At 48.0% G+C, this 57,671-nt stretch carries 50 protein-coding genes and 1 riboswitch (2 of these 51 running past the window's edge); of the genes, 17 read left to right on the top strand and 33 right to left on the bottom strand.

Going from position 1 to position 57,671, the window contains the following annotated elements; translation table 11 throughout:
• Positions 1-65 carry the end of a C1 domain-containing protein gene (locus tag Q0V21_RS19835; protein ID WP_301880279.1) on the top strand. The gene continues 868 nt to the left of window position 1, outside the view, so only the last 65 of its 933 coding nucleotides appear in the window; its start codon lies beyond the left edge, outside the window; its stop codon occupies positions 63-65.
• A 235-nt stretch (positions 66-300) separates the two neighbouring features.
• Here the strand turns inward: Q0V21_RS19835 and Q0V21_RS19840 are convergent, their stop codons facing one another.
• The 23 genes from Q0V21_RS19840 to Q0V21_RS19950 form a co-directional block, all read right to left on the bottom strand.
• Positions 301-1,881, bottom strand: a complete 1,581-nt coding sequence (locus tag Q0V21_RS19840) for a DEAD/DEAH box helicase (RefSeq protein ID WP_301880280.1) — start codon at positions 1,879-1,881, stop codon at positions 301-303.
• A gap of 475 nt (positions 1,882-2,356) precedes the next feature.
• Positions 2,357-3,808 (bottom strand): SulP family inorganic anion transporter, encoded by a 1,452-nt coding sequence (locus tag Q0V21_RS19845; RefSeq protein WP_301880281.1) that lies wholly within the window; start codon positions 3,806-3,808, stop codon positions 2,357-2,359.
• Positions 3,809-4,549: 741 nt separating this feature from the next.
• Positions 4,550-6,220, bottom strand: coding sequence for an ABC1 kinase family protein (locus Q0V21_RS19850; protein WP_079347775.1), 1,671 nt, complete (start codon positions 6,218-6,220; stop codon positions 4,550-4,552).
• Positions 6,221-6,598, bottom strand: a complete 378-nt coding sequence (locus Q0V21_RS19855; RefSeq protein WP_024632799.1) for a phasin family protein — start codon at positions 6,596-6,598, stop codon at positions 6,221-6,223.
• 74 nt (positions 6,599-6,672) lie between these two features.
• Positions 6,673-7,311, bottom strand: coding sequence for a ThuA domain-containing protein (locus Q0V21_RS19860; protein WP_024632800.1), 639 nt, complete (start codon positions 7,309-7,311; stop codon positions 6,673-6,675).
• Between the two features lie 35 nt (positions 7,312-7,346).
• A complete protein-coding gene (locus Q0V21_RS19865) occupies positions 7,347-8,069 on the bottom strand; it encodes an SDR family oxidoreductase (RefSeq protein WP_024632801.1) in 723 nt (240 codons plus the stop codon).
• Positions 8,070-8,341: 272 nt separating this feature from the next.
• Complete coding sequence (locus tag Q0V21_RS19870) at positions 8,342-9,178, bottom strand: uroporphyrinogen-III synthase (RefSeq protein ID WP_301880282.1); 837 nt, start codon at positions 9,176-9,178, stop codon at positions 8,342-8,344.
• A gap of 129 nt (positions 9,179-9,307) precedes the next feature.
• Entirely contained in the window at positions 9,308-10,513 is a 1,206-nt protein-coding gene (locus tag Q0V21_RS19875) for a GerAB/ArcD/ProY family transporter (RefSeq protein ID WP_301880283.1), read from the bottom strand.
• A gap of 54 nt (positions 10,514-10,567) precedes the next feature.
• Positions 10,568-10,789 carry a hypothetical protein gene (locus Q0V21_RS19880; protein ID WP_301880284.1) on the bottom strand — a complete coding sequence of 74 codons (222 nt, stop codon included), beginning with the start codon at positions 10,787-10,789 and terminating at the stop codon, positions 10,568-10,570.
• A complete protein-coding gene (locus Q0V21_RS19885) occupies positions 10,782-11,981 on the bottom strand; it encodes a Ger(x)C family spore germination protein (RefSeq protein ID WP_301880285.1) in 1,200 nt (399 codons plus the stop codon). Before Q0V21_RS19885 ends, Q0V21_RS19880 begins: the two co-directional genes overlap by 8 nt.
• A 4-nt stretch (positions 11,982-11,985) precedes the next feature.
• The gene (locus tag Q0V21_RS19890; protein WP_301880636.1) at positions 11,986-13,446 is read right to left on the bottom strand and encodes a spore germination protein; all 1,461 of its coding nucleotides are present in this window, start codon (positions 13,444-13,446) and stop codon (positions 11,986-11,988) included.
• 302 nt (positions 13,447-13,748) lie between these two features.
• Positions 13,749-14,735 carry a siderophore ABC transporter substrate-binding protein gene (locus Q0V21_RS19895; protein ID WP_301880286.1) on the bottom strand — a complete coding sequence of 329 codons (987 nt, stop codon included), beginning with the start codon at positions 14,733-14,735 and terminating at the stop codon, positions 13,749-13,751.
• Between the two features lie 40 nt (positions 14,736-14,775).
• Positions 14,776-15,534, bottom strand: a complete 759-nt coding sequence (locus Q0V21_RS19900) for an iron ABC transporter ATP-binding protein (RefSeq protein ID WP_301248209.1) — start codon at positions 15,532-15,534, stop codon at positions 14,776-14,778.
• Complete coding sequence (locus tag Q0V21_RS19905; RefSeq protein WP_301248208.1) at positions 15,528-16,496, bottom strand: iron chelate uptake ABC transporter family permease subunit; 969 nt, start codon at positions 16,494-16,496, stop codon at positions 15,528-15,530. Before Q0V21_RS19905 ends, Q0V21_RS19900 begins: the two co-directional genes overlap by 7 nt.
• Complete coding sequence (locus Q0V21_RS19910; RefSeq protein ID WP_301880287.1) at positions 16,493-17,446, bottom strand: ABC transporter permease; 954 nt, start codon at positions 17,444-17,446, stop codon at positions 16,493-16,495. Before Q0V21_RS19910 ends, Q0V21_RS19905 begins: the two co-directional genes overlap by 4 nt.
• 241 nt (positions 17,447-17,687) lie before the next feature.
• A complete protein-coding gene (locus Q0V21_RS19915) occupies positions 17,688-18,023 on the bottom strand; it encodes a hypothetical protein (protein WP_024632811.1) in 336 nt (111 codons plus the stop codon).
• A gap of 48 nt (positions 18,024-18,071) precedes the next feature.
• A complete protein-coding gene (locus Q0V21_RS19920; protein WP_301880288.1) occupies positions 18,072-18,773 on the bottom strand; it encodes a pirin family protein in 702 nt (233 codons plus the stop codon).
• A 231-nt stretch (positions 18,774-19,004) separates the two neighbouring features.
• Positions 19,005-19,415, bottom strand: a complete 411-nt coding sequence (locus tag Q0V21_RS19925; protein ID WP_301880289.1) for a DoxX family protein — start codon at positions 19,413-19,415, stop codon at positions 19,005-19,007.
• 39 nt (positions 19,416-19,454) lie between these two features.
• A complete protein-coding gene (locus Q0V21_RS19930) occupies positions 19,455-20,315 on the bottom strand; it encodes a M56 family metallopeptidase (protein WP_301880290.1) in 861 nt (286 codons plus the stop codon).
• Position 20,316: 1 nt separating this feature from the next.
• On the bottom strand, positions 20,317-20,733 hold the full coding sequence (locus tag Q0V21_RS19935; RefSeq protein WP_024632815.1) for a BlaI/MecI/CopY family transcriptional regulator: 417 nt from the start codon (positions 20,731-20,733) through the stop codon (positions 20,317-20,319).
• 243 nt (positions 20,734-20,976) lie between these two features.
• Positions 20,977-22,440 carry a catalase gene (locus Q0V21_RS19940; RefSeq protein ID WP_301880291.1) on the bottom strand — a complete coding sequence of 488 codons (1,464 nt, stop codon included), beginning with the start codon at positions 22,438-22,440 and terminating at the stop codon, positions 20,977-20,979.
• Positions 22,441-22,756: 316 nt separating this feature from the next.
• Positions 22,757-23,563: a winged helix-turn-helix transcriptional regulator gene (locus Q0V21_RS19945; protein WP_024632817.1), complete on the bottom strand. Its 807-nt coding sequence runs from the start codon at positions 23,561-23,563 to the stop codon at positions 22,757-22,759.
• The gene (locus Q0V21_RS19950; RefSeq protein ID WP_024632818.1) at positions 23,539-23,934 is read right to left on the bottom strand and encodes a Fur family transcriptional regulator; all 396 of its coding nucleotides are present in this window, start codon (positions 23,932-23,934) and stop codon (positions 23,539-23,541) included. The genes Q0V21_RS19945 and Q0V21_RS19950 overlap by 25 nt, the downstream gene beginning before the upstream one ends.
• 274 nt (positions 23,935-24,208) lie before the next feature.
• Between Q0V21_RS19950 and Q0V21_RS19955 the strand changes: the two genes are divergently transcribed.
• On the top strand, positions 24,209-25,333 hold the full coding sequence (locus Q0V21_RS19955) for a GGDEF domain-containing protein (RefSeq protein ID WP_301880292.1): 1,125 nt from the start codon (positions 24,209-24,211) through the stop codon (positions 25,331-25,333).
• Positions 25,334-25,431: 98 nt separating this feature from the next.
• On the opposite strand, the gene Q0V21_RS19960 is transcribed toward Q0V21_RS19955, so the two are convergent.
• Positions 25,432-26,370 carry an aldo/keto reductase family protein gene (locus Q0V21_RS19960; protein WP_024632820.1) on the bottom strand — a complete coding sequence of 313 codons (939 nt, stop codon included), beginning with the start codon at positions 26,368-26,370 and terminating at the stop codon, positions 25,432-25,434.
• Between the two features lie 203 nt (positions 26,371-26,573).
• Positions 26,574-28,220, bottom strand: a complete 1,647-nt coding sequence (locus tag Q0V21_RS19965; RefSeq protein ID WP_143805435.1) for a cellulase family glycosylhydrolase — start codon at positions 28,218-28,220, stop codon at positions 26,574-26,576.
• Between the two features lie 303 nt (positions 28,221-28,523).
• Here Q0V21_RS19965 and Q0V21_RS19970 point away from each other — a divergent pair, with 303 nt between their 5' ends.
• Positions 28,524-29,549, top strand: a complete 1,026-nt coding sequence (locus tag Q0V21_RS19970; protein ID WP_079347802.1) for a LacI family DNA-binding transcriptional regulator — start codon at positions 28,524-28,526, stop codon at positions 29,547-29,549.
• A gap of 36 nt (positions 29,550-29,585) precedes the next feature.
• On the opposite strand, the gene Q0V21_RS19975 is transcribed toward Q0V21_RS19970, so the two are convergent.
• On the bottom strand, positions 29,586-31,223 hold the full coding sequence (locus tag Q0V21_RS19975; protein WP_079347804.1) for a histidine kinase dimerization/phospho-acceptor domain-containing protein: 1,638 nt from the start codon (positions 31,221-31,223) through the stop codon (positions 29,586-29,588).
• A gap of 487 nt (positions 31,224-31,710) precedes the next feature.
• On the opposite strand from Q0V21_RS19975, the gene Q0V21_RS19980 reads away from it, so the two are divergent.
• The 3 genes from Q0V21_RS19980 (at position 31,711) to metE (ending at position 37,217) form a co-directional block, all read left to right on the top strand.
• Entirely contained in the window at positions 31,711-33,672 is a 1,962-nt protein-coding gene (locus tag Q0V21_RS19980; RefSeq protein WP_301880293.1) for an anaerobic ribonucleoside triphosphate reductase, read from the top strand.
• Positions 33,669-34,178, top strand: a complete 510-nt coding sequence (nrdG, locus tag Q0V21_RS19985) for an anaerobic ribonucleoside-triphosphate reductase activating protein (RefSeq protein WP_301880294.1) — start codon at positions 33,669-33,671, stop codon at positions 34,176-34,178. The genes Q0V21_RS19980 and nrdG overlap by 4 nt, the downstream gene beginning before the upstream one ends.
• 266 nt (positions 34,179-34,444) lie before the next feature.
• Positions 34,445-34,645, top strand: a riboswitch (cobalamin riboswitch).
• Positions 34,646-34,868: 223 nt separating this feature from the next.
• Complete coding sequence (gene metE / locus Q0V21_RS19990; RefSeq protein WP_301880295.1) at positions 34,869-37,217, top strand: 5-methyltetrahydropteroyltriglutamate--homocysteine S-methyltransferase; 2,349 nt, start codon at positions 34,869-34,871, stop codon at positions 37,215-37,217.
• A gap of 161 nt (positions 37,218-37,378) precedes the next feature.
• Here metE and Q0V21_RS19995 read toward each other — a convergent pair whose 3' ends face one another.
• Complete coding sequence (locus tag Q0V21_RS19995) at positions 37,379-40,195, bottom strand: glycoside hydrolase family 3 C-terminal domain-containing protein (RefSeq protein ID WP_301880296.1); 2,817 nt, start codon at positions 40,193-40,195, stop codon at positions 37,379-37,381.
• A 376-nt stretch (positions 40,196-40,571) separates the two neighbouring features.
• Here Q0V21_RS19995 and Q0V21_RS20000 point away from each other — a divergent pair, with 376 nt between their 5' ends.
• The 5 genes from Q0V21_RS20000 (at position 40,572) to Q0V21_RS20020 (ending at position 45,009) form a co-directional block, all read left to right on the top strand.
• Positions 40,572-42,116 (top strand): FAD-dependent oxidoreductase, encoded by a 1,545-nt coding sequence (locus Q0V21_RS20000; RefSeq protein ID WP_301880297.1) that lies wholly within the window; start codon positions 40,572-40,574, stop codon positions 42,114-42,116.
• A gap of 274 nt (positions 42,117-42,390) precedes the next feature.
• Positions 42,391-42,720, top strand: a complete 330-nt coding sequence (locus Q0V21_RS20005; RefSeq protein ID WP_024632829.1) for a PadR family transcriptional regulator — start codon at positions 42,391-42,393, stop codon at positions 42,718-42,720.
• Positions 42,713-43,300, top strand: a complete 588-nt coding sequence (locus Q0V21_RS20010; protein ID WP_301880298.1) for an HAAS signaling domain-containing protein — start codon at positions 42,713-42,715, stop codon at positions 43,298-43,300. Before Q0V21_RS20005 ends, Q0V21_RS20010 begins: the two co-directional genes overlap by 8 nt.
• 2 nt (positions 43,301-43,302) lie before the next feature.
• Positions 43,303-44,202, top strand: coding sequence for a DUF4097 family beta strand repeat-containing protein (locus Q0V21_RS20015; RefSeq protein WP_301880299.1), 900 nt, complete (start codon positions 43,303-43,305; stop codon positions 44,200-44,202).
• 87 nt (positions 44,203-44,289) lie between these two features.
• A complete protein-coding gene (locus Q0V21_RS20020; RefSeq protein ID WP_079347818.1) occupies positions 44,290-45,009 on the top strand; it encodes a 3-ketoacyl-ACP reductase in 720 nt (239 codons plus the stop codon).
• Positions 45,010-45,230: 221 nt separating this feature from the next.
• Here the strand turns inward: Q0V21_RS20020 and Q0V21_RS20025 are convergent, their stop codons facing one another.
• Positions 45,231-45,779, bottom strand: a complete 549-nt coding sequence (locus Q0V21_RS20025; protein ID WP_301880300.1) for a helix-turn-helix domain-containing protein — start codon at positions 45,777-45,779, stop codon at positions 45,231-45,233.
• Positions 45,780-46,061: 282 nt separating this feature from the next.
• Here Q0V21_RS20025 and Q0V21_RS20030 point away from each other — a divergent pair, with 282 nt between their 5' ends.
• The 4 genes from Q0V21_RS20030 to Q0V21_RS20045 all read left to right on the top strand — a co-directional run bounded on the left by Q0V21_RS20030 (position 46,062) and on the right by Q0V21_RS20045 (position 49,630).
• The gene (locus Q0V21_RS20030) at positions 46,062-46,745 is read left to right on the top strand and encodes an alpha/beta hydrolase (RefSeq protein ID WP_443145159.1); all 684 of its coding nucleotides are present in this window, start codon (positions 46,062-46,064) and stop codon (positions 46,743-46,745) included.
• Positions 46,745-47,515 (top strand): dioxygenase family protein, encoded by a 771-nt coding sequence (locus Q0V21_RS20035; protein ID WP_301880302.1) that lies wholly within the window; start codon positions 46,745-46,747, stop codon positions 47,513-47,515. Before Q0V21_RS20030 ends, Q0V21_RS20035 begins: the two co-directional genes overlap by 1 nt.
• Before the next feature lie 210 nt (positions 47,516-47,725).
• The gene (locus Q0V21_RS20040; RefSeq protein WP_301880303.1) at positions 47,726-48,727 is read left to right on the top strand and encodes a cation diffusion facilitator family transporter; all 1,002 of its coding nucleotides are present in this window, start codon (positions 47,726-47,728) and stop codon (positions 48,725-48,727) included.
• Between the two features lie 402 nt (positions 48,728-49,129).
• Positions 49,130-49,630 (top strand): hypothetical protein, encoded by a 501-nt coding sequence (locus tag Q0V21_RS20045; protein ID WP_079347824.1) that lies wholly within the window; start codon positions 49,130-49,132, stop codon positions 49,628-49,630.
• A gap of 532 nt (positions 49,631-50,162) precedes the next feature.
• Here the strand turns inward: Q0V21_RS20045 and Q0V21_RS20050 are convergent.
• The 4 genes from Q0V21_RS20050 to Q0V21_RS20065 are packed head-to-tail and all read right to left on the bottom strand — an operon-like array spanning position 50,163 to position 53,949.
• Positions 50,163-51,236, bottom strand: a complete 1,074-nt coding sequence (locus tag Q0V21_RS20050; RefSeq protein WP_301880304.1) for an ABC transporter substrate-binding protein — start codon at positions 51,234-51,236, stop codon at positions 50,163-50,165.
• Entirely contained in the window at positions 51,233-52,042 is an 810-nt protein-coding gene (locus Q0V21_RS20055) for an ABC transporter permease (RefSeq protein WP_024632840.1), read from the bottom strand. The genes Q0V21_RS20050 and Q0V21_RS20055 overlap by 4 nt, the downstream gene beginning before the upstream one ends.
• Positions 52,017-52,850, bottom strand: a complete 834-nt coding sequence (locus Q0V21_RS20060; RefSeq protein ID WP_024632841.1) for an ABC transporter permease — start codon at positions 52,848-52,850, stop codon at positions 52,017-52,019. Before Q0V21_RS20060 ends, Q0V21_RS20055 begins: the two co-directional genes overlap by 26 nt.
• Entirely contained in the window at positions 52,840-53,949 is a 1,110-nt protein-coding gene (locus Q0V21_RS20065; protein ID WP_094937570.1) for an ABC transporter ATP-binding protein, read from the bottom strand. The genes Q0V21_RS20060 and Q0V21_RS20065 overlap by 11 nt, the downstream gene beginning before the upstream one ends.
• A gap of 280 nt (positions 53,950-54,229) precedes the next feature.
• Here Q0V21_RS20065 and Q0V21_RS20070 point away from each other — a divergent pair, with 280 nt between their 5' ends.
• Both Q0V21_RS20070 and Q0V21_RS20075 read left to right on the top strand, forming a co-directional pair.
• Positions 54,230-55,621 carry a transcriptional regulator gene (locus tag Q0V21_RS20070; RefSeq protein ID WP_301880306.1) on the top strand — a complete coding sequence of 464 codons (1,392 nt, stop codon included), beginning with the start codon at positions 54,230-54,232 and terminating at the stop codon, positions 55,619-55,621.
• Between the two features lie 458 nt (positions 55,622-56,079).
• A complete protein-coding gene (locus tag Q0V21_RS20075) occupies positions 56,080-57,357 on the top strand; it encodes an MFS transporter (protein WP_301880307.1) in 1,278 nt (425 codons plus the stop codon).
• A 36-nt stretch (positions 57,358-57,393) separates the two neighbouring features.
• Here Q0V21_RS20075 and Q0V21_RS20080 read toward each other — a convergent pair whose 3' ends face one another.
• Positions 57,394-57,671 carry the 3' portion of an NUDIX hydrolase gene (locus tag Q0V21_RS20080; RefSeq protein ID WP_024632844.1) on the bottom strand. 193 nt of this gene lie beyond the right edge of the window, so the window shows 278 of its 471 coding nt (coding positions 194-471); its start codon lies beyond the right edge, outside the window — the gene reads right to left on this strand; its stop codon occupies positions 57,394-57,396.

Consider the following 57,671-nt stretch of genomic DNA (forward strand, 5'->3'; position numbering starts at 1 on the left):
CGGAATCAGTGGGTCGGGTGTATAACGAGAAATATCGGGATTCTTACGCAGATGCTCGTGTGTAAAGCTGTTAAATATGGACTCGAAACGTAAATTAGTGCAAACTCAATCCCTGTATATAGACGACCTGAAATTCGTTCACCCCTGCATGCGTAATGGAATTACGCGTGACATCGTATCATTTTTATCATATAAGCTTCGACGAAAAAACACCCCATCCTTAGGTCTAGGATGAGGTGTTTTGATGTTTGGAAAATGTATGGCATTCTTCCAGGACTACCTGCCATAGGTTTTTATCTTTTATCGTCCGCGACGAGAATCGCGGCGGTCACTCTTGGCTGGACCGCGTCCTGCAGAGTCCGACCGACCTGCGCGCCCCTGCTTGCTTGGGCCGCCTTCACTACCGCGCCCGGAGCTGCGCTTGTCGGCGCTACGGCCGCCCCAGCCGCTGCTGCGCTCATCGCTGCTGCGACCTGCACCGCGCCCGCCTTGACTCGCTGTGCTGCGACTGCTGTCGCTGCTGCGCGCGGAACCACGGCCTGCGCTGCGCTCGTCGCCACTGCGGCCGCCACTACGACCACCGCTGCGTCCGCCTTCACCGCCGCGGGAACCACCACGTCCGCCACGTCCGCCTTCACTGCGGCCAGTACGACCTGCGCCGCGACGGGCACTGCCTGTCCCGGCGGAGCGTCCGCCAGAACGTTCTTCATCACCCTGACTGTTGATGGAACGTCTATTTGCTCCAGTTGATGCTACCGGACCTTCACTTGTCCACTGGATACGGGAGAGCTTCTGATTAGTGCCTTCCTCAATACGAGCAAGCTCAGGTCTGTCGTGCTGTGTTGCAAATGTCACGGCAAGGCCCGTGCCGCCAGCACGACCCGTACGGCCAATCCGGTGGATATAGCTTTCCGCATCATGTGGCATATCGTAGTTGAATACATGCGTTACGCCTTCAACATCCAGTCCGCGTGCCGCAACATCCGTAGCAACGAGGATTTGCAATTTCGCGTCGCGGAATGCTTTCATTACGTTCTCACGCTTGGATTGAGACAAATCACCATGAAGTTCATCGCTCGCATAACCTGCTTCACGCAGATCTTCATTCAGCTTGGATGCACGGCGCTTGGTGCGGCAGAAAACAATCGCCAGGTACGGGCGATACGTATCAATCATGCCGCGAAGTGCCTCAAGTTTGCCACGATCCGTGCACTCCAGCACCTGCTGACGAATCTGATTGATCGGAATCACGGACTTGGAGGATACCTTCACATCCTCCGGGTCTTTCATGTAGTTCTTCGCCAGGTTGCGAATGCCTTTCGGCATCGTTGCCGAGAACAGCATCGTCTGCCGTTTGTGTGGCAGTTCACTAAGGATAGTCTCTACATCATCCAAGAAGCCCATGTGCAGCATTTGGTCGGCTTCATCCAACACCAGTTTTTTCACATTGTCCAGCTTCAACGTGCCACGACGCAGATGGTCCAGGAGACGTCCCGGCGTACCAATCACGATCTGTGTACCGTTTTGCAGTTTGCGCAGCTGTTTGTCCACATCTTGTCCGCCGTATACCGCGAGAACGTGCAGCTTATCGTCGTTTGCAGTCAGCTTCTTCGCTTCTTCCGTAATTTGCAGCGCCAGCTCACGCGTAGGGGCAATAATCAGCGCTTGCGGCGAGCGGTCGGATACGTTAATTTTCTGAATAATCGGCAGCAAAAAAGCGAGCGTTTTCCCTGTACCCGTCTGCGCCTCTGCAATAATATCGCGCCCACCCAGCAATACCGGAATCGAACGCTCCTGTACCGGAGTCGGCACGGCGATGCCCTGATGTTTCAGGATCTCGCACCATTCCGGGCGAATGCCCAGTTGTTCAAAGTTTGCCAATCGTTACACCTCTGTATATTCATTTAGATAAGTCCATTTCATAATTGCTTTCACTTGGCTTCAATCAAGACTAGTTTTCCGTATATCAATCATGATTATGAAATGAATTTTTTAAAAAGCAATCGGTCCGTTGCTCTTCTTCTCCATACCCTGTAGTTTACACGTTAGTCAAGCAAAACAAAAGGGGATTGAACGTTACTTTCCTGCATTTGTCCACAATTGTCCCTGATCATTGTGTTTAAAGCGTTAACGAATCGTACACACCTTATACTGTGGTGATGGTACCCTTTAAAATTGTAACGAATTCCAGCCACGTTATTCCAAGCTGATTTAACGAGAAAATGCAGATAACGAAAGAGGCCGTCCCGTCATGATCCTTCATGACTTGCAGGACAGCCCCTTATCATTCATCCATGTGACTCATCTAAATTCATTTATCTACATATTAAGCTCACTTGTTCATCTGTATAAGTTATTAGGAACCGTGCCCTTGTGCCGTAGCAAATCCGCTCTTCTCAAGCAAACGGGAGCTTTCCTCGTTCAGTCCACGCAGATGCACCGTTTTGCCCAGCTTCGCGTATTTGAATTTCACTTTACCAATGGCAACAACCGCCGTGTTATCCCAAATATGTGAGCCTCCAAAATCAATCGTGATCACCTCCGGGTCTGCCTCCGCATTGAACTCATCAACGAAACGAGCGGATGAACCGAAGAAGAACGGTCCGTGAACCCGATACACCTTCTGCCCTTGTTCCTGATTGGCCTGCACGCGAATCTTGGTCTGTTTCCAGCCAAAATGCAGCACACTGAGCACAACGCCGACCATAACACCAATCGACAGATCATGGGTGTAGACCACAATCGCTACCGTAACGACCATAACGATAGCTTCCGCCCGTGGCACACGCGCAATATTTTTGATGGAGCTCCAGTCAAACGTACCGATGCACACCATAAACATGACGCCTACGAGCGCACCCATCGGCACCTCTTTCACCACACCACTGAGCAATAATAATAATATGGCCAGGAAAGCCCCAGCCGTAAATGTCGATAATCGACCTCGGCCACCTGACTTCACATTAATAACCGACTGTCCGATCATCGCACAGCCACCCATGCCACCGAAAAGGCCATTAACAAAGTTGGCAATCCCCTGACCACGCACTTCCCGGTTTTTGCTGCTCTTGGTCTCGGTCATTTCATCCACAATCGTTGCAGTCAGCAAGGATTCCAGCAAACCTACCAGAGCCAGCGTGAACGAATAAGGAAGCAGAATCATTAGGGTATTAAGGGACCAGTCGATATTGGGCAGATGGAACATCGGCAGGGTACTCGTGAGATTCCCCATATCACCTACGGTTTTGACATCCAGATGTAACAGCGCCGTAATGATCGTCATGATCACAATAGCAATCAAGGGCGCCGGAACGCTTTTGAAAAAACGCGGCAAAATATAAATGATCGCCAGCGTAACCGCTACCATCGCATACATGATCCAATTCGCACCTGTGAAGTGGGTCAGCTGTGCCATAAAGATCAGAATCGCCAGGGCATTCACAAACCCGGTCAGTACCGAGTGGGGCACAAACGTAATAAACCGTCCAACCTTGAAAATCCCCAGAATAAACTGAATGATACCCGTCAAAATCGTAGCGGCAAACAAGTATTCCACGCCATAATCCTTGACGAGTCCGACCATCAGCACCGCCATGGCACCCGTTGCCGCCGAGATCATACCTGGCCTTCCACCCGCAATCGAGATCACAATGGCAATTGTAATGGAAGCGTACAAGCCGACCATCGGATCAACGCCTGCAATGATGGAGAAGGCAATGGCTTCCGGAATAAGCGCCAGCGCTACCGTAATGCCTGCCAGCACGTCACCGCGAATGTTACCAAACCATTGTTGTTTTAACGTATTCATATGTCTCTTGCCGTTCCTCCTACGTGTATAACTTCAAATTTGTCTTCTCCTGATTTGCAATGGAACGGTTCGTCACTGATCAACCACGACAGACAGCACAAAACAGCGGAATACCCTCCCGCAAAATGAATCTATACGTGCCTGAATTACATGATTTCCCATGATTTAGCTAAATTATCCGACATCAGGTCGGAACATGTCATTATCCGTTCCAGTGAGCACCACGTAATTCCATTGCTACTTCCAGGTTTCTTGCCTTCGAGACATCGTGAGCCGATCATAATGCCTCTTGGTTTTTCCCTCTCAGAAAAACCGGGTCCGTTAATGTACTGACCTATTATTATAGACATAGAAAGCGATATGTACTAACACAGTTTAACTGAAAAATCAGGAGCAAATCTCGTATTTTCTTAAGCTTGCGTTATTTTACTCCAAGATACTCTTTCTCAAACAAACTTTTCTCAAAAAATCTGTTGCGACTCGACTCTATCCTTTAGCCTGACGGTTTTTCTTTATTAAAAAAATGACCAGATAAATTATAGCTAAGATTCCTGTAGCTGCTAGACAAACCATTATGGCATTCATGGTTATGGTCCTAGCAATGATATAATACGCAAAAATGCCGGTTAAAAACGATAAAATCAAGTTACTACGCATCTTTTTCAAACAAACCTCACCCTTTCAAAAAAAATAACCCGCAAAGATCCTTTAAAAAAAGTCTCTTTACGGGTCTTGTTGTTATTAAAATCTTCCCGATTTGAATATCGAATACAGCAGGAAGGCCACCATCAGAATCGCCACCAGGAATCCAATCTCAATGACCGGAATATCCCACAGCATGGTTGACTGGTGACTGATCGAAGAACCGATGATCAACCCGACCATAATGATACAAAATGCGAGCAGAACAATACTGAAAGACAGCCGATTACTGATCTGATCCATTCTTCGCATGAGCGCATCCAGTTCAGGTACACTGATCTCCAGCCTTAGCTTGCCTTTACTGATGATGGAGGAGAGCTGTCTTAGCTGTCCAGGCAGACCCATGACACTCTCAGCCATATCCGCAGCACTGCGGAACAGACGATTCTTGATCCTTCCGGGATTGAAGCGTTCCTTGATCAGCTTTCGACCAAAGGGTTCTGCCATATCCACAATACTCAACGTAGGATCAAGGTGTTCGACGACGCCCTCCATCGTGAGCAGCGATTTACCCAGCAGCAAAATGTCGGCAGGCATCACAACCCGGTGTCGCTGGGCCACGCCGAACAGGTCATTCAGCGCTTGACCTACGCTAATTTTGGAAAAGGGAATATCGTAGTATTTGCTGCGGAGCTTGTCCAGATCGCTATGAAGCCCACGCAAATCCATATCATCCGGCATCATGCCCAGCTTCTCAATCGCCCGGATCATGCTGTCCGTATCCTTGCGCATCAATCCGATAATGAGCGAAGCCAGATGCTGCTTCATCTCATCACTCAGGCTGCCCACCATGCCGAAGTCGATAAAGGCAAGCCGGCCATCCTTCAACACCATCAAATTGCCCGGATGTGGATCAGCATGAAAGAATCCATGAATGAAGATCTGGTTCAACAACGAATCCACCAGTCTCTGCGCAATGTTATTCAGATCATGCCCACGTTTAATCAGCTCGTCACGATCATTCAGCTTAATGCCTTCGATGTACTCCATGGTGAGCACACGAGAAGAAGTTTGATCCCAGTAGATCAGCGGTATTTTCACTTTGTTATCCTGCTGATATTGCTGTGCAATCTTTTCCGTATTACGACCCTCGATCGTATAATCCAGCTCGGCCATCAGTGCCTGGGCGTACTCTTCTACCATTTGCGGGATCTGATATTGCTTCACCCAATCCCAGCGCTTCTCCGCCATAGCTGTCAACTCTCGTAAAATATCCAGATCGCGCTGAACAATACGCGAAATGCCAGGTCGCTGGATTTTAATGGCTACCGCCTCACCGCTCTGAAGTTTGCCCAGATGCACCTGTCCGATACTAGCCGCAGCCACAGGGGTATCCTCGAACCGGGAAAAGATCTCCTCCAGCGGTGTATCCAATTCCTGTTCCAAAATACCCCGTGCCGTCTCCGAGGAAAACGGCGGGACCTGATCCTGCAGCTTCACGAGTTCGCGGATGACAGACTCCGGCAACAAATCCGCCCTTGTGCTTGCGAGTTGCCCCAGCTTGACGAAAGCCGGCCCCAGCTCCTGCAGCACAAGTCTAATGCGCTCACTCAGTGTTTTGGTAGTGGGTGCCTCACGCGACATCCATCGCCGGGGTATGGCCAGCAACTGGAACAAGCCCAGCTCCTCGACCATATAACCGAAGCCATGACGCACCAGCGCCATGGCAATTTCCCGGTATCTGCCGACATGTTTGATTCGCACAGCCATCTACTCGATCTCGTTTCCTTTGAGAGGAGGAACTTCAAGTGGAGCTGGGGATACATCAGGTTGAAGCTGTGGTGTGTGACCCAGTTCCGCAAGCTTTTTCTCAAGGACGGTAACACGCTGTTCCAAACTGGTTACATCACTCTCGGATGGAACGCCCACTTCCTGAAGGACACGCTTGACCTGTTCGTGAATCATTCTCTTGAACTGGCCCTGCTCTTCATCGCCCCGTTCCATCAGCCGTTCGACCAACGCTTTGGATTCACCGGGCGCAAGTTCCCCGCGCTTGACCAGATCATCCACGGTTTTCTCAATTTTCTCCTTGCTTACAACAGTAAGACCGAGCCCTAACGAGATCGCCTTTTTGAACAAATCGCTCATTCTTGTCATCCTCCTCTTCGTTGATCTCTATAGTATACCCCTTAAATCACCTACTCACAAAAGAGACGGTCCGGCTATACGTAACGCGCAGCCCATTTTCCTGCCTGCAAAATTAACTGACGATAGGTTTCATGTGCAAAAGAAGGTACATGATGTCCCGGCATAAGGTAAACTATGCGTCCAACACCATATCTATGTGCCCAAGCTGCGGGCTTCGGCCCTTCTTCGGATTGATACTCAAGCAGAACTTTCGTTTCGGCAAATGAACCGAATTCGAACTGATAAGGCTCTTCTTCCATCGTAAAGCCCGAAATACCTTCAGTCACCGGATGACTCTCCGCCGTTACTGTGAACTCCAGTGGTGCATATGGTGGATGATGCAGGAATTTGGCACCGACCATCTGCTTCAGCTCATAACGATTTTGGAGCGAAATTCCGTTATGTATGATGACCAGTCCACCACCATTACTAACATAGGACAATAAGCCTGCTGTCTGCTGTGGAGAGACTTTCCCCTTCCAATCGTCCATGTAACAGATACACACATCAAAGCCGGTTATATTTTCTTGCAGCAGCATGTTGCGATTCTCACTGCATTGCACAGTCATAGTATCGTGAAAAATCCGACTGATCTCCGCGTCCACACCTTGCAGCGGATGCCAGTCCGGATGAGTATAATCACCAAGTAATAACGCTTTTTTACGATGATCCATCATTAAAAACTCCTTTCAAATTACCTATAACAGAATTACCAAGGAAGGGTGTCCCCCTTGTAATCTACATACGCGGGCTGATCTCCCCTAAACTCCTTATGGCGATCAATGAGTGCTGTAATATACTGAGCCGATTGATCTGGCGTAAGATCTGCAGCGGTATTCAATTCCCCGCTCATATAACTCTGTACCCAGCCGGGATGAATCAGCATCACCTGCCCACCCTCATCCTTCAGACCATTATGCACCAGGCGGGCCTGCATATTTAGCGCAGATTTGGACATGCAATAGGCAAACCATCCATCTCGGCTGCACTGCTCAATACTGCCTGCCTCCGAAGATATATCGACAATCAGCTTATTTGTCCCTTGAAGAAGGAGGGGCAGCAGGGCATGAGTCACACGCAATGTCCCCAAGGTATTTACATTGAATACTTCTGCCATCTCCGCCATGTTTAACGGTCCGCGGATATGATCCGTAATACTTCCTAGTATAGCCGCATTATTGATAAGCATATCCAAATGCTCTGTATCCAGCTTAAGTGTCTCCGTGAACAAAGCTACAGATAGATCATCCGCAATGTCCAGTTCGATGGCGCGTAAATGTTTCGGATAGGCATCCGTCAGAAGACGAATCCCTTTGGACTCTTCCATGTCCAATCCTGCCGCATAGACGATATAACCTCTCTTCAGCATCTGCGCCGTCAGAGCCAACCCCAGTCCCCGGGCCGCCCCGGTTACACATACGGTTTTCATCATGCTGTCCCTCCCTCGCAAGCTTAATCTGTCTTTAATTCATTCCACATTATTATCCAAAAACCTTTAATTATGAATGGGTACAAGTAACTTCACGACCAAAGTCTCAGGAGAATCCCTATCCATCAGAGTCGTTCAGCTTATATAAAATGTCCTTCACAGAAACAGGAAACAAAAAAGTTCTGACCCCTATCGTCGGATCAGAACGGAAAACACTTCGTCATCTTAATTACGTTTCATTTAATGTTTCAAAATGAGTCTAGGCGGGATCAATATTAAGGCAGAAGCTGAGCCTTGTCCGCAGATCTGGCAGCGTAATAACGCCCCAGTTCAACAATGAGGGCCCCCATCTTCTCATCTTCCGGGACCACAAGCGCCTCAATACCTTCTTCACGCATCGCGTTTGCCGTAACCCTGCCTACCGAAGCGGGCACCACACCTTGACGGAAGGCTTCCTGCATGGGTCCAAGCTTTCCCTTTGACGCCGCATATTCGACCAGAAACCGTACTTGCGGTCCACTTGTAAACGCGACCGCATGCACCTCATGCCGCAAAATTTCATTTAATAGCTGTTCCAGTTCGCCCTCTTCCGGCGGGACGTGGCGATAAGGGAGTACCTGACGAACCTGAGCGCCCTGATCCTCCAGCCATCTGACCAGCTTCGGTGCCGTCTCCCCGTGCAGCTGCAACATTACCTTCTTTCCCGCAAGATCATGAGGAGCGAACTCCCGAATCAACCCGTCTGTGCTGCCATCATCATCCCGCACCAGCGGAGTCAATTTACGCTTTCGCAGAGAATTAACAGTTTTGTACCCTCTTGCTGCAATCATGGAATCCGATAATACGTCCAGCAATTGATCCGCGATTTCCATATCCTCAGCCATATCAAAAATAGCATCCAGTCCCATCCCCGTCGTCAATACCGTCCAGTCTGGCGGGTCCGATATCCAGGATACCAGTCCGTCCCGAATATTACGGTCATCCAGAAAAACAGTTCCCTGTGCAGGTCGGACAAGCGGAATACCGCCCATTTTCTCAACCAGCAAGGACATCTCTTTGGATTTCCGTGGTCCTGTCAGTGCTACGCGTATACCCGCCAAATGTTGAGCCATCTATGTTCCCCCCGTTTATTCAGCCGAATGTCATCAGTCTGACTACAGTATACAGGGTACTTCTTTGGAGGGAAACCGAGTTTCCCCGCTTTTCGGCCGTTCATCTATAACGATTTTTGATGGGATATATCAGGAAGGCTGTAATTCTCCACCCTGTGGTCCTTCACGTTTCCCTTTGTCAGACTCATCTCGTTCCTGAGCTGCTCTTTCTTTTTTATCCTCTTTTGGCTGCTGCTTTTGCTTCTGATTATCCCCTGCCCGTTGATCATTCCTGTCTTTTTTGCGGGGGCGAAGGAACACGAAGAGTATGATGGGAAATAACACCTCGAACACAATCCCAATCCATGTCCACTCCCTTGTAAAACGAAAGAGCTCAATCGCATTTTTAAAAAACCAGAAAGCACATACAAAACCTACCAAAGCCACGGGTCCCGTCATCACTTTACCCGAAACCTTCGGAATCATTCGCTTCAGTCCCCAACAGACAAAATACAGATCGAATGCGATCTTTGTAATCAATGTAGGTAGAGTTACCGCTGCTAGTGCAAGGTCAAATCGATCAAGGAAATCACTAATTTGCAGCTGCCTTGCAAGCTCGTAGGAAGGATACACCAGTCTGGATGCGATCGGCACTCCCACCGCCAGGATGGTTTCGACAACAATCAGCATCATTAACAGAGCCGCTACCGTAATCCCCCACAAGACCGACTTGAATCGAAAATCACTGCCTTTAATTACAAAGGGGACTGCAATCATCTCACCGAAAAAGGAGAATATGTACCAGCTTCCCTTCCCAACACCGGCAACATCGATGTCAAAATACGGCATGAGATTATCCATGTTTATTTGCTGAATAAGCATGAAAGGCAATATCAACGAATTTAGCAGAAACAACGTAACATACAGCTCAGACATGCCAATTAAGGATCCTAGCCCTCCCCTTACGATAAAAACAGCCATCAGTAACAGGGATACTACAATGATAGATAGAGGCGTTGTTTCTAGCAGTGTGATACTTACGTAATCTCCGATGAGACGGATATCACGGGCAAATATAAAGAGAAAAAACAGGATGTACAGCAAGCCTGTCACACGCCCCAAAAAAGGAAAACGTCCCACCAGCGATTCAAACAGATCCTGATTGGGGAATCGGCGCTGAACACGGCTTAACATCCAAAGTGATGCTACCGTGACAAAAAACACAGGGATGTAGGATAAATAAGCATGCTGTTCAGCATAGTAAATGGCTTGCGCATGGGGCTGCATCAACGTACCTGTAATACTGAGCAGCATGATGAGCAGCACCAACTGACGACCGGTCACTCCCTGATTCATGCAATACCTCCTTTCTATCTTATCTTTCAAGCTTCGAAATTTGTTGAAGTAGCCTTAAGGTAACGGCAGCCAACGCTGAATCAAATGGGTAAGCCATGTAGTGACAAAGACTGTTTTGCTCAAATGCGTTACATAAAACCAAATCCCGGCGCTGATTACGATCAGACCGTAGGCTAACCAGCGATTAATAGCCGCTGCCTGCTTCAAATGTTTGAAATCCATAATAATTACGGCAACGACTACACCCAAATATGTGAACAGCAGCGGCTTAATCATGGACGATATCCTCCTCAGGCAATCCAAACGGTTTGTTGATAACCCCTACATTTTCAATAACAATATGTGGCTCCACACTAACTTTCACATCCGGATAAATGTCATCCCAGCGATCCTTTAACTTGTCCCACTCTTTGGGCAATTGCTGATGAATGGAGCGACCCAAACCCAAAATATCGGCAGGATATTTCTTCTGAATCAGCCTTACCCCCTCCAGAATGTCATCTTGGATTTTCTGATGTATTGCTTGATTCAGGTTCTTAATCTCTTGCTCTCGCAGGTCGCCGTAGTTCGACTCGTTGTCTACAACAACTCCCTTGGCATACAGTTTAATCGTCACCGATACTTTTCCATTTTTGATATGAGGGTGCAATGAGGAGTTGTTTTCGTTCAGTTTAATAAAAATATCACCACTCCCTCGAGGAGCCTTGACCATAATTTCAGGCTCGTTAGCTTCACCCATAGCCAGTATAAGTGCACCAGCAGGCTCTTTTTCAATCATGCCTATCAGTTTGTCCTTCTTAAAAATAGCGATTCCATCCAACTTGATGTTCGTCTTAACGTCCTTCCAGTTGCCCGGCACATTGTCAACGGTCGTGGCAACAGGTAGAAACGGCTCCACCCCTTCGGAAAGAATCGCATCCGTAAAGGTTTTGAGAGTACGCGGTTTGCGCATATTCAAGAAGCACAATTCCCGTACCATTTCGGAAGGAAACTTCTCAATCGGTGCATCGGTATCCAGTACCTTGAATGCCGGGCCTTTGGTGATAATCGGCAAAGCAGAGAAACGATTCAACGGGTATCGTGTAAGCAAGTCCAACATAGAAGCAACGCCATCACGGGCAAGCTCCTCTCCAATCAATATCGTACGCCGATGGGCATAATAAAGTTCACGAGAGAGCGCTTTTTGACCTTCAATAGACGTTCCGCGCAACGTTTTGGCTGTATTGGACAACATGAACCAGGATTTGTCACCACTTGTGCCTCCACCGCCACCCTCACTCCCGGAGGAACCGGATTGACCGGGCAGAGCAATTTGCAAGCTGGATCTGTAATTACCATCCTCCTTATCGATAGCCAGACCAATGACAAAAGCGATATCATTAATCTCCTTCCGATCCCAGCAACCTGATATAAAAATAGTACATAGGAGCATAATGGCCACAGCATGCCGTTTGTGGATAAAGAACATGTGCTTACCACCCCTCCTCAGCTTCAGGTGAGCCATTAATTTTCTCATTCATACGCTTCTGGTCACGGTGCACCGTTGAGGGACGATGGATCATTTTCCACCAAGGTACACGGATGACAATATCCTTGGTATCTTTTTTGCTATACGGACTTAGACCGGTCAGATACGGCACGCCGAAGGAAGTCATTTGTGTCAAATGTACGGAGATCAGCACCAGTCCAATCACGATGCCATACAAACCAAGCGCCCCCGCAAGCAGCATGATAGGAAAACGCAGCAAACGAACCGTAATGGCAAAATTAAAGCGAGGGATCGTAAACGAAGCAATCCCTGTCATGGATACGATAATAACCATGGGTGCAGAAACAATTCCCGCCTGAACAGCTGCCTGTCCAATGACAAGAGCCCCCAGAATACTGACGGCCTGACCTACCGTTTTGGGCAACCGGACCCCCGCTTCTCGTAAAGCCTCGAAGGACAGCTCCATAATGAGGGCTTCGACCAATGCAGGGAATGGAATAGCCTCCCTTGCCCCCGCAATACTCAGGATCAGTGTTGTTGGTAACATATCCTGATGAAAGGTCGTAATAGCGATGTAGAGCGCCGGCAGAAATAGGGCGATACCCACAAACAGAAAACGAATCCAGCGCAACAGATTACTTATAAAGAACCGTTCATAATAATCCTCACTGGCCTGCAGCATCTGCCACATTGTGATCGGGCCAATGAGGGCAAATGGAGTGCCATCCACAAAGATGGCAAAGCGTCCTTCCAGCAGGTTTCCTGCCACTGTATCGGGGCGTTCGGTATAATGCATCTGCGGAAAAGGAGAATAGGGATGATCCTCAATAAGTTCCTCAATATATCCCGTTTCGAGAATGCCATCGATTTTAATTTTGTTGAGACGTTCCTTGACATCTTTAATCAGCTTGGGATCGGCAATGTCATCGATGTAAGTCAGCACTACATTGGTTTTGGTCTCAGTTCCAATCGTCATGCTTAACATCTTAAGCGCAGGTGTTTTGAGCTTGAAACGAAGCAGAGCTGTGTTCACACGCAATGTCTCCGTGAACCCTTCACGTGGCCCGCGAATAACCGACTCCGTCTGGGGTTCCTCGACACCACGCCGCACACCGCCCTTGACGTTGAAAAGCCAGGCCTCCTTGCTCCCGTTGATTAACAACAGCGCGGAGGATTCCAGCACTCCCTCCGCTGCGGCTGCCCAGGAATCCACTTTTTTCACCTGCGACAAGGCGATTCTTGTGTCATCGAGAGGAGCAACAGGCTCATCGGTTCGTTGCTCAATCAGGCCGCGAATCAGAGGACGGAGCATATGCTCCTGAATATCTGCTGAATTCACGATACCTTCGATGTACACCAGCAGGCCTTCCACTTCAGGTGTAATTTTGACATTGCGGAATATGACATCCGAACAATCCGAGAAAATGTCTTCCAGTGCCAGCATATGGCTTTCATGTGAGAGGCCTATCGGCTGCCGCAAAATAGGGGGAGACGGCAGCCCCAAAGGGACATGCTTCTTTTTTCCCGAATCCCTTGAACCATCTTTCCCTGATGTTTTATCCGCCATATGCCGCCCTCCGTTCCTGTTTTTTTATACAAGGTAGCTTGTGCCAGATCACACGGAATTATGTGGTCTTTTTGTAAAATATCCAATCATTTTTTTAATTCAGGCAACAAAAAAAGGCCCCTGTTTAAATAACAGAGACCTTTGAGGCCTAATCAAAGTATGCAGCAATCTTCATTTACTTATTGGATGCTCTCGTCCACTTCTTTAATCATCTCTTGAATGGATTCCAGACCACCACCGGACAAGTACCAGTAATCGGGGTCAAGATATACAATGTGTCCATCTTTGAAGGCATTTGTATTTTTGACCAAATCGTTCTCGATCACCTGTTTGGCTGGAGTTGCTTCACCATTACCTGCAACCACCGCACTCCGATCTACCACAAACAAATAATCCGGATTTTTCTCCATAACATACTCAAATGAAACGCTCTGTCCATGGGTGGATACTTCAATATTTGCATCTGCTGGAGTAAAACCGAACACATCATGTATGACACCAAATCGGGAACCTGCACCATACGCACTTAATTTGCCTTCGTTCGTCAGGACAACCAGTGCATTTTTTCCAGCAGCCGTTACTTTATCTTTTAAAGCTTTAACAGAGGTATCAATCGATGCCAGTGCCTCTTCTGCTTCTTTTTCTTTACCAAAGATCTCTCCAAGCGTCTTCACATTCGAAGTCAGGGAGTTCATATAATCTTCTGTATCTACCGCCATATAAATGGTCGGTGCGATCTTGCTCAGCTCTTCATAGGAGTCTTGCAGTCGTCCTGAGATGATAATCAGGTCAGGCTTCATGGCATTTACTTTCTCAAAATCAGCCTCTTTCAAACCGCCAACATTGGTGTACTTTGCATCGTTATACTTTGCCAGATAAGAGGGAACTCCCTCCTGAGGTACACCGGCAACCTCTACCCCAAGCTGATCCAAAGTATCCAGCACACCATAGTCGAACACAACCACTTTCTCCGGATTCTTCTTCACAGTTGTTTCGCCAAGTTTATGTTTAATGACGATTTCATCACTGGACTGTTCTGCTGCAGCATTCGCTTCTGATCCTGTGCCACTGCTGGCACCTGTATTTTCTGCTGTTTTACTTCCACCACAAGCTGCCAGAACAACCGACAACACCACAAGCAACGTAAACAACCAACCCTTTTTCATAAATAGACACCTCTCGCTCTCTCTATATTGGTTTACCTTTTTAAGCAAAATACACACAAATCTTACGACCATCAATCCATTGCACAGGGATGTGCATGTCATATACTTTCTGCAATACATCCGTATCAATGATGTCCTCCGTTTTACCTTCCTGCACGACACGCCCGTCTTTGAGTGCAACGATATAGTCTGAGTAACAGGAGGCAAAATTGATGTCATGAATGACAATAACAATTGTCTTCCCCAATTCATCCACCATTTTGCGAAGCACCTTCATAATTTGCACGGAATGTTTCATGTCCAAATTGTTCAATGGTTCATCGAGCAGAATATACTCGGTGTTCTGCGCAATAACCATGGCGATATATGCCCGCTGTCGTTGTCCACCGCTTAGTTCATCCAAATATTTTTTACGGAAAGGAGCCAGCTCCATATAATCGATGGCTTCCTGAATCCACTGCCGATCTTCTGCCGTGAGTCTTCCTTGTGAATAAGGAAAACGGCCAAAAGCCACAAGGTCCTCCACAGTCAACCGGATATTTATGTGATTGGATTGTTTGAGGACTGATATTTTTTTGGACAAATCCTTGTTCTTCCAACCTTCGATCTCTTTTCCTTCGATCAGGACTTGTCCTGCATCCTTGCTGATCAGTCTGGTGATCATAGACAACAATGTACTTTTGCCTGCGCCATTGGGACCGATAAATGAAGTGATTTTCCCTTTGGTAATATTCAGTGATACGTCATCCACTACCCGGACGCCGCCGTATTGTTTGGTTACATTTCTGACTTCTACCACGACTTATTCTCCTTTAGCAGTAAATAGATGAAGTACACACCGCCTACAAAATTGATAATGACACTTACTGTCGTAGCAAAGGTAAATACCCGTTCCACAATGAGCTGTCCACCGACTAATGAAACTACTGCGATAATGACCGAACCCCAGATCAGTACTTTATGACGATGTGTCCGGAATAACTGATGCGCCAGATTCACGACCAGCAGCCCCAAGAACATGATTGGGCCGACCAACGCTGTGGAAATTGACACCAGAACCATCACAACCAGCAATAACCTTTTCACAATGTACTGGTAATCCACCCCAAGGTTAACCGCGTGATCTTTGCCGAGGGACAGTACGTCGAGATATTTGGTAAACTTCTGTGCATACAGCAAGATCAAAATAATGGCCACCATGGAGATGATCAGCAGATCCGTATTCACATTGTTAAAACTCGCAAACATCTTGCCTTGCAGCACAAGGAACTCATTAGGGTCGATCAGTACCTCCATGAAGGAGGACATGCTCTGAAACAGCGTACCCAGAATAAGGCCAACGAGCAGCAGCAAATAGATATTGCGCCCCCGTTCTCTACGGAACATAAACTGATGCAGAAGTAGAGCAAACAGGGTCATTAACAGCACAGATACCGCAAAGTTAAGATTTTTGTTCACAAAGCTGATATGCGTGCTCCCAAACACAAACACGGCAAAGGTCTGAAACAACATATACAGGGAATCAAGCCCCATAATGCCAGGCGTAAGAATTCGGTTGTTGGTTATCGTTTGAAAAATGGCAGTGGAGTACGCGATGCAGGCACCCGTGAGCACAATGGCAAGAATCTTTTTCCCTCTGCGAGGCAGAATATAATCCCAGTTGCCCCCGGATTGAATGACCAGAAATACACCAATCAACAGCACTGCCGCTGCAATCAAAATGCCAAACTTCCAGGTATTTGCCGTATACTTCATTCTCATGATCCATAAGCCTTTCTTCGAAGCAGTAAATACAGGAACAACACGCTGCCCACAACGCCCACAGTCAAACTGATGGACAGCTGATAAGGATAAATAATCAATTGACCCAGAATATCGCAGACCAGGACAAAAAGCGCACCGAGCACTGCCGTATGAGGCAATGTATCCCTTAAGTTATCGCCCTTATACAGCGTTACAATATTCGGTACTACAAGACCGAGAAACGGGATTGTACCTACGGTGATAATGACGACAGCTGAAACCATGGCAACCAGAATCAGCCCGAGATTAACCACTTTTCGATAAGCCAGTCCAAGATTGGTTGAGAAATCTTCGCCCATACCCGCAAGTGTAAAACGATTAGCAAACAGATAAACGATAATGAGCAGCGGAATACTGATATAGATCAGTTCATAACGTCCCTTCATAATTGTGGAGAAATCCCCCTGTAGCCATGAGGACATGTTCTGGATCAAATCGTTTTTGTAGGCAAAAAAAGTCGTGACCGAGCTTACAATATTGCCAAACATCAAACCAAGGAGAGCGATGTAAATCGTATCCTTGAATTTAACTTTCTCCAGTATCCGCATAAAGATTAGCGTTCCAGCCAGTGCAAAGGCAAAAGCGACCAGCATTTTTTGCAGTGGAGAAGCACCAGGAAACCACATCAAAGTAATAAGGATACCCAACCTGGCGGAGTCCATTGTTCCGGCCGTTGTTGGAGAAACAAATCGGTTGCGTGTCAGCTGCTGCATGATCAGTCCAATGACACTCATACTGATACCCGCCACAAGGATGCTGATTAAGCGGGGAAAACGACTGACTTGTAACACCTGAAGCTGGACTGGGGTCAAATGAAAAATATCCATAGGCGAAATGTCTGAATTGCCAATAAACAGGTATACGATAGACAAAAAAGCCAGTCCGATCAACATATAGCCTAACTTCATCTCTCTACTAATCCCCTCACCATTAGCCGTAAAACACTTGTAGCTGCTCTACTTAGTTCAACTTGATATTGATACTCATTATCAATTAAAATAATTATATCGATATTCATTTCGTCATGTCAACCATTCTCTGCTTCTCTTTTCCTTAATTTCATAAAACAACCTGAAACACATATAATTCAAATTTAATTGTATATAAGGAAAAAGACCTTCCAATTGGAAGGTCCCATTAATGATTCATTTAGTCGGCAAAATAATCTTCAGGAACATAGCGGATCTCAGATTCCGCATATATGGTCAATGTATGGCGTTCTCCATCATAATGCACCCGGTCTCCCTGAACGTAATACCAGTGCTTCACCAGGGGCTGATCCTTGCGCTGTACAAAGCGAAACACGTTGAGCTCCTGTCTGAGCTCCATAATGCTGTCCACCACCTGTTGCTCCAGACCCGTAACGGTAAAAACAAATCCCGTGCCCTCTCTTTGATAACGATAGGACAACGAATCGGTTTTACTGTTCACCAGCCCCCGCCCAGTCACTGCATGCTTAACCATAAACCATTCCTGCTGCGTCATAAAGTACATCCTCCTTTGGATCTTGGAGTTTCATTCCATTTCGGTAAATTAGGGCAAATCAATTAACATATAGAAGGCGTCCTCGCTTGCATCCAGGTTCATGGATGTCGTCTGTTCCACACGAGCCGTGTCCCCTTCAGTTAACTGATGCTCTCCGTTCAAGCCAAGCACTCCTTCAATGGCAAAAATGTACATACGGCGATCTTCTGCCTGTTCATAGGTTAACGTCTGGCCTTTAGCCAATCGGCCAAGATAGATGGTCATATCCTGTTGAATGGATGCGATACGCGCCCCACCTTCAGGCGATACCACGGGTACAAGTGCTCCCGAAAGTGCGTCTGGATCAAACGAGGTCGTCTCGTAAGACGGCTTCAGCCCTCTTGTATATGGCATGAACCAGAGCTGTAATATACGTACTTCTTCGGTATCCGAAGCATTGTGCTCGGTATGAATCATGCCAGTACCTGCTGACATGCGCTGAATTCCACCAAATGATGTAACTGCCACATTGCCCAGGTTATCTTCATGACGCAGCTTGCCGCTCAGCACGATGGATACAATCTCCATATCACTATGCGGATGTGCCCCAAAACCACGGCCAGGAGCAATTACATCGTCATTGGCTACCCGCATGGGTCCAAACGCGGTATTCTCCGGGTCCTGGTATTCACCAAAGGAAAAGCTGTGATTGCCGCGCAGCCAGCCCCGGTCGAAGCTGGAGCGGGAATCGGATGGAATGACGTTTATCATAAAGCGCACCCTCCTACAGGTTCTCTTATTTTTTCTTAGTAGCATACTTATTCTCATTGTACCAAATAGTTGGGCTTGTCGTCCAAAACAAAAAGCCTTTTCGCGGCTAGAACGGTTCACGCATACAATTACACGTAATCCGGTTTAGCGAGAAAAGGCTTTATACAGGAGATATGAGATATACCTGCTTATAAAATGAACTTGTTCCATCCCTATTGGATGTTAGACCCGTTATGCACTCACATTCTGGCGAGTGTTGCCTTGTCTGGAGAAGAGATGATCCACCGCCAGAAAACGGCTGCCTGTGAAGAGCATTGTCAATGAACCTGCCAACAGCAGGTAATCAAGCTCGGTACCACTTATGAACGGCTGTCCCACTTTGGCAGTAAGCAGAACGCCTCCCATAACGACGATGAACAATGCAGCAAATACACGGGTTCCCAATCCCAGAATCATGCCTGCACCACCCACCAGCTCAATGATCGCTACAACAGATGCCAGAAAACCGGGAATGCCGATACTTTCAAAAAACCCGACGGTACCGCTAATTCCACCTTCGAATTTACTCCAGCCATGCAATACAAAGATGAGACCAATCATGATTCTTGAGAAAAACAGTCCAATTTCCACACTTCGATTCATATTCATCTTCCTCCTTGGCGTTTAAGTTCAACGTTAAATTCAACCAATGGACCATACAAACAAGACAGACAGCAGCAGGATTACTGTAGCCGATATGAATACCGCATAACGGGGAAGCGTCAGCGCAACATCCTGTTCCGGGTCTAATAGACGGGATATACGCACATTCACCGAAGTGTCGGCAAAAGATGATTGAATAGCTGTCTCGCTAATTCTCCAATGTTCAGGGCAAGCCCGGATCAGTTTAAGCAGTGCACTACCAATGCCCGCGGCGTTCCCTGTCCGTTCAATCGCTTCATTGTCAGCCAGAATTTCTCTAATGATATTGTAATGTTTTGACGTATGCTTCAACACCGGAATATACGGCATCATGAAGGCAAATACCGACAGCAATGTCGTCTTGAGTGGATCACGATGCCACAGATGATGGACCTCATGATACACAACCGCTCTTTCTTCTTCAGCATCCAGCATAGTGAGCAGCCCTGTGGAAAGTACAATAACGGGTTTCCAAAGACCTATCGTAAATGCAACCGGTGACGGCTTGTCCACCACAATGAATCGGGCTTGTTTCAGATGACGGTATCTCGCTTCCAGTTTCCGAGACATGATCCCATCCTCCATCGACCGAAGCTTTCGTACCGCTGCACATGTCTTAATCATCCGATCCAGCAGCAACCAGCCTGTACCAGCAAACGTCAGAATCACCAGCGCCATAAGAACATGGCCTACGGATAACCAGCCCAGTCTGCTCATCCAGTGATTGCACAGCCAGAGCAGGTTAAACGGAATATCCCAACCGAATATTTTGTACATCGCGTACATGAACATCTGCATGAACACGAGTAACGGAATGCCAAACCCGACGGTAAACAAGAGCTTCGAGCGGGCCTTCCACATGTCAATCGCTATCCTTTTTCCATTGCTTAATCTTCTGCTCCAGACGCTCTATCAACCCTGCATCTGCTTCATCCAGCGCATCCAGCATATGATTCAGAGCAAGTGCCCCGAACTCATCCACCAATTCATGTGATAATTCCTTGGATTGGTCGTTCATAAACTCCTCCCTGCTCTGCACCGGATGGTACAGTGACGTTCGGCCCTTCTGCGACTTGCGGAGCAGCTCCTTGTCCACGAGGCGATTCATCACCGTCATGACTGTATTGAAATTAACGTCTTTATCTTGTTCAAGTGCGGTTTGCACTTCGCGAATGCTGCTGCCTGGACGCGTCCATAAAATGTCCATGATCTTCGCCTCCAGCGGACCGAAAAATCGATTCAGCCCACGCTCACCCACTTTAAAATTGTGTATTCTCATATGTTCAGACACCCCTCACACTACCCATTGTAGTGCCAACAAACGAGAAGTCAACCTCTATGTCAGCTATTTATTGTAAATAATTTGTAAATATGTTTTCTATTTCAGAATATCATTTCATTGCACAAGGTCGGTTTATAGGTGAAAAAAGTCTAAAGACCGGGCAAGCCTGCTATTCTGCAGTCCTACCCGGTCTGTTATAAAATCAATTATTCATTTCTGAAAAAGATGAATTTAAGTGCTTTATTTACGATCCTGTGATGGCATAAATGCGGAGATATCTACACCAAGTCCATGAGCCAGACGACCACCGAGCTGTCCATCTGCCTGGAAGAAGTGACACAAGGCACGCAACTGAGTCTGTTCCGGAACTGCCTTCAGGTCATTGATCAGATTATCGAGCAAGTGTTGCTGCTCTACCGCCGTGAAGGAACGGAACAATTCCCCTGACTGTGTATAGTTATCGGTCTTCTCAATTTTCTCGCGTGTAACATGACCCTGCAGCGGAGCCTGACTGTCACGGTATTCCGGTGCTTCCACCGGGCTGCTGCCCGAGCTGTTCGGTTCATAGTTTACCGGAGAAGGGTCCTGGCTCACATTCATGAGTCCATCACGCTGATGATTACGAACCGGAGCATAAGGGCAGTTCACCGGAATCTGCAAATAGTTCGGTCCGAGCCGGTGGCGCTGTGTATCCGGATAGGAGAACAGGCGACCCTGCAGCAATTTATCTTCGGAAGGCTCGATTCCAGGTACCAGAGCGCTTGGAGAGAAGGCTGCTTGCTCCACTTCTGCGAAGAAATTTTGTGGATTACGGTTCAACGTCATCGTTCCGATGGTCTGGAACGGTAACACATCCTCGGGCCAAGTCTTCGTTGGGTCGAGTGGATCAAAAGCGAAATCATCCATCTGCTCCGGCTTCAGCAATTGAACCTGCAGCTTCCACTGCGGGTATTGACCATTTTTGATATGATCGTGCAAATCCCGGGTGGCATGGTTGAAATCCTGCCCTTGTACTTCAGCTGCCTCTTGACGAGAGAAACCTCGTACGCCCTGAGCTGACTCCCACTTGTATTTCACATAATGAACTTGCCCCTGCGCATTGATCCATTTGAAGGCGTGTACGCCGAATCCATCCATTTCACGGTAGCTTGCTGGCGTACCCAGATCGGAGAACAACCAGGTCATCATATGCGTCGACTCTGGTGATAGTGTCATGAAATCCCAGTAGCGTGCAGGGTCCTGGATATTCGTATCCGGCGCAGGCTTCAGGGAATGGACCATATCCGGGAACTTCATGGCATCACGGATGAAGAAGACAGGCAAGTGGTTCCCCACGATATCATAGTTTCCTTCACGGGTATAGAACTTCACGGCAAAACCACGTGGGTCACGCGCTGTCTCCGGGGAACCTGTGCCGTGAATTACTGTGGAGAATCGCACCAATACGTCCGTCTCTGTGCCAGGGTCTTGCAGGAAGTCTGCAGTTGTGTAAGCCTTCATGCTCTGCTCCAGTGTAAATACGCCATGTGCACCGGCACCTCTCGCATGAACGACCCGTTCCGGTATACGCTCACGGTCAAAGTGGGCGATCTTTTCAAGCAGATGATAATCCTCAAGTAATGTCGGGCCTCTTCTTCCTGCGGTACGGGAGTTTTGGTTGTCACCTACGGGTGCGCCCTGATTGGTTGTCATGCGTTCTGTCATATCGTTATCCTCCTCATGTTGGTCTCATGCCTGCTGTATATACTCTATTAAAATCATATTCGACATCGCTTTAAATATACATTTAGACTTGATCTAACTGTTAAAATGATTCTAACATGTCCCACTCGCCTCTTGCATGAGGTTCACATGAGATTCAGATGAGTTTCTTGTTCGTTTCATGAATGAAATATGAACATCAACTTTGAGAAAGATGAGCATTGATCCATTTCGATTGGATGGGTCTGATTTACGCTATCTAGTGGATACCCGCATACGTGTGACATGAACAGCATAATCTGCCCACAAAAAAAGCGGACTAATCCGCCAGGCGGTAGCCCACTCCTCTTACCGTTACTATATATTGAGGCGAAGCCGCGTTATCGCCAAGTTTTTTGCGCAAGCTTTTAATATGAACATCCACTACATTGCTTCCACCCGTAAAATCCGTCTCCCAAATATCGCTGAGCATCTCCTCACGAGAAATGACTGCACCTTTGGCGTCAATCAGCTTCAGCAGCAGATCATACTCTGTCTTGGTTAAATGAATGCGGTCATTATTCCGGTGCACGCTCATCCGCTCACGATCCAGCCATAAATCCTTGAAACCGATACGCTGTCCCTCCTGAGGCAGAAATCCGCGTTTCGGTGCTGCAGGACTATTGCCGATCATGCGCTGCACACGATATAACGCCTCCTGCGGACGTGCCGGCCAAACCAGTAATTCCTCCTGAAGCATCGGGCCACTGGCACTGCCAATCATCTTCTCCCCCACCAAATACAGACAGGGTGTTGCATATTCAGCTTCACGGTTCAGTCGACTGCTGATGCCGGCAAATGCATCGATGGTTCCAGCAACAGACAGGTCATAGATTAACAGATCGAATACAAGCCGTTCATGCAAATCAGGCTCCCAGCGATGGAATACCAGCACATCGAAGCAGCTATCTGTTAATGCCTTGACCAGTTCATGTACCTGACCCGGCATCGGACTGATCAGAATGACCCGTCTCGTGATCGGACAATTATCTACGAGGGGAGCTGGATCGGCAAGGGCAGGCTTGACCCGGATCGGCAAACGACGACCGGACAGGTTGATTTTTACTTGACCCGTTTGTTTCTGCATTCTGCGCAGACACCTCCAAAGACCACATGAGCGTGATCAATCGCATACCCGGTTTCCTCTGCAACTTGCTTCATCCATTGCGGAGGAACTTCCGTCATAACTTCATCCACCTTGCCGCATACTTCACACATAATATGTTGATGATCGTCCATGCGGGCATCATAACGACTCGCCGTCTCGCCCAACTTGAGCTCTCGAATCAATTCTTTATCCGTCAAATATCGGAGCGAATTATATACTGTACCATAAGCCAAATTATAACCTTGCTCCACCAGACGATTCATCACGTCTGCTGCGGTTGGATGGTCTTCGGAATGACGGACGACATCATAAACGGCTTGACGCTGTATCGTCAGATTTAGAGTTCTCACCAGCAATTCTCCTTTATTTACCCATTCAATAGTATATAAGATGACACAGCAATCTACAGACTGCTATGATTCCCAGAAACATCAAAATCAATTTTGATTTAGATTAAGTATAAATCTCATTGTATAATGAAGTCAATATCCGACTAATTTATTCATGAATTGCCATAGCCAAGCCTCTTCACAGCTCCCCCTCTTCCATTTGGGATATTATGGTTCGCTACCACACTGCTTTTCAGCTAAAATATAGTAATGTGCGCTAAAGGGGGGATGCTGGTTGCTAAGCACATTTTTCGTTAATGTCTGTGTCATGATCACGTTCATGTATGTGTCCGGAATCATCGCCAAATTCTATCGTATCCGTGTGCCCTTTCCCTCAATGCGTGTTCAGATGATCGGTGGTCTGCTGTTCGGGATCTATGGAACGGTACTGATGAATTATTCCTTTCCTTTGAATGAAACTACCATTGTGGATTTGCGTCATTTGGCTATCGTCACAGCAGCCGTATATGTAGGAGGACTCGCTTCGGTCATCTCGGGACTCGTCATCTCCATCCTGCGTATTATCATGTTTGGAATGTCATCCGCTGCTATCGATGCAGCCTTCGTCATGACAATCATCGGACTGTCCGGTGTATATTTTGCCTATGCTCCTTGGTCGAGATTAACCAAAATTATTACCATGAACCTGCTGGGTATGACGCTGATCTTTGTCATTCTGATGCTCAATACTTCCAGCATGAATTCTTTAATGAAAGTATATCCATTACAGATAACCATTTCCTTTGTCGGTGGAATCTTTATTTATTTCATCGCAGAATTCATTAATAAATCCAATGAAATGTTGTTCCTGCTGGAGCGAAAAGCTTCCACCGACCATCTAACCAACCTAAGTAATCGCAGACAATTTGAGAAATCACTCGAGTTGGAACTGGAACGGGCACGTGAGAACAAGCAAAAACTATCCCTGTTGGTTATCGACATTGACCGGTTCAAAAAAGTAAATGACGCCTTCGGCCATACTTCGGGCGATGCGGTCTTGAAACAGCTCGGGCAATTGCTCATCAAGCATGCCCGATCGGCCGATATCGTTTCTCGCAACGGAGGCGAGGAATTTGCTATTCTGTTGCTCGATTGTGGTCATCACCAGGCTATGGCGATTGCTGAGTCGATCAGGCAAGCGGTGGAGAAGTACCTCTTCGCCCTGCCGGATGGCAATACGATCCGGCTGACCATCTCGATCGGTGTTGCTGTGTTTCCGGATCACTGTGACGACCGGGATGATAACGATTTCTTTGAACAGGCAGATCGTGCACTATATGAAGCCAAGAATACGGGCAGGAATCGAGTCTGTGCCATTCCACTGCGTTCCATCACCCTTTCCGGCCCAAATTCAATCTAATTTCAAATGCAAAAGGGATGTCCCAGTAGCCATACAGGCTATGGGACATCCCTTTCTGATTTATCAGCTCAAGAACAGCCTGTGTAGTTTAGCTTGCCTTAAGCTAATATTTGTTCGATTTCTTCAACGATGGCAGCATCCAGCTTCACACCCGAAGCGGCTGCGTTCTCTTTCACCTGCTCAGGACGGCTTGCGCCTACAAGCGCACTGGACACATTATTTTGGCGCAGAATCCACGCCAGAGCCAATTGACCAACCTTCAGATCCAGCTTGTCCGCTACTTCAATTAACTGGCGAACCTTCGCGATCCGGTCACCGTTAATTTTCCCTTCATCCCAGCCCAGCTTTGCTGCCCGGCTATTCTCGGGGATATCAGATACCGAAGTGTATTTACCGGTTAAAAGCCCTTGTGCCAGCGGGGAATAGACCACCTGTCCAATTCCTTTGCGCTCGCCCAGCGGGATGATTTCATTTTCGATATAACGGTCGAACATGTTGTACACCGGCTGGTTCACCACGATATGATCCAGCAGCAGGCGATCAGCGGTACCCAGCGCCGCTTCCATCTGTGCCGCCGTCCATTGACTAACACCTACGTAGAGCACTTTGCCTTGACGCACCAGATCGTCCAGTGCTCGCAGTGTCTCTTCAATCGGTGTTTCGGTATGATAGCGATGGCAATAATATATGTCTACATAATCAACACCCAGCCGCTGCAAGCTGGCTTCGCATTGTTCCTTAATATGTTTACGGGACAACCCTTGATCATTTGGACCGTCACCCATTTTGCCAAAAACCTTGGTTGCAAGCACATACGAATCACGGGAATACGCTTTCAACGTCTGCCCCAGCAGCTCTTCTGCTGCACCCCGCTCGTACACATTGGCTGTGTCAAAAAAGTTAATGCCTTCATCGAATGCGGCTTCAATTGATTTCACCGCGTTTTCACGTTCCACATACCCTCCGTATGTCAGCCAGCTACCCAGGCTGATCTCGCTTACCTTCAGTCCGCTTCCACCCAATCTACGGTATTCCATTGAATGCACATCCTCCTCTAAATTGATTAATGATGAAGTTCCCTTTCTATTGTATCGTATTCGGCTCGGATTAAAAGGGCTTTGGAGCAGAATTTGGGAAATAGTTATGGATGAATATTAAAAAGCTCCGCTGCAAAAGCGGAGCAATCATGCGGGTCACTACACTACGTTTCTTCATTATTTATGAGAGATCCTAGTTTGTCTCAGTTAGCTGTAACGATAAATTGTTCCCATGCTCCACCCACAGCGTTCCGATTGGCGTACAGCACGCCCCCGTTATTCAGATCCGCACTGACATATTTACCGTTCGCAACGGATTTAAAAGCAACCAGTCCCCCGCCCAAATCTTCACGGGTAAACTTCTCCCATGTAGATGGATACGTGGCCGAGGCGATCAAACGCCCGCCGTTATTCAGATCGGCTTGCACATATTTAATGTTGCTCATCGACAGGAAGGATACCGTTCCATCCGAGTTTTGGATGATTTTGAACCGTTCCCAGTGTCCGGCAGTATCCCGATTGGCAACCAGCGAATCCGCCCCACCGTTCTCTGCGCTGACAAACGTACCGTTGGCATTGGCCTTCAGACTGGACCAGATCTCTGTAAACGGAGCTGTGCCCGTATGTTTCTTGACCACATTCTGAAATGTGGTATTAGAAGCAAAGTTCGCCGTGGTGAACTTGCTCCATTTTGAAGCAATCGTTGCCGCACTGTCCGTATTCAGGTTAGGTGCCGGGTTGTTGTTATTATTGTAATAACCCCAGGTCCCGCCCCCTTTGACCTTATAACTCCAGTTCGTCCACGAAGCATTCAGTGCATTCAGACCGGACAGCCACTTCTCGGTCAGATCATCCTGACCAAACGAGAATTCGCCAGCTAACACCGGAACATTCCAATTCTTCTGATAGGACGCCATATCCTTCAACCAGCGATCCATCTCTGAATTGGTCAGATCCCAGTTGTTATAATCCGTGAATTGATAGTGATGCGTCTGATACATCACATTCGTCCAGCCATAAGTCGTTGGCGGTGAAGCTGCCCACCAGTCGAAGAATGCCGCGATGATGATCATGTGATCCGCATCCTTGGCACGAACCGCTTTGTACATGCGGTCATAGAAATCCATCTTTTGCTTGATTTGAGCTGCATTTTCACCTGTACCCATGGTTACAAGAGGTTCATTGAGCAGGTCATACGCGGCAACGGTTGGATTGCCTTTGTAACGTGTTGCCATCCGTTCCCAGATCTGAATGGTCCAGTTCTGGTATGTAGAGTTGGTCCACAGTTGGTTGGAATTCTCCTGACCGCAGGAATGCCACGGACAGGCTGCTCCCGGTGCCCCGTGCAGATCGAGAATCACATACAGGTTCCGTTTGCCCGCTTCATCAATGAGCCAGTCGAGCTTGCGGAACGTGACCGAATCAGGTTTCATGACACCACTGGTGTTCATAAAGTCCTCCCAATAGATCGGCACACGCACAACGTTCATGCCCCAGTTCTTGATGTTATCCAGATCGCCAGCCTGAATCCAGTTGTCCTGATATCCATTGATCAGGCTCTGTGCACCCGATTCTCCAAAACGATTTGTCAAAGTACGTCGCAGTGTGTATTCATCTACCGCCCCGGATGGCGTCATCCATTCTTCCTGCAGCAGCCAGCCACCCAAATTGGTTCCACGCAGGTTTACCACGTTACCTGTACCCGAATTTTTGCGGACAACCGTCCCGTTAGCTTTCAGGAAATCCCCTGATCCAAAAGCCGCTTCGGCCTTCGAAGAACCTACGGCTGAAGCCAGCAGTCCGAGCAGCAGACAGCTGCACAATAGCATAATGGTGCTCTTCTTCAACATGTTGACGCCTCCCTTAAATGGTCATAGCTTGAAGTATGACTGAACCAGGATGCAGCACTCACGACGGGTAACATAATGCTATAGAAACAGCGGGTCTACAAGTGGCAAGATTCATGGATGCACCGCTATTTATCGCAACGAAGGAGATTTATGAAATCGATTACATTAAATTGAATACAAACCCTCTATTCCTACATTATCCCCAATTATTGCTTCAATCGGTTATATCTTGTAATCGTTTTCAATTGGAATTATAATGAATTTGAATGAATTGTCAATCACTTATTTGGAGTTGTGAACCATATGGATGTCAAAATCATTGATGTCGCTGCCATTGCAGGTGTATCCCCGGCAACCGTATCACGAGTTATTAATCAGCATAGCAAGGTTAGCACCAAAACCAAAGATAAGGTGATGCGCGCCATCGAGCAATTGGGATATCACCCCAACGCAGCAGCCAAGAATCTTCGTTCACAAAGAACCATGACGATTGGTGTCATCGTTCCGGATATCAACAATTCCTATTATGCGGAAATAATCAAAGGCATTGAGAACATCGCCTACGCCCGCCATTACAAAGTCATCATATGTGATGCCCATAACCTGAAAGAGCGAGAAGTCGATTATCTTAATTTGCTGCTGGACCGGACGATTGACGGTGTCATCATTATCACTCCCATGCTGGCGGATGAGGAATTATTCAATCTCGCGGACAAGGGGTACCGTATTGGCATCGTTGGCAAATATATCGAACATGATCAGATTCCTTGTATATATACTGACAACGTGAAATTTTCCCAGGAAGTTGTTCAGCATCTGGTTGAGGCCGGACATCAAAATATCGTGTTCTTGAACGGTTATCCCGAAGCAATCGACAGCTATGAGCGGCTTGAAGGCTATTTGAAAGCCCTGCGCAAGCATCAAATTCCATTTCGTCCCGAACTGATTGAGAACGGGAACTTCAACGAGGAAGGCGGGTACGAGGCCATCAAAAGGCTGTTTAACAAAGGCCTGTCCTTCTCCGCGGTATATGCGGCCAATGATGAAATGGCCCTCGGCGTATATAAGGCATGTACAGAATACGGAATACGTATTCCCGAGCAATTGGCTATCGTAGGTGTGGACAACAATCGAATCAGCAAATACATTCATCCAACGCTAAGTTCGGTGAACCAGCCCAAGTATACGATGGGAGCCATCCTGATGGAGAAGATGATTGACATGATGAATACGAATGAATTTCAGGATAAACGCGTATTTAAAGTCGACTCGGAGCTGCTTGTTCGAGGATCGTCTTCCTTGCAAATAACAAATAAAGCGCACCCCTAACAGGTGCGCCTAATTTAATATATTTTTTTCATTTTCTTAATGCACAATGATGCTTAACGCATTCAACAATTCAGCCTGCTTCACCGGCTTGGTCAGGACCGCATCGAAGACTTCCGCTTCATACGGATCGATATGCATACCATACGGAATCAGCACAATGACCGGTGAATCGGTAATCAGGTGCTTCAGCTTGTGCACAAAATCCACAGCGCCGCCCTCCAGCAGTCCCATATCCACAACGGCCACGTCAGGCTTAAAGCCCTCATGAATCCAGTTGTACGCCTCGGTTGTAAACGAGGTCATATGCACATCCATCTTCCATCTTCGCATCAGGGAGGAGGCCCCTTGCAAAATGTCGGGATCCTTCGCAAGCAACACCTTATTGCCCCTCAGTCGGTGCTGAATATTGGCAAGCTGAGGCAGTTCCCAATGTCTGCGGAGCGGCAGGCAGATCTCGAATTCTGTTTCCTTGTCTCCCAGGCCACGCACCTGAATACGGCCGTTCATAAGGATGGCAAGGTTTTGGCTGACCGCCAAACCGAGATTGGTTCCCACCAGCTTCTGTGTACTTATATTTCCGTCTAAATTGTTAAATGATCTAAGCTTTTTGTCCGAAGACAGCATGCGACCGGTATACTTCACATGAAGTCGAAGCGTCCCCGTTTCCTCTGCATCTCCACCATCCACGGTTGCTGTAACCAACACTGATCCTGTGCGTGTTGAATCTATGGCATACTGAATGACATGGGCCAAAAGTTGTCCGATCTTGATTTCATCCCCGACGTAAACCTGAGATACATTCAGATCAAGGTTCAATCCCAGCTCAATGTTCTTGCTAAGCGCAAGTCCCACATAGAGATAAACGGTATTCTCGATCGTGGCTACCAGATCAAATGGATCATCGTGTACAACTGTTTTGCCTGCATCGTTGACGTTAAAACTCATCATGTTGTTTAGCAGTGAGAGCAGAATGTTACCGCTAGTCTCAATCATATTCACATACTCTGTCTGCTCGTCCGACATATCCGGTGTACGCATCAGATCCGTCAATCCCAAAATGCCGTTCAGCGGATTACGAATCTCGTGGCTCATCAGCGACAGCATCTGTGTCTTGGTCATTGCCTCGGATTCCGCACGTTCCTTCTCTGCCTGCAGCTGCTCCTGTAGTTGCTCCGAATCACTCAGCTTCTGCTCCTGGACCTGCAGTGTATCTTCCAGATCCACGACATACCCCAGGAAAACAGCCATAGCTTTCAGCGTCTTCATATCCGTTTCACTGATCACATAATCGGGATTGTCCATCAGACATATGGTGCCGAACGCTTCGCCTGACCTCCGCAGAATCGGAATGCCCACAAAGAAACGATTGCCCAGTTCGCTCGTTACGTTCATCGATTCCGTAAGTGGATGTTCGCATGTATCCGTGATAACCATACTGCCTTCCTTATCTCTCAATACCAGGCTGCAATATGAAGCTTCAAATGGAAGCGCACTGCCTTTGGCAATCAACTGTTCCTCTCGGTTAAAAGCCTCCATAATAACATTGGTCACGCCATCATTCGTCGCAACAAAGATAGTGTTCACCTTTAATATGCCGCTTAACACTTCTACAATATGGGACGCGGCTTCCTGGATATTTTCATAGAAGCCCCTTGTAATGCTTACCGTTCCCATGACTCACCCCTCTTGTTTTGGCTGCATTTCAAATCCGTATTGCACATGATGATTCAATCGATTAACGAGGGTTCAAATGTTCCGAAACAGCTGTCACAACCTATTCATATATGATTAACACTGTAGGAATCAAAGGGAAACATACCCGAATCCAATTTATTCCACGTACGGGAATCTGCTATGGACGTTATGATTCGATGACAGGAAAGTTTAGCAACCGCTTACCTGGCAGGTTTTCTGTCCTTATTTCTAGCTTCGTCAACTATACTGACACGGTAATAAGAAATTATACGCTTACCCTCCGCCTTTGAAAACCTTTATCATGCCAGACTAGAAAATCGCCACGTTCAACGCGCTCCTCTTATGTGACGGTTATCACACCCAAATAACAAGATATAGTTTATAAATGGATAAAGAAACTCTACATATAGTGTTCAATGAATTTACATTATCCCTATACAATCTCATTTTTTAGGAGGAATCTGATATGAACATGCTTGAGTATGCCTCTCCACCTGCGCCTGATCTGCTATCTGACCTGGGAAGACGAATTATCGGTGCAGAAGACGCTGATACGCTGAGGGAGAATGCCAATCTGAACGGAGACTCGTTCAGCGGCAAGATGAGCAGGCTCGGTTCGGAGACGGCCAAGTGGCATGCTCTGCGTCATGTGCTGCCAGAGGACCTTGCTTTAGCTGTGGAGAATGGTGATCTGTACGTACACGATCTGGATCAGTATGCCCTTGGAACGACCAACTGTATATTCATCCCGTTTGACCGACTGCTGGCCTCCGGATTTAATACTGGCAATGGTTCGGTTCGTACACCACAGACGATTATGTCTGCCATGGCGCTGGTCGCCATTATTTTTCAATCCCAGCAGAACAGCCAGTATGGCGGCGTATCGGCCAACAAAATCGACTGGGATCTGGCACCTTATGTGAAGCGATCGTTCCGTAAGCATTACCGGAAAGCACAACGGCTGTTTGGGGAAAATAACCGAATTGAGGATGAGCAGCTACATCTGAATAGTGATGAAGCGAAGGTAAAATGTCCACGAGCCTTTGCCTTTGCCTGTGAAGAAACGGAACTGGAGACCGAACAGGCTGCGGAATCGCTAATCCATAATCTGAACACCATGAGCAGTCGTGCTGGCGGACAGATTCCGTTTACTTCACTGAATTATGGACTGTGCACTTCAGCCGAAGGCCGGCTTGTCTCCCGGTCGTTGCTGCAAGCGACCATTCGTGGACTCGGTAACGGGGAAACGCCCGTGTTCCCACAGCATATTTTCCAGTGCAAACAAGGCATAAACCAATCTGAGGGAGATCCGAATTACGATCTGTTCCGGCTCGCTGTGACCTGCTCCTCCCGGCGTATGTATCCGAATTTTGTCAATGTGGATGCTTCCTTCAACCTTCCCTATTATCGGCCGGAAGATCCCGACACGATCATTGCCACAATGGGATGTCGTACACGCACACTGGCTGATCGCTTCGGACGCAATCGTCAAAGCGGTAAAGGGAACTTGTCCTTTAACACCATCAATCTGGTCAAGCTCGGCATACGATATGGGATCTGCCAGGGAACAAGAGCCATCGCTGACCGGGCCGGCTTCTATATGGCTTTGGAATCCGTCATGCACAATGCTACGGATGGACTGCTGCACCGTTATCGAATTCAGACTAACCAGCCTGCCAAAGCATCGGACTTTATGATGCGGGAAGGGGTGTGGGAAGGTGGAGAACAATTGGCTCCGAATGAACCGGTGGCTGACCTGTTGAAGCATGGTACGTTATCCCTTGGTTTTATCGGGCTTGCTGAATGTATGACCGCCCTATATGGCCGTCACCATGGACAAGACCTTCATGTACATCGAGAAGCCTTGAATATCATTCGTACGATGAGAGAGTTCTGCGACCGGATGAGTGAGTTGCATAACTTGAATATCACCTTATTCGCTACGCCCGCCGAGGGTCTATCCGGCAAATTCACCAAGCTTGATCGTGAGCGATACGGCAGCATCGCGGGGGTCAACGACAGGGAATATTACACCAATTCATTTCACATTCCGGTCTATCATACCCTTCCGGCCTATCGCAAAATTGAATTGGAAGCTCCTTTCCACAAGCTATGTAATGCCGGGGCAATCTCTTATGTCGAACTCGACGGGAATGTACGGGCCAACACCATGGCTTTCCAACGAATCGTGCAATACGCGCTGGCCCAGGATATCGGGTATTTCTCCATTAATCACCCGATTGACCGTTGTCCGGCCTGTGGTTATGAAGGCGTAATCGGAGAAGTATGTCCCGGATGTGAAGCTCATGAAAATCAGGTGCATTTCCAGAGACTGCGCCGGGTGACGGGATACCTGACCGGAGATTACAAAGTACGCTTCAATACGGCAAAGCAAGCTGAAGTACGGGATCGGGTGAAACATCGGTGAATCTGTATGGCTATATCCCCGAATCGGTGAATGAGGGAACGGGCCTGCGAGCCGTGTTGTTCATTAGCGGATGTCGACATGCCTGTCCGGGCTGCTTCAGCCCGGACTCCTGGAGCTTCCGAGCGGGTGAACCCTTCACGGAGGAACGGCAGCAGCAGATTTTGCATGAAGTGACCGCGCATCCCTTGCTGGAAGGGGTTACGTTATGCGGAGGCGATCCTTTTTTCTCTGCCGCAGATTGTGCATCCTGGGTTCGACAGCTTCGTGCGGTACGGCCTGATCTGACGGTATGGGCCTATACCGGATTTGTATATGAGGAACTTGTAGCCGACCCTGCGCGAGCAGAACTATCCCGCCTATGCGACGTTATTATTGATGGACCTTATATTGCAGCTGAGCGTGATGTATCTCTTCCTTATCGCGGCAGTCGCAATCAGCGCATCATTGATGTAGCCGCAACGATGGCTTGCCACACAATCGTTACCATGCAGATGGATACATGGTAACGATTTTTTTATTGGGTTGAATCTACCACAACATGTGGATATTCAGTTCATTTTGAAACTTCATTTTAAGGAGACAAATCTGTCACTAAACCAAGGTTTCATACGGCTCATTTTTATTTCCGATCGGATTAATGATATATGTTGCAAGCTAGTAGGTTATCGTCTATGATTGGTAGCATACAAGCAAGTATACGACGATTGCATCATTATATAATCTATCATCTATACTTGGTCACCAATTTCATAGCTGGAGATGTGTACGCACATTTCTGCACACGGAAACAGGTGCCAACCGCGCTACAGGCGTGGTCAGGCTTAAAAGGGAAGAACGGTGTAAGTCCGTCGCGGTCCCGCCACTGTAAACGGGGAGTCTGTACATAAACAATCCACTGGTGTATCCACCGGGAAGGACATGTACAAGACCATGATCCGTAAGCCAGGAGACCTGCCTGTTTCGACAGCATCGCATGACCTACGGAAGATAGGGAGGTGTTAGAGCAACCGCTAAAATAACTTATAGCAGGTGTTCTTTCCCATTCTATCTTTGTGCACAGTCGTCATTCATGATGCCTGTTTCTCAGGGTATGACATCGGAAGGAACGCCTTTTTTTGATGCTTTCAAATGAAACACATCACCATAGCTTCAACCTGAATGATGAGTTCACCATTATAAATGAGGAGGAATTTTACATGTCGCAATCACAGCAACAACAGGCACAAGTTCTGACAGGCAACCTCGGTTACCCTCGCATCGGTGCGGGACGTGAATGGAAAAAAGCACTGGAGTCCTTCTGGGCTGGTCGAATCGATGAATCCACACTTCATCAGGAACTGACCACGCTTCGGTTGCAGGATCTGAAGAAACAGCAGGCACAGCAGCTCGATCTGATTCCTGTGGGCGACTTCTCCTACTATGATCATATTCTCGACGTATCCGCAATGTTTGGCGTCGTTCCTGAGCGCTTTAACCATACAGGCGGACCGGTATCCGTATCTACCTATTACGCTATGGCCCGGGGTAATGACCAGGCAACGGCCTGTGAGATGACCAAGTGGCTGAACACCAACTATCACTATATCGTACCGGAGATTCATAATGATACTGCATTTGCATTGCTTGAAAATAAACCCCTTGCCGCCTATCGCGAAGCAAAGCAGGAGCTTGGGCTGGAAGGTAAACCGGTCGTGGTCGGTCCGTACTCGTATGTACGGTTCGCCAAAGGCTATGACACGGAACGCTTCGCGGAGATTGTCACACGCCTCGTTCCGGTGTACGCCCAGCTTCTGGCCGAGCTTCAAGCCGAAGGCGTACAGTGGGTACAGATCGACGAGCCTGCTCTGACGCTGGCTGTCTCTTCCGAAGATGAAGCCTTGCTGCAACAGGTGTATGCTGCCTTGGCACAAGCCGCACCGGAATTGAAGCTGCTGCTTCAGACGTACTTCGAATCGGTGGAAGCTTATCCGGTCGTGACAGCACTGCCTGTAGCCGGAATCGGCCTGGACCTGGTCCACGGCTATGAAGGCAACCTGGCCAGCCTGCGGGAGCATGGCTTCCCGCAGGCTAAATGGTTGGGCGCCGGTGTCATCGACGGGCGCAACATCTGGCGCGCCGATCTCGCAGAGACGGCGAAGCTGCTGGAGCAGGTGGCTGAATTCGCTGCCGAAGGCAAGCTGATCATTCAGCCTTCCTGCAGCCTGTTGCATGTACCGGTGACTGCCGCTCAGGAGAGCGCGCTTGATCCGGTACTGCGCAATGCCCTGGCCTTTGCCGACGAGAAGCTGGAAGAAATAGCGACGCTCGGCACGTTGTTGTCCGGCGGTGCGAAGCAGGCGGACCAGGCAGCGGCTGTGGCTGAAGCCAGCCGCCGCGCCCAGGCGAGCACAGAAGCGGTGCGCCTGCTAAGCGAGTCCGAGTCGCGGACACGCCTGAGTGGCGCTCCAGCAGGGGTGCACGCCAACGAGCAGCTGCTTCGCAGCGCGTCATTCCAGGAGCGGCGCGAATTGCAGCAGCAAAAATGGCCGCTCCCGCTGCTGCCAACGACTACGATTGGCAGCTTCCCGCAGACGGCAGACGTGCGCAAGGCACGTGCCCTGTTCCGCAAAGGCGAATGGAATGCGGAGCAATACGATGCCTATGTGCGTGAACAGATCCAGGAATGGATTACCATTCAGGAGGAAATTGGTCTGGATGTGCTGGTACACGGTGAGTTCGAACGTACCGATATGGTCGAGTTTTTCGGTGAGAAGCTGACTGGATTCGCTTTTACCAAAAATGGCTGGGTACAGTCCTACGGCTCACGCTGTGTGAAGCCACCTGTCATTTACGGAGATGTGCTGTTCAATGAACCGATGACGGTGAAAGAAACGGCGTATGCTCAGACACTGACCAGCAAACCGGTAAAAGGCATGCTCACAGGTCCGGTAACGATTCTGAACTGGTCCTTCGTCCGCTCGGATATTCCGCGCAGCGAAGTATCCTATCAGATTGCCCGTGCCATTCGGGACGAGGTTGAAGCGCTGGAGCAAGCAGGCATTGAGATGATTCAGGTCGATGAGCCAGCTCTGCGTGAAGGACTCCCACTCAAACGAAGCAAGTGGGATGAGTACCTGCAATGGGCCGTGGAATCCTTCCGTTTGGCAACAGCAACCGTGAAACCAACAACGCAGGTGCATACTCACATGTGCTACTGCGAGTTCGATGATATTATTGAAGCCATCAGCGACCTAGATGCGGATGTGATCTCGATCGAGACATCCCGCAGCCATGGGGAGCTGGTAGGCAGCTTTGAGCAAAATACGTATGATAAAGGCATCGGTCTCGGTGTATACGATATCCATAGTCCGCGTGTTCCAGGCAAGGACGAGATGTTGCATATGATCGAGCGCGCACTTCAAGTGCTGCCAGCCGATCTGTTCTGGGTGAATCCTGACTGTGGACTGAAAACACGTGGTAAAGCCGAAGTCGTGGATGCATTAAGCATCATGGTAGATGCTGCTCGTACAGCAAGAGAACGGGTAACGGCTGACTCCTCAATCTAAATTCGATATTTCGCCACCTAGGCTTTTGGAAAAAGTTGTTTTATTAACAAAAGGGATGTCCCCCTAGTCATGAAGATGACAAGGGGACATCCCTTTTTAGCGTTTTTATTTAACGAACTGAGCACTTGCTATTAGAGCTGCAACTTCCATAGGCTGCAGGTTTAACGAATCTCGAAATAGCTGATACGCACTCCTGCGGACAATACCAGATAAACATCCTGCTGACCTGATGCACCTTGGAGGTCTGCCTTAACCGTGGACCACTGCTGGGCCTCGCCCTGTGCCAGTTCCACGCGTCCTGCCAATGCACCGTCAGGTGCGCCCAGTCGAACTTCCAATACCGCATCTGCCTGTTCTGCCGATACACGAGCTTCAAGCGCTGCTGCACTGCCCAGATCCGCATCTTTGAAGGCAATCCATCCCTGCTCTCCAATCACACGGACAGATGTTCCGCCTTCCTTGCTCTCATCCAGATCCACACCGAAGTATGCATCGTAATTCTCGGCGCGAGTAGCCACACCAAGGTTACGTGAAGGAATGATCTCTCCATCTACCGTCAGGTCAGCAACAAGCTGAATATCGGCGGAAGATTTGCCTACCATAATGCTGTACGTGCCGCTTTCAACCACATAACGATCACGGGTTACATCCCAGATTGCCAGCTCCTGAACCGGTAACGTGAAGCTGACTTTCACTGTAGCTCCAGCTTCAATATGAAGACGACGGAAACCTTTTAACGTTTTGAGCGGACGCTTCACACGGGACTGTCCGGCACGCACGTACAATTGCACAACCTCATCACTGGCGATCGTCCCTGTATTCGTCACGTCCACAGTTACCGTAGTTGTGCCTTCAGTTCCAGTTTGGGACGGATTCAACTCCAGATTACTGTATTTAAACGATGCATACGTCAATCCATGTCCGAACGGATATAGTACATCACCTTCAAAATACTGATACGTGCGTCCAGATTGAATGATATCGTAGTCTCTGATATCAGTCAGCTGATCTGCGGATTGCACCCACGTCATATTCAGACGGCCTGCTGGCGCATAATCGCCATACAATACGTCAGCTACAGCGTTGCCCAGCTCTTGTCCAGCATGGGAGGTATACAATACAGCTGGGATGTTCTCCTGTACCCAGTTGGATGTGAACGGGTAACTTCCCACGATAACTACAACGGTATTCGGGTTCGCTGCATAAACGGCTTCAACCAGACGCTGCTGGGATTCTGCCAGATCCAGGCTTGGACGGTCGATCTCTTCTTTACCGTTCACAAGCGGGTTGTTGCCGACAAATACAATCGCCGTCTCCGCTTCCTTCGCAGCTGCTACCGCTTCCTCTAATCCATTCACCACAATATCCTTCTTGAATGTTTCCGTAGCACCGAATGATTTCAACTCTTCGGATACGGCGAACACATCGTTTCCGCCATTGGGTGCAGTTACGGTTTTGCCGTTCCAAGTGGTCAGTCCCACACTTCCGTCCTGTTGTGGCAACAGATGAAATACTTCTTTTACAAACCAGCCATATACTTCATCCGCTGATGCCGTAACCGTCTCTTCATCCGTCGTCAGGTATTTGCCATTACTTTCCGCCTGCAGCGTGTAACTGCCAAATCCCCAGTCACTCAGTGTAAATGTCTCGGCATCTCCTGAAGCAATGATGGATGATTTCTCATCTTCAGCCAGTCCGACAACTTTGCCGCTTGCCGCGGAAGTCAATGTAATACGGTCATTACCATCCTTGAACGTAACCTTGTCGCCGCCTACTTTGGAACTGATCGCTTCAAGCGGGGATACGCTATATGGCATGGTGCCTGCATACCAGTCACGATAGACTGTTCCGCCCAGTTGACCAATCACAGCCACTTTGCCGGATTTCGTTTTATCCAGCGGCAGTGTGCCTTGATCATTTTTGAGCAATACCACTTGTTCTCTCGCCGCTCTCAACGACAAAGCCTTCGCGTTCTCCGTCATCATCGCTTCTTCACCAATCGAAGCATATGGATTGCCTTCAGCCGGATCAAATTCACCCAGACGGAAACGCACACGGAACGTATTGAACAACGCCAGATCGATGTCTTCCATCGTGAGCGTACCTTGCTCCAGCCCTTCACGCAGCGCCTGCTTCGACAGATCCGCATCATCGGTAATGCTGTCAATGCCGGCTTTGACAGACTCTACTGTACCAGGGGTGTGGGAATCATAGTATTTATGATCGTTCTTGATGCCCATGACATCCCCTGCATCACTCACAATGAAGCCATCCATGCCCCATTCGCCCTTCACAATCTCGTTTACGAACGGATGCAACAATGCTGGCGTACCATTAATGGAGTTGTACGCGGTCATCATGGACTGCGCCCCACCCTCTTTAAACGGTTTCTCGAACGCTTTCAGGTAATATTCTCGCATGTTGCGTGGATCAATGCTTGATGAACCACTGCCGCGGTCCACTTCATTATTGTTTGCCAGGAAATGCTTCAATGTGGCAACCGCCTTGTAATACTTCGGATGGTCACCCTGAATACCCTTAACCAAAGCTGTGGTCAGCTCGGCCGTAAGTTCCGGATCTTCCCCGTAGGCTTCCTCATTCCGACCCCAGCGCGGATCACGTTCCATATCAACCGTAGGTGCCCACAGCGTCAGACCGTTCACGGCTGGATTGCGTTTGTAAAATACACGTGCCTCGTCTCCGATCACGGAGCCAATCTCTTTCATCAGGTCTGCATCCCACGTACACGCCAGCCCTACCGGCTGCGGGAAGGACGTGGCTTCGCCCAGCCAAGCCAGACCGTGAGCTGCTTCTGTGCCGTGTTTGTAAGCTGCGATACCGAGGCGTTCTACTGCTGGTTGGTATTGCAGCATGGATTCGATTTTCTCATCTTCCGACAGGCGGGATACGAGGTCCTTTACACGTGTATCGAGTTCAAGCGTTGTATCCTGGAAAGGATATTTCGTTTGGTTAGTCATGATATGGAATTCTCCTTTGGGCTTTCAATGGTTTATTTATAATGATAGCGAATACATTAACATGACATAATTATGATGTAATTTTAATGTATCCGACCTCATAAATCGAAGATTTAACCTTATAAAACAAGCATTTATTTGTCCACTGTTAACTCTTGTCTTCATTTACTAAAACGGTTTCGGTAAACCTATCATATAGCATGTTTAGCAAAAAAAACAGGGGTCTTGCACAGGAAAATGTGAATTTTCCTCAGGAAAGTATGAGGCCAATCGTTTCATTCTGGCACAGTATGGTAATCATGGATAAGAGTATAGTTTTGACGTATTTATAAGCTGAGCATAAGCACTAATGAACAAGATATAAGGAGGAAATCGAGTGAATGATCATCAACAGACCCCGACAGGTTTGCCCTCCATTCCGGAATCCCTGTGGAGAGCCACAAACACATTCAATGAATATCCGAAACTGACAGAAAATACAACTGCGGATGTAGCCATCATTGGTGCAGGCATTGCAGGCATTACGACAGCCTATTTACTGGCTCAGACGGGTAGGCGTGTGGTTGTGCTTGAAGCCGGAAAAGTACTGGATGGCACAACCGGCCATACCACTGCCAAGGTATCCGCGCAGCATGGTGTGATATTCGATGAATTACTGCATCATTTTGGCGAGGAACAGGCCCGCATGTATTATGAAGGTAATGCTACAGCCGCCAAGTGGATGCGCGATCTGGTAAAAGAGAAAAAAATCGATTGCCAGTGGGCTGAGGAAGATGCCTATGTCTACATTCAATCCGAGGAAAACCTCAAAAAGCTGGAGATTGAACTGACCGCCTATGGCAAGTTAAATATTCCTGGTGAATGGGTCGATCCACTTCCCATCCCTGTCCCGTCTAGAGCAGGTATTAAGATGCCGGGACAAGCCCGCTTTGACCCGCTCCGTTATTTGCATTACCTGCTGGAATCCGCAGTCAAGCAAGGTGTCCGCATCTTCGAACATACAACGGTTACCGATGTAGAGGAAGACGCCTCACTGCATGTGCGGACCTATGAGAATGGTCCATCCGTAACGGCCGAACATGTCGTCGTTGCCTCCCATTTCCCGGTCTACGACCCTGGATTTTATTTTTCAAGGCTGCACGCTGAACGATCCTATGCTGTTATGGTTGAACCTCAGAAACCTTTCACAGGTGGCATGTATATCTCTGACGATGAACCCTCCCGTTCACTGCGTACTGTCATTCATGAAGGGAAAGAACACATCCTCTTTGGAGGAGAGAACCATAAAACCGGGCAGGGCATTTGTACCGTCGGTCATTATGAAAATTTGGAGCGCTATGCGGCCGATACATTTGGCATTCGCAACATCCCATTCCGCTGGTCAGCTCAGGATCTGATTTCCATCGATAAGGTCCCTTATATTGGACCCATTACCGGACGACATGAACGTGTCTATGTGGCTACCGGCTTTGCCAAATGGGGCATGACCACAGGAACGATGGCTGGACACATCCTTACGGACCGGATTACCGGACGCGACAACTCTTACGCAGCGGTATTCGATCCTGCAAGGTTCAAGGTAGACCCTGGTGTGAAAAACTTCCTCGTAGAGAATGTCAATGTAGCCACGGAACTGATCTCTGGCAAGGTCGGCATTATTCACAAGAACACGGGACAACTTGGTAACGATGAAGGAGCCGTCGTTCGCCATGAAGGCAAACGGGCCGGCGCCTACAAGGACCCAACTGGCAAACTCTTTCTGGTGGATACCACCTGCACCCATTTGGGTTGTGAAGTGGAATGGAATGCCGGCGAACGTTCCTGGGATTGCCCATGCCACGGCTCACGCTTCAATTACGCAGGTAAAGTGATCGAAGGCCCTGCCGTTGAAGACCTTACGGTATTGGACGCACAAGAATAAATTAAAGCTGATACCCCCATCGCTGTATATCTTCATCCCATAGACCCGGATCGGAATCCGTCCTCAGACGGAAGTAACCGATCCGGGTTTTGCGTATGCTGATTTATAAGTGAATTAGCGAGAAATCGAAGTTAGTCCCATTTGCGGCACACCGTGACAAGGAACTATTTTAAAATCACTACCTTGCATTAAACAGTACCGGATGCTATGATGAATTCACGACTACTGAACAATACACACTAGTGATTGGATAGAGCAACAAGGAGGAACCCAAGTGAATGTTAATATTCAATTCAAAAAAGGGGTGCTGGAACTATGCGTACTCGTGCTGATCAACCGCCAGGATCGTTACGGTTACGAACTGGCTCAGGCGGTATCCCAGCATATTGAAGTGGCGGAAGGTGCACTGTATCCCCTTTTGCGAAGATTGGTCAATGACGGCTATTGTACGACTTACCTGCAAGAATCCAGTGAAGGACCACCGCGTAAATACTACAAACTGTCTGATACTGGTCGTGACTATATGAAGACTCTCACGAATGAATGGAATAATTTTGTGCGCAATGTCGCAAATCTTATAGAGGAAGGTACCCCCAATGAATAGACAACAATTCATGCAGGCAATGGAGATTCATCTGAGACCGATGGACCCGCTGGAACGGGCTGAACTGCTCGCTGATTATGAACAGCATTTTGAGATGGGATTAAGAGAAGGAAGACCGGAAGAAGAAATTTCAAGGGAACTGGGGCATCCGATCGAGATTGCAAAAGAAGCGCTCGGTGATCGGTATGATGCACAGACGCCAGGATCTGATCCGTTCTATGCGCCAACATTCGAAGAAATGCGTCCTCAGCAAAGAGGAAATCGCGCTGCACGCAGCTTCTTCACGGCAATCGGACTTTTTTTCCTGAACATCATGCTGGCAATTCCAATAGGATTGACGCTGTGGTCGGTATGGCTCACAATTGCCAGTATGTCGCTGCTGGTATTGGCACCGGTCGCTGCAGCAGTGGATTTCTTATATCTTGACCATTTCGAGTATTCTGAGATGTTCGTTTCGATTGGAGTATTCGGTATAGGCATTCTATTTGCCCTTTTGACAAAATGGATTTTTAAAGCCTTTAAGCTGGTCACTCTTCAGTATATAAGATGGAATCAAAAGACGATGAAAGGAGATGTCTAACCATGAGCACCAAAAAGTGGATCGCTTTAGCGATACTATGTATCGGCATCGGCCTGCTCGGAACCTCCATATACGGAGTTCAGTTCGGAGATCAGAGAGAAGCCTACTCCAAACGTTGGGAATTCAAAAACGATGAGCTGCACAACATCATGATGAACGCTAACTTTAACGCAGATATTGAATTCGTAGTAAGTCCCGATTCCAATGGTTACATTGAAGTGGATGGTAAGTGGGACCCGGCCACCATTGAAGGTTTTAAACAGGCCTCGATTACGGATGGAACCTTTACGTTAAACCAGAAAGAGCGCCCGCGTTTGCAATTTTTCACCCTTTATTGGAATACTCAGCAGCAAACGATCACGGTTGCGCTGCCTGAAGGACATCAGCTGGATGACGTCAGCATCGTCTCTACTTCCAGTGATCTGGATTTGAAGGGTCTGCATGCCAAAACCTTGGACCTTAACAATACGTCTGGGAGCATTCACCTTCAGGACATAAATGTACCAACCATTCAACTGGATCTAGCTTCAGGGGACATCAAAGCCACGGCAATTGAGGGAACTATGGAAGTAAAACAAACTTCCGGAAGCTTCACGCTGGATGGCATGAATGGCGATGTAACCCGCAGTGTGCAGTCGGGGGATACCAAAATTATGAAATTAAACGGTGCGGCAAACGTTAAATTCACTTCCGGCAGTGTGAAGATCGAGCAAGCTTCCTCCGGTTCAATGGATGTATCGGGACAGTCAGGAGATATTTCCATACAGGCAGCGCCCGATTTTGACGGTATATTTGACGCACAGGCTATTTCCGGTGATGTGAATATCCCTGATTCCCCTATGGTAAGCCGTGATGTCATCAAAGCTCGCACCACCTCAGGCAGCATCAAGATCAAGCAATAATGTTAAATTATGATGAAGCAAATATTCGAACTGTGGGTAATATAGTATAATTAAATGCTAGTCCAATTCTAAGGAGGAATTACCCACATGGAACTTAAAAATAAAACGGCTGTCATCACTGGCGCCGGTAAAGGTATTGGCCGTGCCATTGCTCAGGCACTTGCCAAGGAAGGTGTACATCTCGGACTTATCGCTCGGACGGCCTCCGATCTGGAGGCTCTCCAGCAATCGCTGAGTCAAGAATATGGTGTGAAAGTAACCAGTGCCATTGCGGATATTTCGGATCGCACTCAGGCTGAGGCAGCCGTAGCAGCTATCGAGATGGAGCTTGGCGCGGTGGATATCCTTATTAACAATGCAGGTATCGCAAGCTTCGGCACCTTGCTGGATATGGACCCGGAAGAGTGGGAGCGCATCCTGCATGTCAATGTCATGGGTACATACTATGTAACTCGTGCTGTGCTGCCAAGCATGATCAAGGAAAGCAGTGGCAGCATCATTAATATCGCCTCTACTGCTGGTGAGCGTGGATTCGCAACGGGTTCAGCCTACTGTGCATCCAAATTCGCCCTGCTCGGCATGACCGAATCCCTGATGCAGGAAGTACGTAAATCCAATATCCGGGTTACTGCATTAACACCAAGTACGGTGAACACAGAGCTGGCAACCAATGCCGGACTGAAAGTTGGAGACGAAGACCGAATGATGCAAGCGGAGGACGTAGCTGAACTGGCTTTGGCGACGCTCAAGCTGTCGGACCGTGTATTTGTTAAAGCCGCAGGCATCTGGACAACTAATCCGCAGTAAGCAGGAGTAGTCGAACCATTTATAAAGAACAATGAATGACGGAAGCAACCATTTCTAATGATGCAATCCGTCGCCATCCGGCCGCCCGAGAAACCTCTGGGCGGCCTTTTACATATTCAGCAGCAGCCATCGTGTCTGAATACAATTCATCGCGCTGATTCTCTACCCTTATGATTAATGCAGCGTCACTTCTCTCATTTCTTCATTCCATTATCCTCTGCTTATGCGTCCCACAAATGGTCCAGATCCAGCTCCTTGGACACGGCGATCAGCACCACCGCGGGCTCCTCCCCAATATTGGTTACTTCATGGGGAACGATGGCATTCCAGCTAAATGAATCCCCCGCCTCCAGAATCTCTACATCCTCACACTGCTCTGCACGAATCTTGCCCTGCAGAATCAGGTGACTTTCTTCTCCAGCATGCTTGTTTACCCCCGTTGATGCACCTGCGGGCAGCTCCACAATGGACATCCGCATGGCACCCTTTGCCGTTAGATGCTGTACCTTGATCTGCCCGCTCCCGGCAGTTGTTTCCTTGCGCTCACCCTTGCGCACCACGTTCATCCGTTGTTCTGGTGACAGCAGCAAGTAAGGAAGTGGAACTTCCAGATAATCCGCGATACTTTCGAGTGTGGCAATGGAAGGTGAGGTTTTATTATTTTCCACGTTGCTGATAAACCCCTTGGACAGCCCCGTACCTTCGCACATTTGCATGATGGTGATCTGTTTCTGTTTGCGGATCGTACGAATGGCTAGGCCGATATCCATGTTGCAAAACCTCCTCTTCTATAGAAATATCAACTCTTCAATCTATTTTGCGTCAGGTTCATAAAAAACAATCCGGTTGCCAAACGGATCAATCACTGTCATTTCCCTTAGATTCCACGGCGTGTCGGAAATGCCTGTCTAGGATTTCTTATACGGAACATATTTTCATAATACAAAAAAAATATTGACCCTACAATGGAATCATGATAAATTTTGTTCATCAATAAGAATATTAGTTTTATATCAGCAAACTTTATCTAGATTATCATTTCTGATCAGGTGGTGATTCCATTGAGTTATTCATTGACTTACGAGGTTCGGCTTCCTTCCGATTACAATACAGTACAACACTATCCCGTGATCTTTGCCCTGCATGGCATGGGTTCGGATGAGCAGGATATGCTTCGTTTAATGGAGCCTCTTCAGTCCGATTTTATTATCGTGGCCATAAGGGGACCCATTGTTCAGGGTAGCGGCTACGCCTATTTTCAGATTAAAAGCATTGGCAATCCCGTCCGGGAATTGTTCGACGCGTCTGTTCAGGGATTGCAGCAGCTAATCGTTGACTTGTCCGCCAAATATGCCATGGATCCCGCACGGCGTTATATCGCCGGATTCAGTCAGGGCGCCATTATGGCAATGACGCTCTCGCTAATCATGGGAGATGCAATCAAGGGAATTGTAGCTATGAGTGGTTACATTCCGCAATTTGTGAAAGACGAATACAAGTTACAGCCCAACTCGGATTTATCTGTATTCATATCGCATGGCGATCAGGATCATCTCTTCCCGCTGCAACTTGGCGAGGATAACGCAAGTTTCTTCCGTGAACACACCCATAACGTTACGTATGTTCCATATCACGGTGGGCACCAAGTCACCCCCGATCTATATCAACAATTTCAACAATGGCTTCGGACGGATGCCAAGCTGGCTGCCGAAGACCTGAAAGGACTGAATTCATAATGATGCCATCCCTGTTTGTCGCTCACGGCGCGCCATCACTCGCACTGGAGGAGAATGAGTACACTGAATTTCTGCAAAAGCTCGGACAGGAACTGCCGAAACCTAAAGCAATCGTACTGTTCTCTGCTCACTGGGAATCCACAACCCAATTGGTTTCTTCGGCAGCGAATTACGAGACCATCTATGATTTTGGTGGCTTCCAACCCGAGCTGTATCAGATCAAATACCCGGCACAAGGACATGAAGAGACATCTGCGAAGATTCAGCGTCTGTTCGCGGATGCTGGGATTCCGGTAGAGAGCGACCCCGTTCGTGGTCTGGATCACGGTGCCTGGGTCGTTCTTCGCCTGCTCTATCCGGATGCGGATATCCCGGTTGTTGCTCTGTCTGTAAACCGTTATCTGTCCAGTGAACAGCAGTATCGGGTAGGACAGGCGCTCGCCACATTACGTGAGCAGGATGTTCTCGTCATTGGCAGTGGTGGAACGGTACACAATCTGCGTCAGTTAAACTGGGAAAGCGCAGGCGCTGATCCTTGGGCCATGGCGTTTGACAACTGGCTGCATGACAAGCTGGTGAGCTGGGATACAGAATCCCTCTTTGCCTATGACAAGCTCGCACCATCCGCCCAAGCGGCTGTGCCTACGCCAGAGCATTTTTTGCCGCTGCTGCTCGCCATGGGCGCCGGAGACCAGAACAAGCAAGCATCACTCCTGTTCAAAGCCTATCAGTATGGCAACCTGAGCCTGTCTTGCTGGAAATTTGATTGAACATCGATTGATTAGTTTATATAACTCCATATATAAAAATAACCAAACACTCGTGTGAAACCGCACGGGTGTTTGGAGTGATATGACCTTTTTTGCATAATGCTGGGGGCTCTAAAGCAAGCTATAATAACATTTAGTGGAAATGAACAAGCTGTAATGACGGATTACTCTTTCTACACCTATCATATCTTTCTGGGAGGAACATTCGAAGTGGCTGAACAACCAAAGTCTGAGAGCTTGATGTCTCTCGTCAAAAAGGGAAACACCTCCTCGGCCGTAGCCATGGCAGGTAATGCGGTACTTGCACTGTGCAAAGGAGGAGCTTTTCTATTCAGTGGCAGTGGAGCCATGTTCGCCTCGGCGATGCACTCTATGGCCGATGCCATCAACCAAGGGTTTGTCTTTGTCGGAAGTGTACTGTCCGAGAAAAAACCTACACGCCGCTTTCCAACCGGATTCGGACGGGTCATCAACATTTTCTGTATGATTGCCGTTATCGTTGTGACCATTATGGCCTATGAAACGATTCATGAAGGGATTCACCTCTTACAGCATCCTGTTGGTCATTCGGGTGGTCTCTGGATTAACATCGGTGTGCTGGTGCTTAACATTGTGATCGATGGAGCCATTCTGATCAAAGCGATGAAAGAAATTCTCAAAGAAGCACGCGCTCCCAAAGCGTCAGGCCTGGCCCTGTTCCCTGCTGCAATCAAAAATGTAGGACGCGCTGCACCGCCAACACGCCTTGTATTTTACGAAGATGTTGTAGCAGTAATCGGTGCGACACTCGCCCTGATTTCTGTTGTTGTCATTGCACTGACCAATTTTGCATTGCTCGATGGAATCGTGACGACCATTATTGGATGCCTGATGATCGCTGTCGCTTTCCGTGTCGGCTATGACAATATGATCGGACTGATTGGTGTAGCGGCTCCACAGGATGTTGAGGACAAAGTATCCCAGACCATTCTGGCCGACACTCATGTTGCAGATATCCAGATGATGCGCATTATTCAGGAAGGCCGTTATTACCACGTCGAGGGTCTAATCGAGCTAACGAAAGGGCTAAGCCTTGCTGATGCCGATGATATCAAGTTCCGTATTCAGGAGAAGTTAATGACAGATCCCGACATCGCCGATGCGGCCATCTCCATTATCGAAGATGATGGCGTGAACAGCTGGGGCAAGAAGCATTCGGATGTGGTGAAGTGAGGAATTACCCTCTTTTATAAAAGAAAAAGGCCCACTCTTCGCGGAGTGGGCTTCTTCGCGTAGCTAACTACATGGCATAGGTAACTGCATGGCTACTGAATGGGAGCGTTAAAATTGTTGGTTAGAATTCACTGACTGGGTTGTCATAGGGTTTATTTCCGCCCACCCTGCTTCATCCCCATCTCCATCAATTTATCCAGCCATCTTAGACGGAACGTTTCTGTGGAGCCTTTGATTGGACTGATCTCGATTGCATATTTCGTACCTAGACTTTAGTCTAGGTCCAGTTTAACTCCAAAGACCGAGGATACCCTTTTGAGGTTCATGGTATGCTGTAAATAACGAGAAAACATACTCCATGACCGTTCGGGAATTGATCTTGTATTGAAAAGGAGAGATATCATGGCTAAACGCACCATCCTTGCGCCCGTCCTTATTTTGCTGGGCGTGTACCTGATTTTGAACCAGGGAGGTTCACTCGGTCCAGGTACGATCTTTGCCACATTCTGGCCCACCCTGTTTGTGATTCCGCTGGGGCTGTTCTTCCACTGGCTGTACTTCTCCATGATTGGACGAGGAATTGGATTGCTGGTTCCTGGGGGTATCTTGCTTACGGCAGGTGTTGTCAGCCAGATCGCCATGCTCTTTGGCAACTGGAGCACAATGTGGCCTGGCTTCATTCTTGCGGTAGCGGTAGGTCTGTTTGAATTGTATTGGTTTGGTGGCCGTAACAAATGGCTGCTGATTCCGATCAACATCCTGACGGTAATCTCCCTGTTATTCTTCTCCGTCATGTCGATTGGCACGATGCTGAACAGTCTAACCTTTGTTCAACCGTTCGTGGCGATTGTGCTGATTATGGGTGGGGCGTGGATCATTGTGGGACGCAAAAAGCGCATGTAAATCTTATAGCGTTTACACTAGACCACTCCGCGTGCAGAATAATCTTCCGATCGCTGTTATCGCCGGATTTTTTTGATTCCCTTTTTATAAAGGGTAAAATCCTGCGATAAAGGCGAGCGCTTCGCTTCTACAGATTATTTCTGCCCTCTCCGTTAATGTGTAAACAAAAATAAGACAACCTACTTCAGCTATTTGCTCTGAGGTAGGGTAAAAATATAGGGGTGCTGCTCGTCATTCAATTGAAATGACGAGCAGCACCCCTGTTTATTCCTTTTCCAAGTCTAACGAACTATACACGCACTATTGGCGGTCAATTACTCCAATTGGAGTTTTAACGAATCAGAGAGACGTTATCCTGCGTAAATAGCAGCTTATTTGCCGTTTGGCACCTGTTAAATGGAAAATAGCTTCGCTGAAGTTCGTTAGCATTCGTAACCCAAGCAAATCAGCCCAATAAGGTACGATAGATTCGTTAGCGGGTTGGACGGGCATGAAACAAACATTTATCCGATACATCTCACTCGAATGCCTTTTATTTGCTATGCATTTTAAACTCGAGGAACAAATCGTTATAATGCGAGAGCATTTTTTTGCCCAGATTATTGTACACTTCCAGCTTGCCTGTCAGCGTCTCATCTGGATAGAATCGCTCATCCTCCGAAATATCCTCTGGCAGCAGCTTCAATGCCTCGGCGTTTGGTGTGGAATACCCGACATATTCGGCATTACGTGCCGCATGATCCGGGACCAGCATGAAGTTAATAAACTGATGAGCGCCTTCAATATTACTTGCGGTCTTTGGAATGACCATGTTATCGAACCATAGGTTCGAGCCTTCTTCAGGAACGACGTAATCCAGCTTGTCGTTCTCATCCATAATTTCAGACGCATCCCCGGACCATACGAGTCCAACCGCGGCTTCTTCGTTCGCCAGCAGCATTTTGATCTCGTCTCCGACGATGGCTCTGACGTTAGGCGTCAGGGTGGATAGCTTTTTCAAAGCTTCCTGCAGATGGTCTTCGTTCGTATCGTTCAGCGAATAACCAAGGCTGTTCAGCCCCATGCCAATCACTTCACGGGCACCGTCGAGTAACAGAATCTGGTTTTTCAAACGTGGGTCCCAGAGATCGTTCCAGCTCTCAAACGTTAACCCATCGACCAGTTCAGGATTGTACACAATCCCCACCGTTCCCCAGAAGTACGGAATGGAGTACTTATTGTCCTCATCGAAGGACAGGTCCATAAACCGTGGGTCGATGTTGCTCAGATTGGGCAGCTTGCTGTGATCCAGTGGAACGAGCAGGTTCTCTTCTTTCATTTTGCTAATCGCATATTCGGAAGGAATCGCCACATCAAACGTGGTTCCGCCCTGCTCAATCTTGGTCAGCATCGCTTCATTCGAATCAAACGTCTGATATATCACCTTAATGCCTGTCTCTTGCTCAAATTCCTTCAACAGATCAGGGTCGATATAATCGCCCCAGTTATAGATGGTCAGCGTGTTGCCGCCCGAATATCCCTGACTCTTGTTCAGATACGAGGCCAGAATCATCAGGGCAAAGGCAGCGATGAATACAATCGCAAATGTCCGTACCAGTTGCTTCATGGACGCAGCCCCTTTCCTCCGGGTGGTATCCGTGTTGCGCGGCGGTTAATAAAGTAATACCCAACCACCAGCAGCACCGTCAGCAGGAATAGCAGCGTTGATAGCGCATTGATGGACAATGACACACCTTGCCTTGCTCTTGAATAAATCTCCACCGAGAGTGTGGAGTAGCCGTTACCTGTGACAAAGAATGTTACCGCAAAATCATCCAGTGAGTATGTCAGGGCCATGAAGAACCCGGCAAAAATCCCCGGTTTGACGTATGGAAGCACCACACGAGTCAGGATCTGCCATGATCCCGCACCCAGGTCACGCGCCGCATCCATCAAGGTTGGACTCATCTCCTGAAGCTTCGGCAGTACCATGATGACAACAATCGGTACGCTGAATGCGATATGAGACAACAATACCGAAGTGAATCCGAGCTTGATGCCAATCATGGTGAACAGAATGAGAAATGAGGCACCGATGATGACATCCGGACTGACGATAAGCACGTTATTGAGTGACAGCAACGTATTCTTGGTCCGTTTGCGCCGTACATGATAGATCGCCAGTGCCCCTGCCACACCGAGCATCGTCGAGATCGCCGAGGACAGGAGCGCAATAATAAACGTATTCAGTACAATGATCAGCAGCCGGGTATCGGCAAATACTTCCCTGTACCATTCCAACGTAAACCCTTCAAAGCCGCGCATATGACCGCCACTGTTGAAGGAATAGAAGATCAGATACGCGATCGGTGCGTACAGTATGGCGAATACAACGGCCAGATAGACGTTAGACAGCTTTCCGTTTCTTCCCATTACGCACCTCCTTCTTGCCTGACCCGGTCAGGAACATAATGATCGCCATCGCAATAATCAAAAAGACGGCAATCGTCGAGCCCATCCCCCAGTCCTGGGTGACGAGAAAATGCTGCTCAATCGCTGTTCCCAGCGTAATTACCCGGTTCCCCGCAATGAGGCGGGTAATCATGAACAAGGATAACGCCGGAATAAATACGGCCTGACAGCCGGATTTCACTCCGCTGAGTGTCAGCGGAAAGATGACCCGGCGGAACGTCAGCCATGACGATGCCCCAAGATCCCGTGCCGCATAGATCAGCGACGGATTCATCTCTTCCAGCGCGTTGAAGATCGGCAGGATCATGAACGGAATGAAGATGTACACCGAGACAAAGATAAAGCTGAAATCGGTGAACAAAATCTGTTGCGTGCCAATACCCACCACTTCAAGCAGGGAATTGGTCAGGCCATACGTGCCGAACAGGCCGATAAAGGCGTACGCTTTTAACAACAGATTGATCCAGCTTGGCAAAATAATAAGCAGCAGCCACAGCTGCTTGTGCTTCGTACGAGTCAGTAAATACGCCGTTGGATACGAGACCAACAGTGAGAACACCGTGATCAGAAAAGCATACCAGAACGAGCTCAGAGTCATCTGCATGTACACAGGTGTAAAGAACCGGGCATAGTTACCCAGCGTGAAGTTGCCCTCCACATCGAAGAACGAGTAATACACCACCAGCAGAACCGGAGCAACTACAAACAACACCATCCATAACACATATGGAATCAGATACGCATTGCGTGTACTCGCCTTAGTCTGCATGAACGGCCTCTTGGTAGGCTTCCAGACGTTTGTCGAACTCTTCTTCCGTCTCGTTAAAGCGCATGACGTGGATCGCTTCCGGGTCAAAATACAGACCAATACGATCGCCTACCACAGCTTTCTTGGTGGAATGAACCAGCCACTCATTGCCTGCGTCATCGTAGGTGGATATTTCGTAATGCACCCCGCGGAACAGCTGGGAGTCCACGTTGACCTGCATTTTGCCCTGTTCCTCGGTTGTAATCTCCATATCCTCTGGACGAATCACAATCTCCACAGGCTCGTCCTTCTGCAGACCCTGATCGACACATTCGTACTGTGCGCCAGCGAATTCCACGACAAAGTCCTGCTTCATTTTGCCGGATACAATGTTCGATTCGCCAATAAAGTCCGCCACAAAGCGGTTAATCGGCTCATCATAAATATCATTGGGCGTGCCGCTCTGTTGAATAACGCCACCGTTCAGGACAAAAATCTCATCCGACATCGCCAGGGCTTCCTCCTGATCATGCGTGACAAAAATAAACGTAATACCCAATCGCTGTTGCAGCTCACGCAGTTCATACTGCATTTCGGTCCGCAGCTTCAGATCGAGTGCAGAGAGCGGCTCGTCCAGCAGCAGAATCTCGGGTTCATTGACAATCGCCCGCGCAATCGCGACACGCTGCCGTTGTCCGCCTGACATCTCGCCAATTTCACGGTTTTCATAACCGGAGAGATTGACGAACTTGAGTGCTTCAAGCACTTTGTCGCGAATCTCAGCGGTTTTCATTTTTTTGATCCGCAAACCAAAAGCTACGTTCTCAAATACATTCAAATGTGGAAATAACGCGTAATCCTGAAATACGGTATTCACCTGCCGCTGGTGGGCAGGCACTTGGTTAATCACTGCACCGTTAAAATAAATACTGCCCTGTGTCGGCTCCGCAAAGCCGGCGATCAAGCGCAATATCGTTGTTTTCCCGCAGCCTGACGGGCCGAGTAGCGTATAAAATTTACCCCGCTCAATCTCGAAGCTGACTTCCTTCAATACGGCTTCATCCTGATCGTATTGCTGAGTCACCCGGTCGAACCGGATAATCGGTTGTTGTTCTGACATGCTTCATTTCGCCCCCTTTAAACTTGAGGTATACCTCTATTGCTTATTCTTCTTGCAGGCCTCTTCCATTACAAACCCAACCTATTATACACGACTTTGTCCCAGCCTTGTTTCTTATAACGTAATTTATATCCTTTTTTCTTTCATTCCAAAAGATATTCTGTATAAACTTTTATGAATTGCCAAAGAAAATATTGACCACTGTAAAATTATAGGATTATAATTCATATATATGGTTTTTTACACTAAATTTTGGGTGATGATAAAGGCGGTGTCATGCATGCTAAATAAGACTATACGAGCGGAAGTGTTGCAATACATAAACAATCACCATTTAACGCAAAGCCAGTTCTCACAACGAGCAAACATAAATCCAGGCTCTTTCAGTCGCCTCATCAATCAGAATAAACCGTTCTCCATGAGCCAGCTTGATGGTATTACAAGAGCCATGGGTGTGAAGGAAGACCATTTCTATTCGCGGTTTGTGGGAGAATGCTTTACTCTGACTGCACCGGATTGGCGAAGAATGCGCCCTTTTATCATCCGCTGTGCAGAGGTGGAGCGTCTGGATTGCATCAAATTAATTTTGAGCAATCTTCTGGATAATACTAACTACGGAACTTTGATTTTTGAGGTTGCAGAGGAGCTGTTCCATGATCAGTACAACGAGGCCGCCGCGTTGCTATATGAGGGCGTTAGTGTAATCGAGAAATACCAGCATTCCGAGCGATTAGCCCTGTGTCGATATCGATTGTTCCTTCTTTCATTAAGTGATAACCTGACCCAAAATTTGCGGGCCGCCACATTGTTCGAGCCCTATGCGAATCGCCTGGAGGAGTCCGACCAGTTGGAAGCACTCAAACATCTGGCTCACGTCTATGTTTCGCTGCATGAATGGCACAAGGTGGGTGAACTCTCGGAAGAGATGTTCCGTCTCGCTTCCATTCAGTACGAACTTTCCCTTCGCGCCAAACGCAAAGATTCTAAAGCTAAACAGCCCGTTCGCCCTTTTTACTTCTACATGTTGTATGCGCGCCTGCTCCAAGCTGCAGTATATGAACAATATGAAGATTATCAGAGAGCAATTGAATACACCGTTTTGTATACCAATGCAGATGACTGGATTCATGATTCTTCCGATGAGGCCAAGCTCATTATTAATCAATTTAATGACTTTTCAAAAGCTAACCAGTATCTATATCGATTGCTTGCGGGAGATCTGAGTATCTTGCCAGACTACATCGAATATATTGCATCGCAGCCTGATGAAATCTTCTCTGGAATGTGCCATATTGTCAAGGTAGCCAACATGTTTGATATCAACATTGATGCCATTTTGGATCGTTTCCAGGAACATATCCCTTACAAGACATATAACAGCGCGTTTGGAGAATACAATAAACCAATCAAGGCGGAGGAATACGCGACATTTTTAGCTAATCTGGGGAAGTACCATTTACATCGTGAACGTACCCAAGGCATCGATATTTTACTTGAGGGATTAGAATTTGCCGGTAATATAAGCAGTGACTCTAATACGATCAAATGTCTAACGGTATTTAATCAACACAGAGAATGGGAAGATGAGGACAAGCGAGAGAAATTCAATAGTCTGAATGATAAAATATATTCCTCACATGAAAAAAATCCTTTCAACGCTGTTAGTAAGTAGTATACTGCTTACAGTGTTACTACACCTATTTCTAATGTACTGCTTACACTTATGACACATGATGTAGGATCAGGTTAACAGCTCTAAATTTCAATTGCACTTTTTTTACAGACACCACTTGGGTGTCTTTTTTTTATTCAAAGCCAACAGGAGCCCCCTCCAACGCATCCCTGCATCTCATTATACTGATTATAAGATTCTGCTTTGGTTTAACCTCCATCTATTTATAATCTCTGGCCTTATTGATTGCCCTTTATGTAGCCATGGATATCCTACACGCTCCTTTATATGATTCAGCTATATCCGCAATGGTTTTGATGTAAACGCCCTGTGTTATTTCTTCTTATTCTCACAAATACAGCATACATTACGGGTATATGTCGATATCTACGCAATCCATGTAGAGTGATTGAAGGAAGATTTCGGAGTTCAGTTTCTGTGCGAAAGGAGTCTTGTTGGTGGATATTCGCCGTAACCTGCCTTTACTGATGATCATTTGTTTTCTCAGTCAGATGGGCGGTTTCATGATCCTGCCCCTGTTCCCCTTGTTTATTGAGGAATTTGGCCTGTCCGGCTGGATGATGGGGGTTATTTTTGCACTCTTTTATGTCGGAAAAGTGATTGGCGGGGTGCCCGCTGCGGCACTCTATCGGAAAATCGGGGGCAAGCGGGCACTAATTGCCATGCTGCTGCTGCTCGCTGTCTGTATGGGCGGGTTCGCTGTATCTTCTGCCGCCCTACTATTCGGCCTGCTACGGTTGCTGCAAGGGCTCGCTTCTACCGGACTTACGGTCGTCGTGCGTTCCATCATCGGGGATGAAGGCAATGTCGACAACCGGGGGCTGTTCAACGGTTATATCAGCAGCAGTGAAGGCGGGGGTATGGTGCTGGGTCCGGTCATCAGCGGCTGGCTCTCATTGCACTGGCCGTTGTCCGTGCCTTTTTTACTCGTTACCGTGTGCTGTCTGATGGCTGTCGTTGCGGCAATGGGGATAAAGTCGGCATCAAAAGCAGATCAAGTGTCTGAAAGTGAGGTGAACGGTCAGACTTCAAGCGAGTCTTCAAGTATTGTAAAACAAACGCAAACGCCTATGGATACGGATTACACCGTTTCTACAGTCAACGATACACCTAGCCCAACCATTCCAGAACCATCCACCGGACTTACCCGGCGGCAACAACTGATTGGCTACGGTACGGTGCATTTTCTGGAGATGAGCGCCTATGCCGTGTTTCTGACTTATTTTGCACTATATGCTGCTCATATCATGCACTGGGACCCGTTTGCGACCAGCCTTGCCTTTACCGTTGCCGGAATCTCTACACTTGCAGCTGCCCCTGTAGCAGGTTACTTGTCTGATCGGATGGGGGATCGCCTGCTGCTCTGCATGTTCGGCATGCTGATGATTGGCATCGAAGTGGTCGTTTTTCTGAGCACATCTTCTTATGTGTGGGTTTACGTGGGCATGCTGATCGGCGGTGTTGGCGGTGCATGTTACATGGACTCGTTCTTTGCTCATATCGGAGATCATATCCCGGACGAGGGTAGGAGCTCCGTCATAGGCAAAATTGTCTCTGCCGCCGAGATTGGCTCTATCGTCTCCCCTCTGGTAGCTGCGCTGCTTGTGGAGTATGGATCGCTGTATACTGTGTTCGTGTTCAATCTGCTTCTGATCGCTGCCGCTATCGCTGTTCAGGCGGTGATGCGCAGCCGTTACAGATCCAAACGGGGGTAAACGCACAAGACTGCCCACACCAGTGGGCAGCCTCCATCATTTATTTATTCCTAATAAAGTTGCTATATGTAGTGCATTTTCTTCAATTTTACTTTTTAAATAAGGGTCTGTTTTCTCAGGCAATTCCGTCGGTTTATAGAACTTTGCTTCAAGGACTTCCACCCCATCGGGCTTCAACTCGCCTTCAAATTCCGTACAAATGTAACCAATGACCACATTATAATATTCATGTCCATTTCTTAATTTCGTATATAACTCTTTCCCGGAAAAGACGCCGTATAGCTTAAGTTTCTTGATCTGTAGCCCAATCTCTT

The sequence above is a fragment of the Paenibacillus sp. 11B genome, assembly GCF_030487755.1.
Taxonomy (GTDB): Bacteria; Bacillota; Bacilli; order Paenibacillales; family Paenibacillaceae; genus Paenibacillus; species Paenibacillus vandeheii.

Bases quoted from the DNA above. Each gene is read 5' to 3' on its own strand.
- Q0V21_RS20070 (WP_301880306.1), top strand. From the start codon at position 54,230: ATGCTAAATAAGACTATACGAGCGGAAGTGTTGCAATACATAAACAAT.
- Q0V21_RS19995 (WP_301880296.1), bottom strand. From the start codon at position 40,195: ATGACTAACCAAACGAAATATCCTTTCCAGGATACAACGCTTGAACTC.
- metE (WP_301880295.1), top strand. From the start codon at position 34,869: ATGTCGCAATCACAGCAACAACAGGCACAAGTTCTGACAGGCAACCTC.
- Q0V21_RS19870 (WP_301880282.1), bottom strand. From the start codon at position 9,178: ATGGCTCAACATTTGGCGGGTATACGCGTAGCACTGACAGGACCACGG.
- Q0V21_RS20050 (WP_301880304.1), bottom strand. From the start codon at position 51,236: ATGAAGCAACTGGTACGGACATTTGCGATTGTATTCATCGCTGCCTTT.
- Q0V21_RS19935 (WP_024632815.1), bottom strand. From the start codon at position 20,733: ATGAGAATACACAATTTTAAAGTGGGTGAGCGTGGGCTGAATCGATTT.
- Q0V21_RS19980 (WP_301880293.1), top strand. From the start codon at position 31,711: ATGAACATGCTTGAGTATGCCTCTCCACCTGCGCCTGATCTGCTATCT.
- Q0V21_RS19880 (WP_301880284.1), bottom strand. From the start codon at position 10,789: ATGATTAAGCCGCTGCTGTTCACATATTTGGGTGTAGTCGTTGCCGTA.
- Q0V21_RS19940 (WP_301880291.1), bottom strand. From the start codon at position 22,440: ATGACAGAACGCATGACAACCAATCAGGGCGCACCCGTAGGTGACAAC.
- Q0V21_RS20060 (WP_024632841.1), bottom strand. From the start codon at position 52,850: ATGCAGACTAAGGCGAGTACACGCAATGCGTATCTGATTCCATATGTG.
- Q0V21_RS19850 (WP_079347775.1), bottom strand. From the start codon at position 6,220: ATGGCTGTGCGAATCAAACATGTCGGCAGATACCGGGAAATTGCCATG.
- Q0V21_RS19905 (WP_301248208.1), bottom strand. From the start codon at position 16,496: ATGAGAATGAAGTATACGGCAAATACCTGGAAGTTTGGCATTTTGATT.
- Q0V21_RS19845 (WP_301880281.1), bottom strand. From the start codon at position 3,808: ATGAATACGTTAAAACAACAATGGTTTGGTAACATTCGCGGTGACGTG.
- Q0V21_RS19930 (WP_301880290.1), bottom strand. From the start codon at position 20,315: ATGTGGAAGGCCCGCTCGAAGCTCTTGTTTACCGTCGGGTTTGGCATT.
- Q0V21_RS19965 (WP_143805435.1), bottom strand. From the start codon at position 28,220: ATGTTGAAGAAGAGCACCATTATGCTATTGTGCAGCTGTCTGCTGCTC.
- Q0V21_RS19960 (WP_024632820.1), bottom strand. From the start codon at position 26,370: ATGGAATACCGTAGATTGGGTGGAAGCGGACTGAAGGTAAGCGAGATC.
- Q0V21_RS20065 (WP_094937570.1), bottom strand. From the start codon at position 53,949: ATGTCAGAACAACAACCGATTATCCGGTTCGACCGGGTGACTCAGCAA.
- Q0V21_RS19925 (WP_301880289.1), bottom strand. From the start codon at position 19,415: ATGAATCGAAGTGTGGAAATTGGACTGTTTTTCTCAAGAATCATGATT.
- Q0V21_RS19885 (WP_301880285.1), bottom strand. From the start codon at position 11,981: ATGTTCTTTATCCACAAACGGCATGCTGTGGCCATTATGCTCCTATGT.
- Q0V21_RS19970 (WP_079347802.1), top strand. From the start codon at position 28,524: ATGGATGTCAAAATCATTGATGTCGCTGCCATTGCAGGTGTATCCCCG.
- Q0V21_RS20025 (WP_301880300.1), bottom strand. From the start codon at position 45,779: ATGGATATCGGCCTAGCCATTCGTACGATCCGCAAACAGAAACAGATC.
- Q0V21_RS19890 (WP_301880636.1), bottom strand. From the start codon at position 13,446: ATGCTGGCACTGGAAGACATTTTCTCGGATTGTTCGGATGTCATATTC.
- Q0V21_RS20020 (WP_079347818.1), top strand. From the start codon at position 44,290: ATGGAACTTAAAAATAAAACGGCTGTCATCACTGGCGCCGGTAAAGGT.
- Q0V21_RS19910 (WP_301880287.1), bottom strand. From the start codon at position 17,446: ATGAAGTTAGGCTATATGTTGATCGGACTGGCTTTTTTGTCTATCGTA.
- Q0V21_RS20010 (WP_301880298.1), top strand. From the start codon at position 42,713: ATGAATAGACAACAATTCATGCAGGCAATGGAGATTCATCTGAGACCG.
- Q0V21_RS19915 (WP_024632811.1), bottom strand. From the start codon at position 18,023: ATGACGCAGCAGGAATGGTTTATGGTTAAGCATGCAGTGACTGGGCGG.
- Q0V21_RS20045 (WP_079347824.1), top strand. From the start codon at position 49,130: ATGGCTAAACGCACCATCCTTGCGCCCGTCCTTATTTTGCTGGGCGTG.
- Q0V21_RS20035 (WP_301880302.1), top strand. From the start codon at position 46,745: ATGATGCCATCCCTGTTTGTCGCTCACGGCGCGCCATCACTCGCACTG.
- Q0V21_RS20015 (WP_301880299.1), top strand. From the start codon at position 43,303: ATGAGCACCAAAAAGTGGATCGCTTTAGCGATACTATGTATCGGCATC.
- Q0V21_RS19975 (WP_079347804.1), bottom strand. From the start codon at position 31,223: ATGGGAACGGTAAGCATTACAAGGGGCTTCTATGAAAATATCCAGGAA.
- Q0V21_RS19860 (WP_024632800.1), bottom strand. From the start codon at position 7,311: ATGGATCATCGTAAAAAAGCGTTATTACTTGGTGATTATACTCATCCG.
- Q0V21_RS19945 (WP_024632817.1), bottom strand. From the start codon at position 23,563: ATGCAGAAACAAACGGGTCAAGTAAAAATCAACCTGTCCGGTCGTCGT.
- Q0V21_RS19875 (WP_301880283.1), bottom strand. From the start codon at position 10,513: ATGAATCAGGGAGTGACCGGTCGTCAGTTGGTGCTGCTCATCATGCTG.
- Q0V21_RS20055 (WP_024632840.1), bottom strand. From the start codon at position 52,042: ATGGGAAGAAACGGAAAGCTGTCTAACGTCTATCTGGCCGTTGTATTC.
- Q0V21_RS19920 (WP_301880288.1), bottom strand. From the start codon at position 18,773: ATGATAAACGTCATTCCATCCGATTCCCGCTCCAGCTTCGACCGGGGC.
- Q0V21_RS19865 (WP_024632801.1), bottom strand. From the start codon at position 8,069: ATGATGAAAACCGTATGTGTAACCGGGGCGGCCCGGGGACTGGGGTTG.
- Q0V21_RS19855 (WP_024632799.1), bottom strand. From the start codon at position 6,598: ATGAGCGATTTGTTCAAAAAGGCGATCTCGTTAGGGCTCGGTCTTACT.
- Q0V21_RS19895 (WP_301880286.1), bottom strand. From the start codon at position 14,735: ATGAAAAAGGGTTGGTTGTTTACGTTGCTTGTGGTGTTGTCGGTTGTT.